Here is a 57,671-nt window from a genome sequence, read left to right on the forward strand (position 1 = left end):
TTGGGATTGCTGATGCCGTAGCGCCAGCGGTTCCTCTGTTTTCTTTTACTAAGGGTATAGAGAATGTCGATAGAAAAACCTACCATCATTTACACTGAAACGGATGAAGCTCCAGCATTAGCAACCTATTCTTTGTTGCCTATTATTCAAGCCTTTGCCGGGGCGTCAGATATTACAGTGGAAACGAAGGACATCTCTCTCTCCGGGCGAATTATCGCCAATTTTCCAGAGTACCTGACTGAAGATCAGCGCCAGGAAGACGCTCTGACTCTGTTAGGTGAACTGGCAAAAACTCCCGAAGCGAACATTATTAAACTGCCCAATATTAGCGCGTCTGTCCCTCAGTTGCAGGCTGTGATTAAAGAGCTACAGGAGAAAGGCTACAAGCTGCCTAATTACCCGGAAGATCCAGCGAGTGATGAGGAAAAAGACGTAAAGATCCGTTATGACAAGATTAAAGGCAGTGCTGTGAACCCGGTTCTGCGTGAAGGGAATTCTGATCGCCGGGCGCCTGCATCTGTTAAACAATATGCTCGAAAAAATCCCCATTCCATGGGCGCTTGGGCCAGCGACAGCCAGTCTCACGTTGCCTCCATGAGTGATGGCGATTTCTACGGCAGCGAGCAATCTGTTACGGTTTCGGAAGCTACTCGCGTAACGATTCAATTGCTTGGCGTCGACGGTAGTAAAACAGAATTGAAGTCGGGTCTGGCGATACTTGCAGGCGAAGTGATCGATTCATCTGTGATGAGTAAAAATGCCCTTTGTGAATTCTTGGCGGCGGAAATTGCCAGCGCAAAAGAGCAGGGTGTCCTTTTCTCGCTGCATATGAAAGCCACTATGATGAAGGTTTCTGACCCCATTATTTTTGGTCATGCCGTAAAAGTATTTTACAAAGAGGTTTTTGAGAAGCATGCGGCGCTGTTTGTAGAGCTCGGCGTAGATGCCAATAATGGTCTTGGTGATGTGTACACTAAAATTCAGTCACTGCCAGCAGACAAGAGAACCGAGGTAGAAGCGGATTTGGCTGCTGTTTACGCCGATCGTCCAGCTTTGGCTATGGTGAATTCTGATAAAGGGATTACCAACCTGCATGTACCCAGCGATATTATTATCGATGCTTCTATGCCCGCGATGATTCGTGCATCCGGTCAGATGTGGGGTCCGGATGGAGCGCAGAAAGACACCAAAGCAGTTGTTCCCGATCGCTGCTACGCCGGTATTTACCAGGCTACTATCGATTTTTGTAAAGAAAACGGAGCTTTCGACCCAACCACTATGGGCAGCGTGCCCAATGTTGGGCTAATGGCTCAAAAAGCTGAAGAGTATGGCTCCCATGACAAAACGTTTGAATTGTCTATTGGCGGTAAAGTGCAGGTAGTGGACGCTGCGGGAGCCGTGTTGATGGAACACGACGTGGAAGAGGGTGATATTTTCCGTATGTGCCAGGTGAAAGACGCTCCAATTCAGGATTGGGTAAAGCTTGCTGTCACCCGCGCCCGCGCAACCAATACGCCCGCTGTGTTTTGGTTGGACGAAAACCGCGCTCATGATGCGCAACTTATTGCCAAGGTTAATCAATATTTGCCAAATCATGATATCAATGGCCTGGAAATTCTTATTCAAGCCCCTCTGGAGGCAACACAGTTTTCATTGCAACGTATTAAAGATGGGCTAGACACCATTTCCGTTACCGGCAACGTGTTGCGCGATTATCTAACCGATTTATTTCCTATTCTCGAGTTGGGCACCAGCGCTAAAATGCTGTCTGTTGTTCCTTTGATGAACGGTGGTGGCCTGTTCGAAACCGGAGCAGGGGGCTCGGCGCCCAAGCATGTTCAGCAGTTTGAGCAGGAGAATCATCTGCGTTGGGATTCTCTGGGGGAATTTCTCGCCCTGGCTGCGTCGTTCGAGCATTTCAGTACTGTGAATGGGAACGCCAAAGCACAGGTACTGGCGGATACGCTGGATCAGGCCACCGCACGCTTCCTGGACAACAATAAATCGCCATCTCGAAAAACTGGAGAACTCGATAATCGTGGCAGCCATTACTACTTGGCCTCCTATTGGGCAGAAGCTCTGGCGTCTCAGGATGTAAATGCTGAGCTGAAAGCACGCTTTAGTCGTGTTGCCAAAGCCATGGTCGAGAATGAAACAAGCATTATTACTGAATTGAACAGTGTGCAGGGTGCTGCGGTCGATCTCGGTGGGTACTACAAGCCGAATGCAGAATTTGCAGACACAGTAATGCGTCCGAGCTCAACATTAAACGGTATTATCGATGCCATTTAAGGTTTTCGGATAAAGCAAAAAAGGCCTTCATCTCTGTGGATAAAGGCCTTTTTTATCTTAAATCATTTAAGATTCAGCTACTAAAGCTTCTTCAGGCACGGCAGTTGCAGTAGTTACTGTAGGCGCGGCGTCTTTAACGACCTTAATTTGTTTGGCGTGCAGCCCTTTGTCGCCTTGTTCAATTTCAAAGGAAACAGGCTGACCCGCCTTAAGTGTTCGATAACCCTCCATATCGATGGAGGAATAGTGCGCAAACAGATCTTCGCCGCCAGTATCGGGCAGGATAAACCCAAAACCTTTAGCATTGTTAAACCACTTCACGGTTCCGGTAGGCATAGCTCGGTCCCTATTACTTAACGTTGCTTTGATCCCACTGTTATGTCAGTGGGTATTTATTGTTATACAGCAACCGTCTCCTTGACGGATTGAATACTTTGTAACCAACAATGGTGTAATTGTCAAGTTTTTGCTCAATCGTGACTGTCTACGACCATTTGGTTAAGTTAAAATCAAGATCTATAACGTTTTGTGTGGTTGGTGTAATCCATGGGTAATCTTGAAAATCTTCGACTAACATTAAGTAAAGATGACGATTCCGAGTCAGTCATCGACGGTGGGGGGCTTGCGGTTGAAGAAGAAAAACCGCGTTTAAAAAAACCTTCGCTGTATAAAGTGGTGTTGTTGAATGACGACTACACGCCAATGGAATTTGTTGTCGAGGTGCTGGAATTCTTTTTTGGTATGAATCGTGAGAAGGCAACACATGTAATGCTCTCGGTACATACGAAAGGAAAGGGTGTTTGTGGCATCTTTTCCCGGGATGTTGCAGAAACAAAAGCCGCGCAGGTCAATCAATATGCGCGACAAAATGAACATCCTTTGCTTTGTGAGATCGAAGCTTGTGATGACGGTGATTCCGATTAAAACAGGAATCCTATTTATTTCTACCAAGGGGCATAGGTCGTTGTTGTGCGCTGCGGTGGAAAGGCCCAATCAGGTGCAAATAACATGCTGAGTAAAGAGTTAGAATCGACTTTAAATACGGCTTTCAAAGGTGCCAGATCCAAGCGTCATGAGTTTATGACTGTGGAGCATCTCTTACTTGCATTGCTGGATAACGAGTCTGCTGCTAGTGTTTTGCGGGCATGCGGTGCAGACCTTAGTGGATTGCGTCGCGATTTATCTGAGTTTGTCGACTCAACGACACCTTTAATTGCCCAGGATGATGAAGAACGCGAGACACAACCAACACTCGGTTTTCAGCGTGTGCTGCAACGTGCCGTTTTTCATGTCCAATCGTCCGGCAAGAATGAAGTTACCGGCGCTAATGTACTGGTTGCGATTTTTAGCGAGCAGGAAAGTCAGGCGGTGTACTACTTAAAGCAACAGAGCGTTGCTCGTATTGATGTGGTGAATTTCATCACTCACGGCATTTCTAAGGTTTCTGGCTCTGGTAGTCAAGGAGATGCGAGCCACGAGCAGCCCGATGAAGAATCGGCAGGTGCTGGTGAAGGTAGTAGCCAAAACCCATTGGAATCTTTTGCTACAAACTTAAACGAACAGGCTTTGGCGGGCCGTATTGATCCACTTGTCGGTCGCGATTTTGAGGTGGAGCGCGTAGTACAGATTCTTGCTCGTCGCAGAAAGAACAATCCTCTGCTGGTAGGTGAAAGTGGTGTTGGTAAAACGGCTATTGCGGAGGGATTGGCAAAGAAAATTATCGATAACGAAGTGCCCGACGTGCTGGCAGGTAGCACTGTCTACTCTCTGGATTTAGGTTCATTGCTGGCGGGAACCAAGTATCGCGGTGATTTCGAAAAACGCTTCAAGGGCCTGCTCTCCGAGCTGAAGAAGCGTGAGCATGCGATTCTCTTTATTGATGAAATTCACACCATTATTGGTGCCGGTGCCGCGTCGGGTGGTGTTATGGATGCGTCTAACCTGCTAAAACCCATGTTGACCAGCGGTGATTTGCGCTGTATTGGGTCAACTACGTATCAGGAGTATCGCGGTATATTCGATAAGGATCGCGCCCTTTCGCGTCGTTTCCAAAAGATCGATGTCAACGAGCCCTCAGTTGAAGATACCTATAAAATACTTCGCGGCCTAAAGTCTCGCTTTGAGAAGCACCACAAACTGAAGTACACCGATACCGCCCTTAAGTCAGCTTCCGAGCTGGCGAGTAAATATATCAGTGATCGCTATATGCCCGATAAGGCGATTGATGTTATTGATGAGGCCGGTGCTTATCAGCAGCTTTTACCCGAATCAAAGCGCAAGAAAGTCATTGGTGTTCGCGATATCGAAAATATCATTGCCAAGATTGCGCGAGTTCCGGCAAAAACGGTTTCGTCTAACGACAAACAGCTACTTGCCAAACTGGAGGATTCATTGCGGATGACGGTCTTTGGCCAGGACGAGGCTATTAGCTCGATTGCTTCTGCCATTAAGTTGTCCCGTGCAGGCTTAACCAATCATGAAAAACCTATTGGCTCATTCCTGTTTGCTGGCCCAACGGGAGTTGGTAAAACTGAGCTGTGTAAGCAGCTGGCATCAGCGATGGGTGTGGAGTTGATTCGTTTTGATATGTCCGAATATATGGAGCGCCACACGGTATCTCGCCTTATCGGTGCCCCTCCCGGGTATGTTGGTTTTGATCAGGGTGGGTTGCTTACCGATGCTGTGACCAAGCAGCCGCACAGTGTTGTGCTGTTGGATGAGATCGAAAAAGCTCACCCAGATGTATTCAACTTACTGCTACAGGTTATGGATCACGGCGCGCTAACCGACAACAATGGTCGCACTGCCGATTTCCGCAATGTGGTGTTGATTATGACCACTAACGCCGGTGCAGAAACTATGAACCGTGCCTCAATCGGTTTTACCAAGCAGGACCACACCACCGATGGAATGGAAGCGGTTAAGAGAACGTTTACTCCCGAGTTTCGCAATAGATTGGATGGTATTGTCCAGTTTGGCGGTTTGTCTCTAGATGTCGTGAAAACCGTAGTGGACAAATTCCTAATGGAGCTGCAGTCACAGTTGGACGATAAGCGTATTACGCTTGAAATCACCACTGAAGCGAGAGAGTGGTTGGCCGTTAAGGGGTATGACGAAAAAATGGGTGCGCGTCCAATGGCCCGCATTATCCAGGAGAAAATTAAGAAACCTCTGGCTGAGTTGGTACTCTTTGGTGTCCTGGCGGATAAAGGAGGCATTGTGAATATTGATGTGAAAGATGATCAAATTCGCATTGTGCCTGAAGTCGAGAAAGCGAAGGAGGGTTCGCCCGAACCCTGCGCTTAAGTGTTTTCTTAAGCCAAAAAAAGGCCTGCAATTGCAGGCCTTTTTTTATTTGTAAGGTAAAGTAATTAGCGGGCGCGGTAAGTGATGCGGCCTTTACTTAAATCGTAAGGTGTCATTTCAACCTTTACTTTGTCGCCAGTCAGAATGCGAATATAATTTTTACGCATTTTTCCAGAAATATGGGCAGTAACGACATGGCCGTTTTCCAGTTTTACACGGAAGGTCGTATTTGGCAGAGTATCGATAACTTCGCCTTCCAGTTCAAAATTGTCTTCTTTTGCCATTCGGCACAAACCTCAATCATTTCGGGTTGAATTTCGAGAGGCGGCATTTTGCCCTAAATGGTCGTAGAATCCAAGCTAATTGGCCAAAAGAGCAGAATTTATTGCCAAAAATCTGTCCAAGCGATTTATTGGAAAACAAGCTCTAAAGCTAGATAAGAATGTGCGGCAATTGAAATAACAGATGTTAGAGGCTGATTGCTCCATTACATGGGGCCTGCACCCAATTGTTATGTTATAACAATTGGGTTTTTGCGCCATTTTCGGGAGGGTAGTCGGTGACGGTTACCCAGGCCTGGTTAATTAAAACCTGGTAGGGCTGGTACTGGGTTTTGTAATTCATTTTTTGACACTTACGTATCCAGTAGCCTAGATAGGCAAACGGCAGCTGTAGTTCGCGCGCCAATTGGATTTGATAGAGAATCCCAAAGGTGCCGAGACTTCGGTTGGTTAAGGCGGGATCAAAAAATGTATAAGCTGCAGACAGGCCGTGATCAAGCCGATCAGTAACGGCAACGGCAACTAGTTTCGCGTCCTGGTCTCGCATTTCAATGAAACGGGTAACACCCCACTCGGCGGTTAGAAAGTCACTGTATTGCTCGTAACTGGCGGGATACATGTCGCCATCGGCATGACGCTCATTAATATAGGTTTCGTAAAGGGAGTAGTGCTCTTCTGTACTTATGGATTCGACGGTTGTGATAGCGAGGTCAGTATTGGCTTTTATACAGCGTCTCTGTGATCGGTTGGGTTTAAAATCATCAACAATAAGCCGGATAGGTACGCACGCCTGACACTCGTCACAATGGGGGCGGTAGATGTTTGATCCGCTGCGCCGGAAGCCATAGCGGGAAAGTTCACTGTAGATATCGGCATCGATTTCGGCAATGGGGTCGATAAAAACCGTTGTTGCATCTTTATCCGGTAAGTAGCTGCAGCTGTGTGGCCGGGTTGCGTAGAGTTTAAGTTTGGTCAGATCCGTCATAACCCTTCTCCGGCATCTGCCAGGCTTGTTTCCAATTGAGTATAGGAATAGTGAGATTGTCTGATTCAACAGTCCTTACGGCCAAGGGTATCTCAGCGGCGGACTGTGGGTTGGCACCGACTGCTTTAGACAGTGCGTGTTCAAAGTTGTGGCGCGATATTTCGATTGCACCAAATGAGGCGAGGTACTCGCTTTGGATCTGGCAATCGATCAACTCAAACTGCCATTGATTTAATTGTTGCGCCAACGTGGAAAACGCTATTTTCGAAGCACCGCTAACCACGCTGTACATGGATTCACCGAAGTAGGCGCGTCCCAGTGCAACACCATAGAGTCCGCCCACCAGCTCATCGTCCTGCCAGGCTTCGACGGAATGAGCGATACCCAGAGCGTGCAGCTCTGAGTAGGCTTCGATCATTTCTTCAGTAATCCACGAGCCGTCCTGATCTTTACGAGTAACAGATCCGCACTGGCGCATAACCGTTTCAAACTCTTGGTCAATAGTAATTCGAAAGGGGTGTTTTCGAAGAAACTTTCGTAGAGACCTTCCGAAGTAGAGGTTCTTAGGTCGCAGTACCATGCGTGGATCGGGCGCCCACCAAAGCAGGGGCTGCCCTTCGCTGTACCAGGGGAATATACCGCGGGAATAGGCGCTTACCAGCCGTTGTGGGGTGAGGTCGCCACCGGCGGCCAGCAGGCCGTCGGGGTCTTTCAGGGCGCTAGATGTCGGTGGGAACCAGATTTCCTGCGTATCAAGCCAGTGTAATTGGCTCATATCCAGCTCCCGGGCAACGTAACGCTTGCATGATGAGGGTCAATTACAGATTGTCCAGATACTTTTCGGCATCCAGTGCGGCCATACAGCCAGCACCGGCGGAGGTAACTGCTTGACGATAAACGTGGTCGGCAACGTCACCTGCCGCGAAAACGCCTGGTATATTGGTCGAAGTGGCTTCGCCCTCGAGGCCGCTTTTGATTTTGATGTAGCCGTTGTGCATATCCAGTTGCTCGGCAAAAATATCGGTATTGGGTTTGTGGCCGATAGCGATAAATACACCGCTCACATCGATATCCTGTGTGCTGTTATCAACAGTCGATTTTAAACGCAGGCCGTTCACGCCCGCATCGTCACCCAAAACTTCGTCCAGAGTGCTGTTCCACATGATCGTGACGTTGCCGTTTTTAGCTTTTTCAAGAATGCGATCTTGCAGAATTTTTTCGGAACGCAGGGCATCACGGCGATGAACCAACACGACCTCTTTGGCGATATTGGCCAGGTAGAGTGCCTCTTCAACGGCGGTATTGCCACCGCCGATAACGGCGACTTTCTGGTCACGGTAGAAGAAACCATCACAGGTGGCACAGGCGCTTACGCCCTTACCCTGGAAAGCCTCTTCGGAAGGAAGGCCAAGGTATTGGGCGGAGGCGCCCGTCGCAATGATCAACGCATCACAGGTATAGGTTTCACTGCCTATCAGCTTTTTGGGGGTGCTGTTCAGATCACATTCATGGATATGGTCGAAAATAATATCCGTGTCGAAACGTTCCGCGTGTTGTTGCATATTCACCATTAAATCTGGGCCCTGCAGGTCGGATGGGCCGCCTGGCCAGTTTTCAACTTCGGTGGTGGTGGTCAATTGGCCACCTTGCTGCATGCCGGTGATGACGACCGGCTTAAGATTCGCGCGCGCTGCATAAATGGCCGCGGTATAACCCGCTGGGCCGGAGCCGAGAATAATCAATGGAAAATGCTTCGCGTCGCTCATAATTCGTTCTTCCTGTTGTTGAATGCTAATAATGGAGAAATTTTGAAAGGCTGGATAGTAGAATATCAAGGGAATCCCAGCTATTCCGTCGCCTTTATATTGATCATAGCTAAAACTAATACAATTCGTTGGTGTCGATATAACGATATAAATAAAGAAGGTACAATAGCGTAAATTATAACGTAATCGAGTTCCATTTTGAGTAAAGCAGAAGTGAATACAGGCGGTATAGTTGTTGAAAAAACAACCGCTGTCGCGCGAATACTACGGGAAGGGGTGTTGATCGGCTTGATGCTCGCTTGTGCGTTTATTGCGCTGGCGCTATTGACCTATTCCAACAGCGACCCGGGCTGGTCCAAAACCGGCAATGGGGGTGCTATCGAAAATGCTGGCGGCACTGCGGGAGCTTGGCTGGCCGATGTGTTTTTTTCACTGTTCGGTAATATTGCATATCTATTTCCTGGTTTACTGGCTTATCAAGTGATTGTGCAATTGCGTGAGCGTAATGGCTTTCAATTTGATTGGGTAATACTGCTGTTGCGTTTGGTGGGCTTTGTTCTGGTTATGGTTGCGGCTACCGGTATTGCCGTTATGCAGTACGGAATGGATAGCGCGCTTCTGCCATTCTCGGCCGGAGGGTACCTTGGCCTAAGTACTGCCATGTCGGTAAACAATACCTTCGGCTATATGGGTGGCAGTATGTTGCTGCTGGCTTTGATGTTGTTTGGCCTAACCATTTTTATCGACATCTCCTGGTTTGCCGTTATGGATGCATTGGGTAACGGCGTATTAAAAATGATCGCCTGGGTGAAAAGTCGTTTTGTGCAATGGCGGCAGGGAGCTGAAGAGCGCAAAAATGCCAGGCTTGCGGTTAAAGAACGCCGCGAAGCTGCAAAAATTCATATCGAAAAAGAGAGAATACGTACACCGCCGAAAATCACTCCGCCGAAACAAGCCAAACCTCAGGTTAGTGTTCGGGCGCAAAAAGAAAAGCAACAAACCTTGCAGTTTGATGATTCTCCACCAGTAGGGGAGTTACCTCCGGTTAGCCTGTTGGATCCGGCCGATAAAAAAAGTGATAAGGGCTATTCCGAAGAATCGCTGGAAGCAATGTCGCGTTTGCTAGAGTTTAAATTAAAAGATTTTAATGTGATTGCTGAGGTTGTTGCTGTACTGCCTGGGCCCGTGGTGACTCGCTTCGAAATTCAACCTGCGCCGGGCGTTAAAGTGAGCAAAATCACTAACCTTGCAAAAGATCTTGCGCGTTCGCTAGCCGTAAGCAGTGTGCGTGTAGTCGAAGTTATTCAGGGGAAGTCTGTTGTCGGTATAGAAATCCCTAACGAATATCGTGAAATGGTTCGGCTGAGTGAAGTTATTAGCTCGACTACTTTTGAAAATTCCAAATCTGCTTTAACTCTCGCGCTGGGACACGATATTTCAGGCGAAGCCATCATTGCTGATCTGGCAAAAATGCCTCACCTGCTGGTGGCGGGAACCACCGGTTCGGGTAAATCTGTTGGCGTTAACTCCATGCTGGTGAGCATGTTATATAAATCGACTCCGGACGAAGTGCGGTTGATTTTGGTCGACCCTAAAATGCTGGAGCTTTCGGTTTACGATGGTATTCCGCACCTATTAACGCCGGTTATTACCGATATGAAAGATGCTGCCACAGGCCTGCGTTGGTGTGTGGGTGAAATGGAGCGTCGTTATAAATTAATGGCGGCCATGGGTGTGCGTAATATTACCGGCTACAACAAAAAAGTACGCGATGCAGAAAAGGCTGGTGAGCCCATTCCCGATCCGCTGTGGGCACCGGAAGACGATGGTGTTATTGAGTTGGAAAATGCCACCGCCCCTAATTTAACCACCATGCCGTTTATCGTGGTTGTGATTGATGAATTTGCCGATATGATGATGATCGTCGGCAAAAAAGTGGAGCAGCTTATTGCCCGTATTGCACAGAAGGCCCGTGCTGCGGGTATTCATATGATACTGGCAACTCAGCGCCCCTCTGTGGATGTTATTACGGGTTTGATTAAAGCCAACGTGCCCACACGTATGGCCTTTCAGGTTTCGTCTAAAGTGGATTCTCGTACTATCCTTGACCAGGGCGGTGCCGAGCAATTGCTCGGTCATGGCGATATGCTTTTCCTTCCTCCTGGCACATCGGTAACCGTGCGAGTTCACGGCGCCTTTATTGACGATCACGAAGTACACAACGTGGTTGCCGATTGGAAAAAACGTGGAGGGCCGGACTACCTGGAAGATATTCTAAGTGAGCAGGTTGCGAGTATACCGATTCCTGGTTTTGCTACCGAGGGTGAAGATGGCGATAAAGCAGAATCCGATCCCTTATACGATGAAGCCGTCGCCTTTATTACAGAATCCCGCAAGGCCAGTATTTCCTCGGTGCAAAGAAAATTGCGCATAGGCTACAACCGCGCCGCGCGCTTAATAGAAGAGATGGAACTCGCGGGTGTTGTCAGTGAAATGGGTACCAATGGTATGCGCGAAGTGCTAGCACCGCCGCCGCCAAAACACTAAAAAGACTTTATTATGACTATGATCAAAACCGTTTTTTATTTTTTATTTTTTATTTCTTTGCCTGCACTGGCTCAACCCGAGCAGGAACTGAGTGAAAAGTTAAAGGCGATTAAAACCTTTAGTGCCGAATTTACCCAGCAGTTAACCGATCCTTCCGGTGACGAAATCCAGACCACCCAGGGTAACGTTATGGTTAAAAGCCCGGGTTTATTTCACTGGCAAGTCAACCCGCCCTATGAACAACTGGTTGTTGCGAATCAGCAATTTCTGTGGGTGTACGATGCCGATCTAGAGCAGGTAACCGTTTCCGATAGAAAAACCCTGGACAATAGCCCTGCTCAAATTCTGAGTGGTGATTTTTCAAGCTTAGGGGAACAGTACGAGGTGACGGTTGAGACAGCCGATGCGGTTACTCGATACACAATGAAAGCACTGGATAAAGCGGTCTCTACGTTTACGCAGTTAGAGTTTACGTTCGATAAAAAGAACACTTTGCAATCGATGATTCTGGTCGACAAACTCAGCCAGATTACCGCTGTAACGTTTAAGAAACAGAACATCAATAGCGAGATATCTAACAGCCTATTCGATTTTATTGCCCCAGAGGGCGTAGATATTATTGCCAATCACTAACCAGTGTTTGAGCACCGCGCAGCCCAGCCCAACATCGCCAATAATGACTAACGATCTTTTTACTACATCGCAACCTGCAATGGATCAGCACCAGCCGCTGGCGGCTCGCATGCGTCCGCGAAAATTGATGGAATACTTGGGCCAGGAGCATGTTCTTGGCAAGGGCAAACCGCTAAGGCTTGCACTCGAACAGGGCCAGGTACACTCGATGATTCTTTGGGGGCCACCGGGAATTGGCAAAACATCATTGGCGAAATTGCTGGCGAACGAGATCAAGGCTCATTTTCTCTCCATTTCTGCTGTTCTGGCGGGAGTGAAAGATATTCGTGCAGCCGTTACCGAGGCTCAGCAGCAGCGCCAAGCTTATCAGCGCCAGACAATATTGTTCGTAGATGAAGTCCACCGTTTCAATAAGTCCCAGCAGGACGCATTTCTTCCTTACGTGGAAGACGGTACGTTGATCTTTGTCGGAGCAACAACAGAAAATCCATCCTTTGAAGTGAACAATGCACTGCTATCCCGTTGTCGCGTCTATGTGCTAAAGAGCTTCACTGAAGTACAGCTGTCGCAATTACTACATCGCGCATTGACGATCGAAAACGGCTTGGGTGCCAAGGGCCTTACCCTGGCTGAAGGTGTGGAAGCCTTGCTGGTGGCTGCCGCCGACGGCGACGCCCGGCGCATCCTCAATTTGCTGGAGATATCCAGTGATTTAACCGAAGACGGCGAAGCTATTTCTCTTGATGTGGTCTCGCAGGTTCTTACCGGTGATGTACGACGCTTCGATAAGGGGGGCGATCTGTTTTATGAGCAGATTTCAGCACTGCATAAATCTGTTCGCGGTTCCGACCCAGATGCAGCCCTTTACTGGTTTATGCGGATGCTCGACGGCGGCTGTGACCCGCTGTATATTGCCCGCCGGGTGGTAAGAATGGCGAGTGAGGATATCGGCAACGCCGATCCCAGGGGGTTGCAGATCGCCCTTAATGCCTGGGATGTTCAGGAGCGCCTAGGTAGTCCCGAAGGGGAGTTGGCTATTGCTCAGGCCGTTGTTTATTTGGCCTCCGCAGCGAAAAGCAACGCCGTGTATAATGCTTTTAAATCCGTGCGCGCCGATGTGCAAAAACTGCCCAGCTACGATGTGCCCATGCACCTGCGAAACGCACCGACAAGTTTGATGAAGGATATGGATTACGGCGGTGGTTATCGTTACGCTCACGACGAGCCCGAGGCCTTTGCAGCAGGGGAAAAATATTTCCCGGACGAAATGGATACACAGCATTATTATCAACCTGTAGAGCGCGGTTTGGAAATCAAAATTGCAGAGAAATTACAACGGCTTCGAAGGTTAAACGAAGCTGGTAATAAAGAGTAAATGAACTCCGAGTTTTTCATTTGAGAGATAGTTACGAGAGTGAAACGCGGATTTATCGCAGCGCTGCGCAGGGCTAAGCCCAGAATGGTTGGCTTTTGGGGCGAGACGTTCGTAATCGTATAAATGCACCCGTGTTGCTCTGTCAGTTTATCTCTGAATTGACGGTTTCGAGAGTTTTTGTGTTAAACCATACTTCAATCCATGCGGATTATTTATAAAAACTAAGAGTAAATTATATGCTTTGGTTAGCAGTTGCATTAGGCGGTGCCTTGGGGGCGATAGGGCGCTATGGGGTATCGGTTGCCTTGGCACCACAGCATATTAAATTCCCCGTTGCCACGTTAACGGTGAATATCCTCGGCTCCTTAATGATGGGCATTTTTTATGTGTTGATTGTCGAAAAAGCCATGCTGTCACAGGAGTGGCGGCACGTTATTATGATCGGCTTTCTCGGTGCTTTTACCACATTCTCAACCTTTTCCATTGAAACTTTGCACTTGTTCCAAGCAGGGCACTGGCAAACCGCTGTAATCTACCTGGGCTTGAGCTTAATGCTCTGTGTTCTAGCTGTTTATTTAGGTATTACGATCACTGACTCATTACTGTAATTGGGAAAATCATGTTAGATCCAAAATTAATTCGCACACAATTAACCGATGTTGCCGAAGGCCTGAAAAAGCGTGGCTTTACGCTGGATGTCGACAAAATTCAAGCACTGGAAGAAGCACGCAAAGTCGTGCAGGTGGAATGCGAAAGTTTACAGCAGGAGCGCAATGCAAAATCTAAGGGAATTGGTAAAGCTAAAGCTGCTGGAGACGATATTGCTCCACTGTTAAAAGAAGTGGAAAACCTTAAGGGTGCGTTAACAGAGTCTGAGAAAAAATTGGGTGCAGTACAGTCAGAGCTGGACGATATTATTTCCAGTATTCCCAACCTGCTGGCCGATGACGTGCCGGAAGGAAAAAGTGAAGACGATAACGTAGAAGTAAGTCAGTGGGGCGAGCCACGCACTTTCGATTTTGAAATCAAAGACCATGTCGATGTTGGTGCTGCTGCGGGCGGCTTGGATTTTGAAACTGGCGGTAAAATTACCGGCTCTCGTTTCGCCGTGATGACCGGCTCTATCGCCCGCATGCATCGCGCTCTAATTCAGCTAATGCTTAACACCCATACCGGCGCCCACGGCTACGAAGAAATTTACGTTCCCTACATCGTTAATAAAGAGTCTCTCTACGGTACCGGACAACTGCCAAAATTCGAGGAAGATCTGTTTAAATTGCGGGATGACCGCGATTACTACCTGATCCCAACCGCAGAAGTTCCCGTTACCAATGTTATGCGCGGTGAAATTATCGACGAGAAAAAACTGCCGCTGAAATATGCTTGCCACACGCCGTGCTTCCGCTCTGAGGCGGGTAGCTATGGTCGCGATACGCGCGGTATGATTCGTCAGCACCAATTTGAAAAAGTTGAGCTGGTTCAGTTTGTAAAACCGGAAAACTCAACCCAGGCGCTGGAAGAGCTGACCGGCCACGCTGAAAATATTCTGCAGCTACTGGGGTTACCGTATCGAAAAGTCATACTCTGTGGTGGCGATGTAGGTTTCTCCTCCACTAAGACCTACGATCTGGAAGTCTGGTTGCCCTCGCAAAATACCTATCGGGAAATCTCCTCCTGCAGTTGTTTCGGCGAATTTCAGGCTCGCCGTATGAAGGCCCGCTTCCGCAATAGCGAAACCGGTAAACCGGAACTGCTGCACACCTTAAATGGTTCCGGTTTGGCCGTTGGTCGAACGCTGGTGGCGATTTTAGAAAACTACCAGCAGGCAGACGGTTCCATTGAGATCCCTGAAGCTTTGCGTGCTTATATGAATGGCGAAACAACTATTTCTGCTGCTTAAACCACTTCCCGGGCGTTTTCATTGGCGCCCGTGTTTACCCTATCGCAATCGCCCTAGACGAAGGACTCCATGGACTACCTGCCGCTATTTTTCGATGTAAAAAACAAACCCTGTCTTATTGTTGGCGGTGGCAGTATTGCGACTCGTAAGGCCAGGTTGTTGGCGAAGGCCGAAGCGGTGATTATCGTTGTTGCGCCGAAAATCGAGGATGAATTGCAGCGGTTGGTTCAGCAAAGCGGCGGCGCCTGCTTTTTTGAAGGCTACCAACAGCGTTTTATCGAGAGCAAAGTACTGGTTATCTCCGCCACTGATAACCGCCAGTTAAACGAACAGGTATCGAAAGATTGTCAGCAGCGCAATCTGCCCGTAAATGTTGTGGATAGTCCGGATCTATGCAGTGTTATCACTCCCGCGATTGTCGATCGCAGCCCGCTTATTATTGGCATCTCCAGTGGTGGCGAAGCTCCGGTGCTGGCTCGGCGTATCCGCTCCCATCTGGACGCCACACTTCCGGCGGCCTATGGCCAGCTCGCGCAGCTCGCCAGTCGCTTTCGAAATAAAGTCAAACAGGCATTTAGCGATGGTGAGCAGCGTCGACGTTTCTGGGAAAGTGTTATTAACGGTGATATTGCCGAGCAGGTGTTTTCCGGTAATACCGGAAAAGCAGAGCAGCTATTGGAAGAGCGCATCTCCCATTCCCAGTGCGACACCAGCGGTGAAGTCTACTTGGTTGGCGCCGGCCCCGGCGATCCTGATCTATTGACGTTTAAGGCGTTAAGACTGATGCAGCAGGCCGAAGTCGTGCTCTACGATCGCCTAGTATCCGAACCCATCCTGGAGATGGTGAGGCGCGATGCCGAGCGAATCTACGTCGGTAAAAAACGCAGTGAACACAGCATGGCCCAGCAGGATATCAATCAGCTATTGCTCACACTGGCGCAGCAGGGCAAACGTGTATTGCGCTTGAAAGGTGGCGATCCCTTTATCTTTGGCCGGGGGGGGGAAGAGATAGACTTGCTGGCGGAAAACAATATCCGGTTTCAAGTTGTTCCCGGCATTACCGCTGCCTCCGGTTGCGCAGCCTATGCGGGCATTCCTCTTACCCACAGAGACCATTCTCAGTCGGTACGTTTTATTACTGGCCATTTGAAAGATGGAGACGTTAATTTTAACTGGCAGGAATTTGTCGATAGCCGCCAAACCCTTGTGTTCTATATGGGGCTGAAAGGTTTGGAGCAAATATGCACAAAATTGATCCAATACGGTAAGTCTGCAGATACGCCGGCTGCCCTGGTTGAAAGAGGAACCCTGCCGCAGCAGGTTGTACACAGCGGGACTTTAGCATCGCTACCCGCACTGATTGCTACCCGTGAAGTCCACGCGCCCACACTGCTCATTATTGGTGATGTGGTTAAATTGCAAGCAAAGCTGTCCTGGTATAAAAGCGACCAGTCATCGTCGTAACAGGGTAAAGCCCCCGAAAGATTAAAGCAGTGAGCCGTTAAACTAAAACGAACTAAAGAACAGGCAAACTTCGCCGATAAAATGCTTACAGGGCACTTTTCTTAACAGAAAGAGCCGCATGTTATTGGTTAAAGTTTGCATATGGTCGATTCAATAAAACCTACACACAGGCCCATTCCCGCCGGTTCAGCTACAAGACAGCAGAATGCACCCTCTGTTGCGCCTCATAGGGACGAGAAACAACCCAAATCCCCTTATCAACGACGGTTGAAGGATAAAGAGCGCCGTAGAGGGGCGGATCGTCGCAACAAAGAAAAGAAGGTTTCAAGAGCAATTTACGAGCTGCGATCCGGCAGAGATCGCCGTAAAAATGATAGAGGTCATCCATCTATTGAGATTGATGTTTGAAATAACCCCTCTACCGCTTATATGCTAGCACCTGCAAAAAACATGGCAGGTAAACAGCATGACCAATTCAGACACCTTTGATTACGACTTATTTGTTATCGGCGCAGGCTCCGGTGGCGTGCGCGCAAGCCGTATTGCCTCGCAGTTGGGCGCCAGAGTCGCCATAGCGGAAGATCTCTATCTGGGAGGAACCTGCGTAAACGTAGGTTGTGTACCCAAAAAACTCTTCGTATATGCCTCCCATTTCCGTGAAGACTACGAAGCAGCTAAAGGTTTTGGCTGGAGCCACGGCGATATTTCGTTCGACTGGAATACCCTGCGCGATAGCAAAACACAGGAAATCCAGCGTTTGAATGGAGTATACGATTCCATTCTCTCCAATGCCGGGGTGGAAATCATTCATGGCCGGGCAACCATCGCAGGTAAAAATGCCGTAACAGTGGGTGATAAAACCTATAGCGCTAAAAACATTCTTATCGCAACCGGTAGCTGGCCAAGAAAGCCTAGCTATAGCGGTGCCGAATACACCATCGACTCCAATGCCTTCTTTTACCTAGAGCAACTTCCTAAGCGCGTTATCGTCGAGGGCGGTGGCTATATCGCTGTTGAGTTCGCCGGTATTCTCAACAGCTTGGGATGTGAGACCGAACTCGTCTATCGAGGATCACTGTTTTTACGCAATTTTGACAACGAAGTTAGATCCTTCGTGGCCGAGCAAATACAGAAAAAAGGTATAAAACTTTCTTTTAATAGCCAGATTCAAAAAATAACAAAAAATGAGGATGGTTCACTAAATGTTGATGTCGAGTGCCAGAAAGCTGATGGTGCTCATAGTCAAACGCAGCAAGTTGATGCTGTTGTTACCGCCATTGGACGAAAGCCCAAAAGCGAAAACCTGGGGCTAGAAAGTGTGGGTGTTGAACAAAAAGTCGATGGTTGTATTGCCGTTAACGACAATTTTGAAACCTCTGTGCCGGGCATCTATGCGTTAGGTGATGTTATCGGGCGAATGCAGCTCACCCCGGTGGCGCTGGCCGAGGGCATGGCGTTAGCGCGCTACATTTTTAACGACCAGCCCATTAATATCAATTATGACAACATTCCTACCGCCGTATTTTGCCAGCCCAATATCGGAACCGTCGGTTATACCGAAGAGCACGCAAAAGAACTGGGGTATCAGCTGGAAATCTACAAAAGTACGTTCAAGCCCATGAAGCACACCTTAAGTGGTATTGATGAACGTACTTTTATGAAATTAATCGTTGATAAAGAAAGTAGAAAAGTCCTCGGTGTGCATATGGTCGGTCCAGATGCAGGAGAAATTCTCCAAGGTATTGCCATTGCCATAAAAGCCGGTGCGACAAAAGAAGATTTTGATAGCACTATCGGTATTCATCCAACGGCTGCAGAAGAGTTTGTTACTATGCGAGAGCCGGTATCGTGAACAGGTAAAAAATCACGAATAAACGCCACGTTGCCAGGCTCGCCTGGCACAGCTATCTCAGAAAAGTTTTTGTAGGGACCATTAATTTCTCCCAAAATTTAACGCCGTTATACATTGCCCGCATTGCGGGAGTGAGGCTTTGGGTTTCGTCATAAGTGACTAACCTACACTTTCCGGGTAGATCAATTTTGGATTGAAAATTACCTGCTTATTTTAAATTTTCACTGATATGCGACATGAGTCCTTCCGGTCAACAGTAGCGCCAAAAATAATATCATTATTTTTACTAGTAGAAGAAGATAAAGTCAGCGAGACAATAGTTAAAAATATATTTTTCATTACGATAACTCCCACATCCATATTGTAGTTGCATCCCAGTAATCCGACATAACAAGACCGGTTATACAACATAGACTTTTCACATCGGTTTTGTCATAAATTACTACGGTATAGCTATTAGCAACCAAAACTTTTCGTCGTTTAGTTCGCTCGGTGCCATTTAAATATGATTGCTAGCACTTAGATTACCCGTCGCCGCGTATTTCCTAAAACGTGATTCGTTAGCATATAGATATGGATCTAAATTAATCGCTGCTAATCTGTCGGCATTCTCTCGATAGTGCTCGTCCCACACCTCTCCAAAACAACAATTTAGGGCTTGCTCCATAAACTCTCGCCCGCAGGGATGCCGGTGTGAAGCCCCCATGGATGGGTTTATGGGGCGGGCGCGCAATGGGTGTCTGGCGCAGGCTTGATCCCCGGTGTGTAATCGGATTTCCCACGGAGGATCGTGAGAACGAGTGGATGACCCATCCGGATAGGATTCTGACCCACCCGGATAGGATTCTGACCCACCCGGATAGGATTCTGACCCACCCGGATAGGATTCTGGCCCACCCGGATAGGATTCTGACCCAACCCGGATAGGATTCTGACCCACCCGGATAGGGCTCTGGCCCACCCGGATAGGGCTCTGACCCACCCGGATAGGATTCTGGCCCAACCCGGATAGGGCTCTGACCCACCCGGATAGGATTCTGGCCCAACCTGGATAGGATTCTGACCCAACCCGGATAGGGTGCTGACCCTTCCGGATAGGGTTCTGACCTGTCCGGATAGGATTCTGCCCCTCCCGGAACCCGGTACTCATCTTATAAATAGACCGTCGCCACTATAAAACAAGGTTTGGCGGCTCTCGCTCGTAAGGGCGCGGGCGTGAAGTTCCCAAGGAAGGCTTTACGGCGGGTCGGAGAAGTCAGTGCGCAATTGATGTCTGGCACATTATCTGAACCTCCTCATGATTATTGCGCTATTTAAGAGGGCGATGAGGTGCATGTTTTTCAATTAAGTGAACGTTTGGGCGTTGTGCGAAGGGTGGTTGTCTTGGGAAAGTAGGGCGAGAGATTGATATCCACAAAGTACAGGCCAAAAAAAAGGGCGGAATAAATCCGCCCAAAGTTGGCTAAGGTCTCGAACCCTTTTTTTAGGTCGTGCCACCTAAAATTATGTAAGTACTATGAAACGTTTATAGAAAATAACGTCTACTATTTTACGTCGCTGGCTCTGATTAAGTGAAACAGAGGCCTTGATAATAACGACTTTTTTTGTGGTACTAGTTACAAACAACTCCGCCATTGCCCGATTGGCTGTTACAGGTATCGGGACCGATACAGCTTGCAGAATTCTCCCATCCCCAGCCGCTGGTCTGGTTCTCACAGCTTGGGTATAGGGTGCCATACCAGTTGCACTGGCAAGCGCCGCCGCTGGTTGAGCTGGACGACGAACTACTGGAGCTGCTGCTACTGGTGCTTGAAGTGCTGCTAGAGCTGTTGTTCGAGCTTGATGGCGCGACTGCTCGGCCAGTGCTCGGGTCGATTTTGCCAGGGCACAGGCCTCGGGATTGAAGGTTGGATGCGATCTGTGAGATGGCGTTGTTGGTGTTGTTGTAGCTGGCGTCGTGCATCAGGATCACTTGGCCATTCTGGAGCTGGGCGGCCGCGCTTGCGATGGCGGAGGCGCTGGCACCGTCCCAATCACGAGAGTCAACATCCCAAGTGATAACACGGAGACCGAGGTCTTGCGCCGCTTGGTTGATGGTGGAGTTCGTCTCGCCGTAGGGTGGGCGGAAGAGTGTGGGCTGAGAACCGCCTGCGTTTTGGATTGCCTGATTGGTGTCACTGAGTTCGTCGCGAACCTGCTGGTAGCTCCAGTTGAGCATGTGCGAGTGCGAGTAACTATGATTCTGAACTTCGCCTACGCTCAGCTGCTGTGAGAACTGACCTGAGTTGCTGGCAACATTCTGCCCTGTATTGAACCATGTTACGGGGGTAAGGTTATTTTGGTTGAGTAGGTTAATAAGGGTGCTGGTGTTGGAGCCAGGACCGTCATCGAAGGTGATGCCAACGTACCCGTTACAGGAGCTGTTGCCGGTAGAAGAGCTGGTGCTCGAGTTGTTACTACTGGACGAGTTAGAACTACTGCTGGTGGTACCGCTGCTGCAGTTGCCGCTGAAGCAATCGCTGGTTTCACCGAAGCCGATGACGCCGCTACAGTGCATGGTTTCGGAGTAGGAGCCTCCACCACATTCACCGTCGTAGGTTGCAGTGTTGTATTCCATATCTTCAGCTTGGCGGGTCTCACCATTGACATAAACATAGTCGAGTATGACGTCGAGGCCACTGGAGTCGTTGTCGAACTCTACCTGGATGTCGCCGGTTGCTGTGCCGTTGTAGGTGTAATCCTGGTTGCTGGTGGTTAGAGTCCAGCTTGCGACGGTGGAGCCACCAACGATCAGGTTGATATGCTCAGAGCCGTTCGTGCCGCGCGCGCGAACGGTAATGCCGCTACCGCCATTAGCACTGGAGCTCGTACTTGAGCTGGTACTGGAGTTGCTTGAGCTTGAGTTGGCACTGCCTTCCCACACGGTGATGTCGGAGCTGCCAGTACTTTGGTATCCCTCAGTGGCCAAAACCATATAGTCATGGCTACCCAGATTCAGGCCTTGACTCGCCCAATAATTAAAGTGGTTGGCGACGGTTATGGTCCCACTTATGCTGCCGAAGCTCTTCTTAGGTGATCTTACGCTAAAGTATTGATAAAACGTCTGAGTGCCTTCAATAGAGGGTTGCTGTACTCGCTGACAGCGACGAACATTGTAAGTGGCGCCGTCACTTTGAAAACTGCCATAGTTTGTGCCGCCACTACAGGAGGCCGGATTGTAAGAGCCGTAGCTTTCGATGATGTAGTATTCGATGAGTGGACTTTTTGTCCAGCCATAGAGAGCTAGGTAGGAATTTTGGGAGCTATCAACGTTGTAGCTGCCCGAGTAATTGACAACCTTGGGGCCGCCAGGATTCCACCCTTTGCCGCCAACCCAGTTATTGGTGCTGTTGCTCCACTGAGATGTGTAGCGGCCATCTTCGCGCAAGCCAAAGGTTGCATCGCCGGAATCTTTCCAAAACGAATAGTAAAAACCGTTATGGGTGCCTGTTTGGTTTGACGTTATTGTTTGGGCGTTGGACGCAGGTGCACACATGGCTGCGGCGCAGACGAGTGTCGCCATCACACTTTTACCCGATCGGGTGATTTTCTGTTTGAACTTGTTACTTCGCATATTGATTAATTTCATTATTATTCTCCGTATATAGCTTCTCAACCAATACCGCCATTAGAGGAGGAGGGGCTGTTGGAAGGCTTATCCTGTTTATTGCAAACAGGTGACGTTGATCGAGCGCCATACGGCTTTGCTGTTATTGTTAAAAACGGCATGGCTGCATCGAAGGTGTTTATATATCGTGGGGGTATGATATTGTCAAATGAACTATAAGCATATTGTCAAATAAACTATATGGGTGCTATAGATATAGCGAAATGATATTTATTTGCAGTATTCTTAGATGGTTTTTCTATTTCAAGTAGGCTAGGGCGCGACGATGTGCGTACCTTAGATGTGGTTTTTCATAAACTGGATAAACTCCACCGCAGCTGTAATCACTCGTAAAAACTCATTATTTCAATATATAAGTTGTAGCATTGTACGGGGGCATTCAAGGCCGTTTTCGCTATCGATGGCAGGCGGTCCTTTTATATCGGCTATGGGATCCGAAAGGTTGCGGCGTAGATGGTTGTAGCGTGACGCTCTTTAGATTGAGTCCTCCGTTCAATGAGTGTTTTTGCGTATACCCTACGGCTGCAGTTTTTGCTCGAGCTCTGGTTTATCGGTAAAACTTGAGGCTTGAATTTGATGAGGCGCCCAAGGAATGAACGCTTTTTCTTCCGGGCCAATATCGAAATAAAAAAAGGGCAGAATAAATCTGCCCCGAAGGTGGCTAGTTTCCCCTAGCCTTTTTGCACTTGGTTTTTCTTGAATTAATCTTCTGCGCTTGAGGTTTTGGTTAAACGAACCCTCAAACGAAGTGATGCCGTTTAAATGTATTAATTACAAACCACTCCGCCATCACCATATTGGTTGTTGCAGGTGTCGGTACCAATACAGCTTGCGGAGTTCTCCCACCCCCAACCGCTGGTCTGATTCTGACAGCTAGGGTACAAGCTGCCATACCAGTTGCATTGACAGGAGCTACCGCTGGATGAGCTTGTGGAGCTGCTGGATGAGCTGCTGGAACTGGACGAATTACTGGTGCTACTGCTGGTTGTACCACTGCTACAGTTCCCACTGAAACAGTCAGAGGTCGCGCCGAATCCAATGACACCATTGCAGTGCATCGTTTCAGAGTAGGAGCCTCCGCCGCATTCGCCGTCGTAGGTTGCAGTGTTGTACTCCATATCTTCAGCTTGACGGGTTTCACCGTTGACATAAACGTAATCGAGTATAACGTCGAGTCCACTGGCGTCGTTGTCGAACTCTACCTGGATGTCGCCGGTCGCTGTGCCGTTGTAGGTATAATCCTGGTTACTGGTGGTTAGAGTCCAGCTTGCAACGGTGGAGCCGCCAACGATCAGGTTGATGTGCTCAGAGCCGTTCGTGCCGCGCGCCCGAACCGTAATGCCGCTACCGCCAGTAGCGCTGGAGCTTGAACTGGAGTTTGAGCTGGTACTGGAGCTTGAACTGGAGCTTGAATTGGCACTGCCTTCCCACACGGTGATGTCGGAGCTGCCAGAACTTTGGTATCCCTCAGTGGCCAAAACCATGTAGTCGTGATTACCTAGGTTAAGGCCTTTACTCGCCCAAAAGTTAAAGTGGTTGGCGACGGTTATGGTCCCACTTATGCTGCCGAAGCTCTTCTTAGGCGATCTCACACTGAAGTATTGATAGAATGTTTGAGTGCCTTCAATAGAGGGTTGCTGTACCCGCTGGCAGCGACGAACATTGTATGTTGCGCCGTCACTCTGAAAGCTGCCGTAGTTCGTACCGCCGTTACAGGAGGAAGGGTTGTAAGAGCCGTAGCTTTCGATAACGTAATATTCAATGAGTGGACTTTTTGTCCATCCATAAAGGGCCAGGTAGGAGTTTTGAGAGTTGTCGACGTTGTAGCTGCCCGAGTAATTGACAACCTTGGGGCCGCCGGGATTCCAGCCTTTTCCGCCAACCCAGTTATTGGTGCTGTTGCTCCACTGAGATGTGTAGCGGCCATCTTCGCGTAAGCCAAAGGTTGCATCGCCGGAATCTTTCCAAAACGAATAGTAAAAACCGTTATGGGTGCCTGTTTGGTTTGACGTTATGGTTTGGGCGCTGGACGCAGGTGCGCACAGAGCTGCGGCACAAACGAGTGTCGCCATTACGCTTTTACCTGTTCGGGTAAGTTTCTGTGTGAACTCATTACTTCGCAAACTGATTGATTTCATTATTATTCTCCATATATAACCTCTCAACCAATACCGCCAATAGAGGGGGAGGGGCTGTTGGAAGGCTTATCCTGTTTATTGCAAACAGGTGACGTTGATCGAGCGCCATACAGCTGTGCTGTTATTATTAAAACGGCGTGGCGGCATCGAAGATGTTTATATATAGCGGAGGCAGGATGTTGTCAAACGAACTATAAGCATATAGTCATAAAAACTATATGACTGCAAGCAATATAGCAATATATTGTTTAAAGCGGTATTCCATGATGGTTTTTTTATTCTAAGTAGGTTAGCAATAAATAAAACCCACATTCAAAAAATGGGGAAGTGGTAGCCCTTTGTTAAGAAAAATACTCCATTGTTGTTGCTGTCATTTATTGCATGAGCCTATTAGTAAGCGCAGGGTTCGCGTAAAAGCACCGCACCTAAATCACGACATAGGTTTAGTCTGTTTTTGCTTACTGAATACAGGTAAAGGCATGTAGAATCTGTGATCCACAGAAAGCCGATGGGCGGTAAAAATGTTTAATGATCCTGTTGTATTGTTAGTGAGTGTTGGGCTTATATCTCTGGCGTGTCAATACCTTGCCTATAGATTAAAACTACCGGCCATTTTACCGCTGTTAATATCGGGTATTGTTCTGGGGCCAATACTTGGAGTGCTGCATCCCGACGAGTTGTTTGGTGATTTATTGTTTCCCATTGTATCCCTTTCTGTCGCCATTATTTTATTTGAGGGCGCACTTACTTTACGTGTTCAAGATATTGCTGGCCATGGTTCTATGGTGCGCAACCTCTGTACAGTCGGCGTGGTGTTGACTTGGTTAGTGGTGACGCCAGCAGCGCATTTTATGCTTGGGGTTAGTTGGCAGGTGGCCTTTCTATTTGGCGCAATTGTTACCGTAACTGGCCCTACAGTTGTTATCCCTATGCTACGTACGATTCGGCCGAGTTCTCGGGTGGCAAATATATTACGTTGGGAAGGGATTATTATTGATCCTATTGGCGCTTTATTGGCCGTATTGGTATATGAATATATTGCCAGCGACCAAAATGCACTGTCACATACCCTGCAAGCATTCGGTTTAACGGTTGCTGTTGGCGTTGTGGTTGGCGCAGGGTTGGGGTACCTCATGGGTGTTGCGTTGCGTAACAACTGGATACCTCTTTACCTACAAAACACGGCGGTACTTACACTAATGCTGGGAGGGTTCGCTTTTTCCAATGTGTTGGCCCATGAGTCAGGTTTGTTGACGGTTACCATTATGGGTATTGGCTTAGCTAATATGAAGCATGTTGATGTGGACGACATATTAGAATTCAAAGAAACGTTAAGCGTGTTACTCATTTCAGCGCTATTTATTTTGTTGGCTGCACGTATAAATTTTAGCGAGATACTCAGTATTGGCTGGGGGGCTGTTTTAGTCTTGGTTGTAATTATTTTTATCGCTCGCCCGTTGGGTGTATTCGCTTCGGCACTCGGTTCAGACATTACCGTTAACGAACGGTTGTTGCTTAGTTGGATAGCGCCGCGGGGCATTGTTGCGGCGGCGGTTTCGGCATTGTTTGCCTTGCGGCTAGAAGCTCAGGGGGACGCACAGGCATCCATACTGGTTCCCATGGTTTTTCTGGTTATTATCTCAACTGTTGTTCTGCAAAGTTTAACATCGGTAACGGTGGCGAATTTGTTAAAGTTACGGGCTCCTTCTCCGAATGGAATATTAATATTCGGTACCAGTAAATTTGCACGGGCTTTAGCCAAGGGATTGATCGAGAATGGCATAACAGTACGTATGTGTGATACTAACTGGGACTCTATTGGTGAAGCGCGTATGGATAATATTCCAACTTATTACGGTAATCCTATATCTGAACACGCTGAGCGCACGTTGGATTTATCTGCAATAGGTCAGGTGTTAGTGCTATCGCCTTATCGGCAATTAAACCCATTGGTTACTTACCACTTTGAATACACGATGGGAAAAGGGACGGTGCTTGCGTTAACGTCGGGTGAACAGGAAGGTAGAGCGAGCCACAAGGTATCAGAGGACTATGCGAAAAAGTTGGGCTTATTTAATGCAACGGCTACTTATGGACGCTTGGCGGGCTTGATAAGCCGCGGTGCAAAAATTAAAGGCACAAAATTATCTGAAACCTTTACCGAAGATCATTACCGTGAGACCTACGGTAATCGGGCAACACCGCTGTTTGCGGTTGATACTCAGGGGCACGTCTATTTTTATACCTTGGACAAGCCCATTAAGCCAAAAGCTGACTGGACGCTCGTAAGCTTGGTTGAGAACGAAGAATCTGCTGCGAGCGAGCCGGTTGAATCAATGAGTTAAGGCGCTACTTAGGTACCGGTGTTTTAATTTGAGTCCAGTGCGTGTTTAGTTTCCGTTTAATGCAAACAGCATTTTTTATATTTTTTACCGCTGCCACAAGGGCAGGGATCGTTGCGGCCTGTTTTGGGGGCGGTGCGTAATACGGTTCCAGTATCGGTACTCTCGTCACTGCGCTGTTCAAACCAATAGCTGTGAAGTGCTCGTGCGGCAGGCTCTATTTTTTGTTGCGATTGCCTGAATTCGGTTTCGCTCATTTTATCTAACTGTTCGTAGCCTGCGTAGGTGCCGTGCAGGGCAATGCGATCCAGATGGTGGCGCAGGTTCTTTGGCAGTTTTTCCCAGCCGCTCAGCGTGACGCCACGCATATAGCCAAAGCACCATTCGTCTACGATGTTATAGGTTTTAGCGTTAGCTTCCGTCTCGTTAAACAGTGCTTCAAATTCGCTTGAGCGCTCCAGTAGCATAAAAATGTTGTTGTTCATATGCTGTGTGGTAAACCGCATGAATTTTTCCATTTCTTCGGGCTTTTGCCACTCGGGCTCGGCACCTTGCCCTCCCCAGATTTCTGGGTACCAGACGCTGGGCATAACAGTGTTTGGGCTGGATACAATCGCGGTAAAAAAGCCATCCAATTCGCTCATGTCAATTATTGAGTTGTCGTTTTCGCAGCGGAAGATGATGCTCTCTACAAAATTCAGTTCGTCTTCTGTGAGGGGCGCGTAGTTCATGGTGGGGTCTCTATTGGGTTGAATAGCGAAGGCGCGGGGTGCTTGGGGATTTTAACGTATTTACGCTGATATTTTACCTTTTAACGTAGACAGATGGCACATGAGCTAACAGGTAATACCTGTCTTGCATTTTACGTCGATTTTTTGTTTAGGTGTGTCGGTCGCGAGGGGGCACAAATAGGTGTTCGTTATCAGCAGGGAATTGGCTGAAATTTAATCTGTGTCCCTTGGGGGCAGACGTCCAGTTTACCCGGAGTGCATTACAATGCTCCGCTGATTTATTGAGGGGGTTATATGTATACGTTTCATCAAATGCCTGCCCTGGGCTACGGCACCTGGAATAGAACCGCAGAAGAAACCTACAACGGGGTGATTACCGCACTGGAGGTTGGTTATCGACATATCGATACAGCACAGAATTATGAGAATGAGGTGGATGTTGGCAAAGCCTTAACCGATAGTGGCTTGAAGCGTCAAGACATCTTTCTAACGACAAAAGTTAAACCGGAGAATTATGGTTCTGGCGTAATTTTACCTTCTGTTAGAGAGAGTTTGGAAAAGCTGCAGACTGAACAAGTGGATTTGCTGTTACTGCATTACCCGTCGATTAATAATGAATACCCGATGGAGGATTACGTCGCGCAGTTAGCAGAGGTGTATGCTCTGGGCTTATGTCGACATATAGGTGTTTCGAATTTCACGATTCCGTTGATTGATCAGGCTATTGGGTTGTTGGGTGATGGGATATTGGTAAATAACCAGGTTGAACTTCATCCGTTTATGCAAAATAGGCCTATTGCCGGCCACTGTAAGTCGCTTGGCGTTTCAATAACGGCTTATTCGCCTATTGCGCGTGGAGGGGTTGTTGGTGAGCCTGTTTTAAACACAATTGCGCAACGGCATGAGGCCACAGAGTCTCAAGTTAGTTTGGCGTTTTTGATGGCGGAAGGGTATACCGTAATTCCAGCTGCCCGATCACGTGAACGTATCGAGGAAAACTTTTTATCCTCAAACCTAAGCCTGAGTATTGAGGAGATTGAGAAAATTCGCACACTCGATGCTGGCAAGCGTTTGGTCGACGGGCCCTGGTGTCCGAAGTGGGATGTGTAGCGAGCAGGCTTTGCAAGGCCATGTAGAAAGCGCTTAGGCGGCTCATCTGCCTTTTAACTTCGAAGAGCTGGGCTCTGTGTTCGTGACGACGGTCTTTGGTGTCGAGAGTCCGGCGCCTGGCCTACTAGACGATGCTATGGTTCGTTTTGGTGGTGAACACTAAATCCTATACATCGCGTACTGGCTTTTTGATGGCTCCAGAAGGAAATGCAAAAATCCTATGGCGCTTGATCTTTGTGAGGCTGTGATTATCAAACCCTATCTTTTAAAACGGCGTGCCAGTGCAATACTGCTAAACTAGCGGCCTGCTAGTTCGTCTTTTAACTCATTCATGGGTTTGTTTATGGCTTTAAGCTCCACTATTTATAAATTTACCATTGCGCTTTCTGATTTAGATCGCCATTACTACGACACGTTAAATCTTACCGTTGCGCAGCACCCTAGTGAGAGTCTTGAGCGTGTAATGGCCAGGGTATTGGCATACTGTTTACACGCAGAGGAATTTTTGGCATTTACCAAGGGCTTGTCCACTCCGGAAACTCCAGATATTTGGGCGAAAAGCCTCGATGGTCAAATCAGCGTATGGATTGAGATGGGAGAGCCCGCGGCCGATAAACTTAAAAAAGCGAGCCGTGTTGCTGAGGAGGTATGGGTGTATTCGTTCAATAGTAAATCCACTGTTTGGTGGCAGCAGGAGCAGGCTAAAATTGCACCGCTAGCCGTTAGGGTGCGGCAGTTTAGCTGGCCCGAAATCGTGGCTCTTGCTGCATTGGTTGAACGCACTATGGCGTTTTCGGTCACTATTTCGGGCGATTCGGCTTTTATCGCTACCGGCCAGGGCGAGTGTGAGCTGAGTTGGCAGGCGTTAAAGGATTAATGTTTGCTGGTTTAGGTTTAGGTTTAGGTTGAAACGTCTAAGCCGGCGGTTAAAAATGATTTATGCGGTTATCGCGCGAGTTAATATGCTCGTTCGGTATGAGGAAGCTTCGCTTCTGTACATTTTTGCTTAATGCCAGAGTTAGCTTTTCACGCAAACATAAATACTGTTTGTCGCGTCTTTGTTTTGGAATGGGTTGTAGAACGAAACGACGTGTGCTTCAACTTTGTCGAAGACTGTGGCCAGTAGAGTTTGGAAGTTTTCATCGGGTAAGTCTTGGGACCACATGGCGAATACGCCGCCGGGAAGAAGTTGTCTGGCCATCGCTCCGAGGTTTTCGGTGCTGTAAAAACTGGCGTTACTCTGATTTAGAAAGGCGGTGGGGGAGTGATCGATATCGAGCAGGATGGCGTCGAAACGTTTGCCCGGTTGAGTGCGATCAAATCCTCCGGTTGAGTTTTGTACGGCCAGGTCAAAAAAGCTCGCATGCACGTAGTGGCAGCGTCCATCGGCATTTAAAGCAGTGCCTAACGGCACCTTTTCATCTCGATGCCAGCCAATAACCGTTTCCAGCGCGTCTACCACCAGCAGTGATTCAATACGAGGATCTCTAAGCGCGGCTTCGGCGGTGTAGCCTAGGCCCAAGCCCCCTACAACTACCTGCAGCTCTTCGCCTTCTACCGAGGCTAGCCCTATCGTCGCAAGTGCAATTTCGGCATCTACAAACATGCTGGACATCAAAAACTCTTCACCCAGCCTTACTTCGTAGATAGGGTCCTGGCCCAGGGCTGGGATTACACGTCGGCGCAGCGATACTTCACCGAGTGGTGAAGGCTGGCTATCAATTTCTTCAAATAAAAGGGACATTTGGGCCTCAAGTTTTGGGTGCGAGAGCGTATACTAACACGTACTGCTTCCGGTATTTTTAGAGGGTTTTTATGGTTATGCGTAATTCTGATTTGGGCAAAGTAGATCGTGTACTCGCTGAGCAGCGGGAATATATCGCCAAGCGAGAGAAGGGCTATCGTGAAAAATCCTTAAAGCTCTACCCTTGGATTTGTGGGCGTTGCAGCCGGGAATTTAACCATAAAAACTTGCGAGAGCTCACGGTTCATCACCGTGATCACAATCATGATAACAATCCTTCTGATGGTAGCAATTGGGAGCTACTTTGTATCTATTGTCACGATGAGGAGCACACCAAGTTCGAAAACCAAGTTCAATTTGGTAACCGGGCGGAAAAAGAAATTGCTCCCGCGACTTACAATCCGTTTGCTGGATTAAAAGAGAAATTGGAGAAGGGGGAGTAAATAACTTCCTTAAGGGTGAGGGTAATGGGAAAGGTGTGTGGAAGGCTTTTTTTTTCTCATACTTAAATATGTGCTGGCTAGTTCCATTTTTTGAAATTTATTTTTGGATGGGGTTGCTCGTGAATTGAGGGGGGGTAACGATTTTACTTTAGGGCGCCGATGCCAAGCGTTTGTTATTGCGCCTAAAAAAGCGCTGGCAACGAGCAGACGCGTCTGCCGTCTAAAAATATTGCTACAATTGAAAGTCTTTTTCCCTAATCGGCGTGACGGATTAGGGCCTTTCTATTTTCCTAGGTGTCGTTGTACATGGGGTGTGTTGAGGCTGCCCCTGGAATCTACTCTATAGGTGTAATCGGTTAACATAGTTGCTGTAGTTTAGATGTGGAGTTGTAGCTTGTTTTCCGCTATTTCCCCTTGCCATAAGGGTTCATGGTTTTATCTTCGCGAAATATAATCATTTATTAGTAAGGTTTTTGTGACAGAGTAGGTTCGGTGGCGCATTTTTTATTCCCAAGGACTAAAGGAACGACATATAATCGTCGGAACGACTATTAAACGTTGTGTTCAATGTTACGGTTCATAAGAAAAATATTCTATCGACTCTAGTTAATACATTATTGGCGTTTAGTCATACATAAATCAGATGTTGCTAGCCATAATAAAATTACACCTTAGCGCTCTGGTTTGTTTGTTCCTCCCAATATTTTATTGCGGTAAAGCCGGGAGCTTTCGCCGCTGAAAGTGAGTAGGATTTTTTGTGGCGATCAGAAAATAATAATAATTTAATAGTATTTAATCTCGGTATCTTTCTTTCGGGAAATATATTTACCAGCAGGCTGTTGAAAGACTATCTGCGTTGCCAGCGCGGCGTTAAAAATGCTCATTTTTCGCTATGAAATCCGGTTTTACGCCTATTTTCACCCTGAGCTGACGGCCTCGTTTACGTTTTCAGAAAATAGTTAGCTACTTTTTTAAGGGTCGTTCTACTCAGTACGTCATTTAATAATGAATTGGCTGCGAATAGAGTGGTTAAGTAGCTAGTTTTTGAACCATTTGTCGATTTCAGGCATCAGGCTGTTTACTGGCTGGTTAACGGCCCGTAGCTTTTTTAGACTTAATAAATCATGTTTAAGAGGACCATGTTATGGATAAATTAATCAAATCCGCTAATCCCTTTTTAAGAGCGGCTAGACGCTCTGTGGGTATTATTAGTGTAAGTGCCGCTCTGGTGGCTACATCTCAGGCTGCGTTGGCGGCATGTGATTATGAGGTATCGAACGAGTGGGGTTCCGGTTTTACTGCGAGCATTGTTATTACCAACTCTACGTCCACTGCGGTGAATGGTTGGGATGTTGAATGGCAATACAGCGGAGATAACCGTATTACCAGTCTTTGGAATGCTAATTTGTCTGGCAGCAACCCATACTCGGCCAGTGATATTGGCTGGAATGGTTCTATTCAGCCAGGCCAGTCTGTGCAATTCGGATTTCAGGGTACGTCGGGTGGAACTGCAGAAGTTCCGGCGGTGACCGGAGCTGTATGTAGCGGCTCCTCGTCCTCCAGCAGCAGTTCTTCTTCAAGCAGTTCAAGCTCGTCGTCCAGTAGCAGTTCTTCTTCAAGCAGTTCGAGTTCGTCGTCCAGCAGTAGCTCTTCTACTAGCAGCTCTAGCTCTTCGAATGGTTCGTGCGAAGATATGTGTAAGTGGTATCAGGATGATCCTCGACCACTGTGCGAAAATCAGGATACCGGTTGGGGGTGGGAGAATAGCCAGAGCTGCATTGGCCGCACCACTTGCCTGTCACAAAGCGGCACTGGGGGTATAGTTAGTAGTTGTAGCAGTTCCTCCAGTTCAAGCTCTTCAAGCAGTAGCTCTTCAAGCAGTAGCTCTTCAAGCAGTAGCTCTTCAAGCAGTAGCAGTAGCTCTTCAAGCAGTAGCAGTAGCTCTTCTTCCTCAAGTTCCAGCGGTACCACGGACAATCTTTACTCTTTGGCAGATTTCCCACTTGGTGTTGCTGTTTCTGCGGGGAACGAAAGCCGTAGCTTTCTGAATATTACAGAGAAACAAACTACGATTAAGCAGCATTTCAGCCAGCTTACAGCCGGTAATATTATGAAAATGAGTTACCTACACCCCTCTGAAAACAGCTATAGCTACGATAATGCTGATGCTTTGGTGGCTTGGGCTAATTCAAACGGTCTGAGCGTACATGGCCATACCTTTATTTGGCATTCCGATTATCAGGTGCCTGATTTCATGAAGAATTACAGCGGTGATTTTGAAGCGATGTTGGATGAGCACGTAACTAATATCGCCTCTCATTTTGCTGGCAAACTGGCAAGCTGGGACGTTGTGAACGAAGCGATTGATGAGAATCAGTCCAACTGTTATCGCAACTCTGTGTTCTATCAGAAACTGGGGAGTGATTACATTCCTAATGCATTCCATGCGGCACGTGCAGCGGATCCAAGTGCAGACCTCTATTACAACGATTATGATACCGAAGGTGGTAACAGTAATAAGCTGAATTGTTTGCTGGATATTGTGGATAATTTACAGGCCCAAGACGTACCTATCGATGGCGTAGGTTTCCAGATGCACGTTCAGATTGATTGGCCGAGCTCTAGTAGTATTGCAACCGCGTTTCAAGCCGTTGTTGATCGTGGTTTGAAGGTGAAAATTACCGAGCTGGATGTACCAATCAACAACCCTTACGCGGATGCCGCGTTCCCTCAGTACAGCAGCTATACAGCGGAAGCGGCAGACAAACAGAAGCAACGTTATAAGTCGATTATTCAGACCTACCTCGATGTTGTGCCTGCCCATTTGCGTGGTGGTATTACGGTGTGGGGATTGTGGGATGGCGACAGCTGGCTGTTGGAATTTGATGAGCGCCAGGGTGCCGATGATTGGCCATTATTATTTTCCGGCCCTTCAAATGGGCCCTATGAGCCAAAGGCGGCGTTTGACGGTGTAGCAGAAGCCCTGCTAGGGCAGTAATACTCGGCTAAAGGTGTCTGCACTCTAAGCGCAACCAGTGAATTTGGCTGCGCTTTTTCTTTTTGTTTCTCTTCTCTCGTTCATTATGTTTGACGGATTGAACACTTCTCGCCCTTTTTATCGATACAGACGAAGATAACCTCGGTAGAAAATATTTCCGGATTTTCACCTTGTTGTGAACTTGCCACACTGGCGGTCACGCGATACGTTACGGAGGTTGTTCCGGTTTTTTCTTTTTCTACGTTAAACGAAAGAATACTGCCAAGTTCTACGCGCTTTTTATATGCGACCTTTTCCATTCCTACGGTAACAAAACTTTTTCCAGGGTGATCCAGTCGCGCACAAATATAGGCTGATTCATCGACCCATTTCAGCAGTGTGCCGCCAAATAAATAACCATAGTGGTTGAGGTGTTCCGTTAAGACAAGCTGGTAGTTATGCATAGTGTTTTTAATTGAAATCGGAATTCAAATGGCTGTCTATGTTTCAGCATAGTGCTTTCTAAAAAGAAAGCCCGGCAAAAATTCCGGGCTTTTTGATTTGCTAGCCTTGGCTTGCTGTTTTTAACTTCCCGTACAGCTTTGGCCGCTGAACACTGGCGTACTGGCACTACCACTATCTTTGTTGCCGTTAAAACTAAATGAAACACTGGCTGCTGGTTGGATGGAACTGTTCCAACCCAAGTGCGTTGCCGTATAGGGGTTGCTACCGGAGATACTGGCGTTCCACAGATTGGTAACGGTGGAGCTATCGCTGTATTCCCACACGGCTTCCCACCCTTCGATAACGCTGTCGCTGTTATTGGTGATGGTGATGGTTGCCTGAAATATAGCGCCCCAGTCGCCCACAATGGTGTATTCGCAGCTGGTGTCGGGGTTGGGTATCTCCGTGTCGTCCTCCAGCGTTATTGCTTGAGTCTGGTATACGCTGTAGTGGTTGTCCCAGGCGACAAGTGTAATGGTGTAATGACCGCTTTCAGCGTAGGTATGGCTGGTTGCCCCTTCTTCTACATTCTCGTTAATACCATCGCCCCACTGTATTATTATGTCGGGTTGAACGACATCTGGGTCCATTACGGATACTTCACAGCTAACAGTTTGCTCGTCCAGGCTACAGCTTAATGATGACTCGGGAGGATGACCATTTCCGATAACTGAAAATTCTCCACTTGCGATTGTGCTGTTAATCCCGTCGCTCACGCTAACGGTAATCGTCCTGATGCCGCCTTCGGCGTACATATAAGAGCGTGAGTCGGAGTTTCTTGTTGCCGGTTCTACGCCGTCACCCATATCCCATGTGTAGCTCAGCTCATCGCCATCTGCATCTTCGGCATCGACAGAGCATTGGGTGATGTACTGAGTAAGAGCTATTCCCAATGCGAAGTTGTCGCCGTAGAGGGTTTGATTGCTGCAATCCAATGTGGCAGTGGGTGGCGTGTTGATTATATCTCTGACGATTATCGTTTGTTCTATGCTATCGGTACCACCTGAATCTTTAACCGTAAGGAGAATAGTGTAGGAGCCTGCGAGGACGTAGGTGTGGGTAGCTACTTCACCCTCTGAGGTACTGCCATCACCAAAATCCCATTGATAGCTGCCAATTACGCTATTGGAACGTGAGTTATGGCCGTCGACAACTACAGTCAGGCCCGTTGTTTCCGCTTCAAATTGCGCTGACGGGGGCTGAGGGTAGACTACGTTCACGGTTTCGGATACTTCGTCGGTAAACTCGCCATCACTAACCCTTACGGTTACCGTGTAGGTTCCTCTGGATAGTGATGTGGTTAGCCTTCCCGACGAGCCACCGTTTATTGCGTTGCCGTTAATAAACCATTCGTAGCTTAGTTCGTCGCCGTCCGGGTCGCTGGAGCTACTTGCGTTGGCGTTAATTATCGCTTCAGAAACACTTACCGACAATATCGCTACGGGCGGATTATTTTCTCCACTGGGCGGATTAGAGGGCTCACAATCGCCACCTAGCTCCACCGGTGTAACACTGGCGCCATTTGCCTTGTTTAGTTGCATACCGAGTTCGGCTGATACTCCCGGTTGCAGCGTTGCATTCCATTGTTGCGGCGAGAGACTATAAAGGTTCTCACCAGCGAGGTCGCCTCCCCAGGCGGTACTTAAGGTAATGTTTTCTGGGAAGGTGATGAGTATTTCAGACCACTCTGCTGCTTGCTCCTCATTGTTGGTGATAGTGACTACTGCCGTAGCGCCGCTGGTCCATTCTGAGCTTAGGTTAAACTCACAGTTGAATTGTGCATGAGACATTCCGGTACTTATAGCCATTACTGCGACCAGAGCGGAGAGGAGGTATTTAAGGTGTGTGTAGTGTCGCATAAAACAGTCCTTATTTTATTTTATTGGGGATATTACTTTTAGACGAAAACGGGCTTAAACGTTACCATTTAAGGTTTTGCATAGTTGCTCAAATACTTATTTCAGTAATGCGGGGGCTGAATTAAGCGGTGATCATATAAGCAGTATAAGGGGGCTTTATGTGCCGTTCTTTACTGCCGTGAGAGCAGGGCGATTATAGTTCACGTTAGTTTAAAAATATTAGTACTGGCTTACAGTTAATTTATTTATATAAACCCTTTGTGGGAGCGTTGCGATAATTGCACTGAGGCACGGCTAAAAGAATCATGTGCTTGGCCCAAGTATTCAGTAATGTATTTATGTGCCAAGTCAGGGGCGCAAGCACATCTTATAACGAATGCTATATCGGGTTTTAGTGTATACGTAGTCTTCGTTAGCCCAAAGAGTACTGTTGGGCGCATTTATTGAGATTTTATTGGGGATGTCCTTACGTCGAAAAAGGAATGGCTATCGGTTGCTATGCCATTGTCGTTTAAGCTAAACACCGGATCAGCCAGCGTTACTTCGGCTTTTTTTTTCGTGACGGTACTGGTGGTTAGATGCGCAAGGTTGTCCAGTAGCGAATCTGAAGTGGAGGCTGGCATATGTTCCCAGAGCAGGATATAACCGCTTTCGATAATGAAAAGGACATTGTCCAGCAGCGTAGTTTCAGAATGCTCGTTTAACCAGAGGTTGATACTTTGTGCAATATTGTGCTCCGGTATGTTTATTTTTAACACTGCGATAGAAAGTCGTAGCTCACCTGAATGCCAATCAATGGTGTTGTTAAATAAGCAGTATGGTTGACCTTCATGGAGAGCACCAGCCCACAGTTGAGGAAAATTACTGCTTGATCGACCTCTGCCACTGGTTTCGCTAAAGTTAAAGACTGATCCATGTAACATGCCGTAGGCTCTGCCAGAAACTGAGCTTTTGGTTGCTGCGGAGTAACTGCCTGCGGAAGCATATACAACCAGTGCGACTTCGTCCGGCAGGTTTCCGGTGTCTTCCGGTATTAGCGCTGGGAAGTAGGCCTGGAGACCGACCGGTCCCATTTGCTGTACGGTAGCGGGAATAAAAACGTTGCCAAGAATCTTAACAAAGTCATTATATTTACTTTGATAGCGTTCGGATCTAAATCCTCGCCAAACACGAATACCTTCGCAGTTGCAGTTTGCTGTCATGTCTCTTTACTCACTGATGAGAAAGCTCAAGAGTAGAGGAAAAGGGGGGGCGCTATCAAGTTCGTATAGAAAGGGTATCCATTTTATCGCAATTGCGAATACGTTAATTAATGCTTTGGCGGGTTGATATGCATTCAGTTCAGAATTATTGAAGTGGCGTTCAAATCTTTTAAGTAGGCATATGGATGGGAATGCAGCATAGTAGGTCCCAAGCGAGCAGAACAAAAAAAAGAGGCTGAAAAGTGTGTAACGGTGTGCGAAAACAGGTTGTTAATAATACTGAATTCGACTTATCTATTACGCTTTTCGTTCGAAAAGGAGCGAACATAAACGCCAAGGAATTTGGGACGGTTTGTTTTGATATCGATGCAGGAAGCATTGAAGAGATTGAATACGGAAATCTTCAAAACGGCTATTTAAATGGAATTCGTCTCGCTGCTAAAGTCGATGGATCTGACGTGTGCTATATGGAGATGGTGTCTGACGAAAATTGTGCTTTGGATCAGCGTCTAAACTGCTCTGACACAATAAGTATCGGGCGCATAGAGCACTTTTGTATATAAAGTAGACTAGTTACGGATAAGTGGGATTAAGGAAAGCCATGGACGATCCATCTGACACAAGGAAGTGTACCACTAGTATTTTCGGCGAATACTCCTTTGTACGTTGACTACCTAATATAAGCTGTTAGAGTCCCAGGGACTTCTTGAGCTATATAGGTATAAACGTGCATATAAATGTAAAACACCTCACTGCGCTGAAAGTAACCGTTTTTGAAACTTTTCTGGCTGTTGTTGATAAGGGAAGCTTCAGTAATGCCGCAGATGTTAAAGCTCTTTCTCCCGCCGCCGTTACCTTTCAAATTAAGCAATTAGAAGAAATTGTCGGTCAGAAATTATTTATTCGGGGTAAAGATCAGTCAACCTTAACGGAATCTGGTATCGAAGTACTCAAATTTGCTCGTACCATGGTTGAGGGTATTTCCTCTCTGGAAGTCGGCCTTAAAAGCGCAGTAGAGACTATGTCGGGTACGGTAAAGTATGCGATGCCGCATGGCTGTTTACTTTCTCCTCACTTTGGTATGTTATTAGATAAGCGTAAACAGTACCCCGGTATTAATTTGGTGGTAAATTTGATGCTTAATGAAGAGGTTTTATCGCTCATTAAAGAGAATAAAGCCGATTTCGGTTTTGTGACCGAAAAGGTCGCCAACCCTCTGCTGAATTATCAGGAGTTTTGTCAGGAGGAGTATGTTCTTGTTTCGTCCTCCCGGAAAAATCTGACGGAAATTAATACCGATAATATCCTGGATTATCAATTCGTAGCTTATCCGTCATTTGAGCAGCTTTTTACTCTGTGGAAAGCGCATTTTATGGCAGAGCTTAAAGATGTAAGCGCCGCTTCTTTAAATCTTGCCAATCGCTTTAACTGGATTGATGGGGCGATAAAAATGGTTATCGGCGGTTTGGGGTTCTCCATCTTCCCCCGGCATACCGTTCAGCACCATATCGATGCCGGTGCGTTGTTCGAGTACCCATCTGAATATCCACCACTATTCAATAATATATACATCATTCAGCATATTCATGCGCAAAAAAATGAACGGGTTCGCCAAGTTATTGATTGGTTTTTAAGCATGCACTCGGATGAACGCAACTAATGACGAAAGATAAGTAAGCTCTGAGCAAGTCCAAGCAGCCACTGGTTTTTAAGTACTTCTGTTGGCAAGGTATGCGATATGGGTAGGCGACTCGCCTGCTAAAGGAGTACAACACCCGAAAGCTACAGCCTTTCAGCCAAATGCTTTAGGTTGTGCAGAGACTGTTTGGACTTGTTCATAGCGTCCCTAAAGGCATTTCCCATGAATACTATTCCTTACGCGATTGCAGGCTTTAACGGCGAGAGTTGGGTGTTACCCGCTGCAATAGAAGAGAGTTATTGGGCCACATTGGGGGCTGGTGCTGATACGCTTTGTCTCTCAGTATTTCTTACCAGTGACCATCAAATGGTATGCGCACCATCAGCAGATTTATCCGGGGTTTCCTCCGAGTATACCGATATAGGGGCTGTCAGTTTTGAACAGCTCGTGTTAATTGACGTGTGTGAAAAGTGGCGATCTCAGGCCTTGGATAGCGATGGTCAGCCCATTGGTGAATGGGGTGGAGATACTCCCTGGCGTAAAAATAATTCGAGGAGTTTGCGCAGTTTTTTAAAGCTGGAGCGGGTACTCCAACTTTTTTCGCGGCGCGCAAAAATAATATTGCTACTCCCCGGTGATGATTATGCCTTATTACAGGTTTTATGTGAACAGCTACATCTGAAAGTAAAGCGGTTCTCGCTCGCAAAACGCGCTATGTTAATTGCCGAAGAAAAAGGCTTTGAATGGTTGCAGCAGACGGGTAGTGACATTCCAGTGGCCTTGGATATTCGCAAAAAAAAGCTTAATGACGATACTGCTTCCAACCTACGCTCCTCCCATTATTCGCGTTTCTTTGCCAATTGTGAGCAGGTTATAGATAGCAGCCTGCAGAGTACGCAAGTAGCAGGCTTTCTTGATGATGAAAATATAAAATGGGTTTTGGCCAGCAGCTCAATGCGGTTTACGCCTAGCAAATATTATCTGTACAAATTATTGTCGATTAACACTCTAGAAACGCTGATTGTCGGAAGTGTTTCTGCATTGAAGGAAAATTTGATCCGGCCGGGATTGATTTATAGTGATGGCCTGCAATCCGGCACTCTTGATCAAGCGCAATGGGCCGCAGGTTACTCCCATAATAACAATGACACTGATATTCGTTTTGAAAAGGGTGTGGTTATTGATATAAAAGAGGGCGGTGAATACTCTGGTGGGGCTGTGGTTAGCAAACTACCTACCTACGGAGAGTTTGACGTGAGGGTTAGTTACTCTGTGGCCAGTCCTCATCAGGGTACAACATTTGAGTTGGCAGCTATTACGATTGAGCCGAGTTATAAAAGCGTCAATCTTTGTTTCGATGTACATGGTGCTCCTCCGTATGCGTCTTCCGAGAGGGATGAAGACGACGGCAAACGGTGCGGCTGGAACAATGGCTTTTCTACGAGTAGCCCAATGTTGCGCAACCTCGATATTCAAAATGCAGTGAGTGAACCCGAAAAAGAGAAACCGAAAAAAATACTCTGGGGAGAAGCTTATTCTTCAAATATGTATAATTGCTATGGTCGCGATGTTGGCTATGGTGGTACTGAGCATACTTCAGGTGAGCTTCGTCTTACTCGTAGGGGCGATATTTTTACTACTTATTACCGGGACTATTTCAACAAAAGCTGGGTTTGTTCCGGCTGTATGTTAGTACAGAGTATGCCTTCCAGCGTCCACTTTCGTCTGGCCGCCAAACACTGGAAAAAGAAGAATCCAGCCCCGCCGGGTAACAAGGTTACTTTTCGGGATTTCTATTTGTATCAGGATTAGTTTGCGTGTGAGCGCCCAAAAATTGTCTGTCCAGGGGTTTTGTTATGAAAATGATGTCCATTTTTTTTCTGCTAATGTTTGTCTCGATTTCATCTTCAGCCGAGTGTACGTTTTCTTTTCAGGTTGATTCTGGGGCGGTGTATGATCAGGACGATATCAACAAGTTTGTGGTATCGGAAGTTCGGTCTCGTTTGAGCCGGAGTCAATCGATGTTTGATACGAAGGTGCACCGAAATTGTGATTCGAACAGCGATACGGTTGTACTGAACATGGAGGCGGTCGCACTCTATATCCACAGTATTAACGGCGTCGATTTGGCCGATGATGTGGAACGTTATACTGATGATGAAGCGATACTAAGCTTCGAGAACTTTAATAAAGCTTTCGATGACGCGCTAGAGTTCGCATCGCTTAACAAAAAACGACAGCAAAACGTTGTTAAGAGTTTTGCCTTTGTTATTGCAGAATCAGCCAGGTTTGAAGACGTTGATAAGGCCGTAATAAAAATATTTTCTACAGCTTGTTCGTATAAATGGAGTGATTATATGGATATGCTTCGACGCTGGAAAACCATTTCTATCTTCGTAAACTCTCAGGGCCTGGTAAAGGGCTTGCCTTCGCTTGGAGGTTGGAGGGCTTTCCTTATAGCGCCTATTACCAGCGAACAGGTGGAGCACTACAATAAAGCGACAGAGGATGGCTGGAAAGTTGTGAGGTGGAAGTATGGTGAGCCGCGCATTCAGGACAAGGCCTCACCACTGTCAACCGGAACAGCAAGTTGTTCGGCGATTTAGTTGTGTTTAATCAGTGCTTCCCTAGCTTTCTGAGTCTTTAAAAAGAGAGTATTTTTTTAAATTGCCTCTGAGTTGGTGGTAACTCAAACCAAGTAACTCAGCGGCTTTTCGCTGATTAAAGCGAGCCTCGTCCATGGCCTGATTAAGAAGCTCCTGCTCGTAAGTTTCCACTAGGTTTTTGAAATCGAGAGGGAATGCTGTGGAATCCGATTTAGCTGTGGCAGTGGGTGTTTCGGTATCGTCCGTATACTTTTGCGTTTTTATTTCCTGCGGTCGAGACTGGTTTAGCCGAAAAGGCGATTCAAAGGGATCTATTTGAATGTCGTCTATCGGTTCTGGATCGGCTCCCCAGCGGCTAACGCATCGCTCAACCACATTTTTTAGTTCGCGTATATTACCTGGCCAGCTGTAGTCTTGTAACTGTTCAATGACTGCAGGGGTAAACCCAGTAAAATATGGCAGGGCCATTTCCTTGCACATGCTCAGGGCGTAGTGTTCAGCCAGGAGAAGAATGTCTTCTTTTCTCTCTCGTAGTGGGGGTAGGGTAATCACATCGAAGGCCAGTCGGTCGAGTAGGTCGTGACGAAATTTTCCTTGGTCTGCTAAATCCGGCAGGTCTACGTTGGTTGCGGCAACCAGCCGTACGTCGGCAGTCAGGGTCGAGCTGCCTCCCAGTCGTTCAAATTCACCGTATTCAATAAAGCGCAGAAGTTTTTCCTGTGTGCGCATGGACATGGTGCCCAGCTCATCCAAAAACAGTGTGCCGCCATCGGCGCGTTCAAAACGGCCTTTGTGTAGTTTGCTTGCACCGGTAAAGGCGCCTGATTCATGGCCGAAAAGCTCGGATTCCAATAATTCCTGGTTCAACGCGGCACAGTTCATTTTTACTAGGGATTTGCTCCAGCGTTCAGATAGGTAGTGTAGGCGCTCGGCTATTAATTCTTTACCCGTTCCTCTTTCGCCAACCACCATGACAGGGCGGTTGAGTTGAGTCATATGAGAAACCTGCTCCAGTACTTCGAGAAAGCAGTCTGATTCTCCAATCACTTTGGGTGGTGTTTGTGGGGTGGTCATAAGCGCTATTTGTTAGTTTGTTTTACCGAATGTTAGCAACAGGCAGGGCTAGTTGGAAAGCGATAAATGTCGTTATATCGAATAAGTTAAGTAAAAACAAAGGGTTATTGTTTTGGTTTTTGTTGGCATGCTTTGTGGAAAGGTCTTGGTATTAGCTTAAGGGGGTAGCGAGGAGCATTATGTTGGCAGTGGGAGTTCTGCCAGAACAGGATGTTGTACGGGAAATCTAAAAATTCAAAATAACGAAATGGAGATAAGAGATGATCAAGCAGATGGGTTTCGGTTTGGCGTTAATGGTCGCGGCTATGGTTGGTGCGATGAGTGCGGTGGCGGATGACTCAAGTCGTCAAAGTTTTGAGGAGAGAGTGTTGGCGGAATTCTCACGAATTAAACTGGAAACGCCCGGAGACGTGAAAGTTGTGGTCGGAGAGGCGCAAAAAGTCGTTATTTACGCTGACCCGAAAACGCTCACCAAGATCAAAACTAAGAGCGACGACAGTACGCTTTATATTAAGCACCATCGTTGGATGTCCGGAAGTACGAATATCCGCGTAGAAATAACCTTGCCAGTGTTAGATGCTGCTTATATTTCAGGGTCGGGAAGTTTTGATATCGAGAACTTAAACTCGGACGAGTTTAGCGTGCATATCTCAGGCTCTGGGCGCTTCGTTGCTAACGGGGTAGCGAAAAAATTGAACGCACGTATTTCCGGGGCTGGGAGTATTGACGCGACAGGTGTAGATGCTGCTAGTGCCGATGTCCATATTAGCGGTTCGGGCAGGGTAAAAGTGAAGGCTCAGGATAATCTTGACGTGCATATATCGGGTAGCGGGTCGGTTCTATACCGTGGTGACCCCAAACTGAGCACGCGTATTTCCGGATCTGGATCTATTGATTCGATGGAGTAACGTTTACTGACGTTGCCAGCTAGGTATTTGCAATGGTGAGGGGCGTATTGGCTAAAGTGTAAACTGCCGCCACATTCCAATAACAATAAATCACGGGCCAAAATCCCAGCGCTAGCAGATTAGACCTTGGTTTATATCGGGATTTAGCCGATTGTTGCCACATGGTTTGTGCAGTCTCTAGTCGCTACTGTTGTTAATGCAAAGCAACCTGGCGCGATACCGGGAAAATAAATGAGTTGCTAAGCTTGGAAAATGTGCCGATTATGCTCGTAACAGCGCTGCTGGCGTTAATGATAAAAACCGGTGTTCACTGGGTGTGTATATGGGGTTGAGTTTTTGCCCTGGCTCGCATTGTATATATGCTATTGTTTTACGTTATAGCAACGGAGAAAAACCCCAGTCCAAGAAGTTATTCTTATCTGATTGGCCTACTGGTCAACCTGGGCTTGTTAGTTCCGGTGCTACTGCACTTGTTGAGTTGAGGCTGAAGCCTGTGAGGTAACACTGGAAGGCCAAACTAAATGATTTTTCAATTTATGTGTCGAACTAAAGTCGTCGGCTAATCGTTTGTTTTCGTTCTTGCTATAGGCTGGATTGTTTAATACAAATACGCGACCGTTTTGTTTTTTTATGGCGTCGATTTCGTCGAAAAATAGCTCTCTAAAAACGGCCGAAGCTTGTCCAGTGTTAAAGATATGGTCCAGGCCTTTGGTAAATCGTTCGACTTTTACTTTGTCGTTGGTGTTGAAGTAAGCCCAAGTTCTTATTGGGTAATAGATAAAGGGTTTATTGGCAATGGTTATTTGCGGATAGGTGTTTTTTACACTGTTGTAGGTTGGTTTTATTTGAAGGATGGATAGTGGCACGTGGTGAAATCGATCCTGCTGTAACATGCCAAACACGTTATTGATACGGAAGGAGGCCACCACGGGTATCTCCATGTGTTCATAGATCTGTACATCAGTCCACTGGTAGCCTTGGCCGACCGTGTAGTGCTTTAGTTGATCGAAATCTGATATTTGTTCAAAAGTGCTTTGGAACGTCTTCTTAACCAAGCTCTGGCGCAAGCCCAGTGCGCCCTCCAGAAAGCTGTTTTCATATTGATGGATTTCTTCTTGGTGATCCTTGGGTAAAATGGCTGCACTTAGGCTGCCGTGGAACTTTACGCCCAAAGATAACTCTTTCCAGACTCTGGCCATGGATGAGGGTGTTTTTAATGATGTTATGTTACAGGGGCCATATTCTTTTTCCGTTACTTTTGCTGCAAGCTTGAATATGGCTTCTTCATAATGGCTGAATGCCGAACCGAAACCGCCAACACGAAGAATAAAGCAGTGTTCACTCGCGGCGTGTGATTGTACAGGCTGAATCCCCAATAGTAAGGTCGCAAATAATGCGCCGACGGTTGTCAGGTATTTGGCTTGATTGTAGAGTAACTGCATCCGGGCGACTCGAGAAATGCGCTTGACACTACGAGTATAGTCGGCGTGGAAAGTATCATCAGTTTTGGCTTTCGATTACCCTAAGTTTATCCTGGTGGTGTAGAAATGGCATGCTAATCCTTGATCATGGTGGGGGGAAAGGGGTATATTCAAAAGCTTGTTACCTGATGTGTGCCAGAAAAACTGGACAATGCAAAAGGCAGTGCTTATGCACTGCCTTTTCGCGTTTCGCTCATAATAATGATGGTTTGTCTTAGCGAAGGATATGCACAAGTTGTTGGATACCAGTTATCACGTTGAAACCCCCGAGGCAATAGATCTCACTGCTCAGCTCGCTGGGCCTGTTCCCCGTATATTGGCGTATACCCTCGATTTCACCCTACGTGCTGTGATTCTGGGTTTGGTGCTCATTGTGCTGGCCTTTCTGGGCGAGGCCGGCTGGGGCATATACTTTATATTAATGTTTATCTTCGAGTGGTTTTACCCAGTACTCTTTGAAGTGCTGCGCCAAGGGCAAACGCCCGGCAAAAAGGCGATGGAGATTGCCGTGGTCAACGATGACCTTACGCCAGTTACCTGGAGCACGTCTTTAATTCGTAACCTCCTACGTGCGGCAGATATGTTGCCTGCATGCTACGTATTGGGGTTGTTTGCTATGTGCAGTACCCGGCATTTTCAGCGTATGGGCGATTTGGCTGCGGGTTCTGTGGTGGTTCATCGTCGTGTGACCAAGAAGCAGGGCAATGAGCTTCCTGAGGTGACGGCGTACCCTCCACCCGTTGCGCTAACATTGGAAGACCAAGTTGCACTGACGGGCTACGCGCAACGCCATGGGCAACTTTCAACAGGGCGAAAGCAGGAGTTAGCCGAAATTCTTCAGGATGTTACGCAGAAGAAAGGCCCCGATGCGGTTATGTATCTACAGGGCGTGGGTAATTGGCTGCTGGGGAATCGAAAATGAAACAACAGAGTTTTGAATCACTCCACCAGAAGAGTTGGTTGCAGCTGGATAAAATCCTGGATAGTCGTTCGCGCTCATCAGACAAACGCTTTCCCGAACTGTTCAGAGAGTTGTGTCATCAGCTTGCTATAGCCAAGCATCGTCGTTACAGCCCGCAATTGGTCGATCAACTGAATGAACGGGTTATTAAAGCTCACCACCTGTTTTATCAGCATAATCACCGGTTTCATTTTCAGTGGCTAGATTTCTTGGTGGCCGGTTTTCCGCAGGCCATTCGCCGGAATCGTCGTTTTGTCTATGTATCTCTCGCGCTCTTTCTACTGCCTTTTATCGGTATGGCGCTGGCCTGCTATGTGAATGAAGAGTTTATCTACAGCTTTATGTCCCAAGAGCAGGTTCGCATGATGGAGTCCATGTATGATCCTGCCAATCGAAAAATTGGGCGTGATCGGGATACGACAACCGATATCATGATGTTTGGTCACTATATTCAAAATAATATTGGGGTTAGCTTTCGTTCTTTTGCTGGCGGCATTTTATTCGGTTTGGGCTCGATTTTTTTTATGGTGTTTAACGGTATAAGCATCGGAGGTGTGACTGGGCACCTGACTCAGCTTGATTACGGCAGCACGTTCTATCCGTTTGTTGCTGGTCATGGTTCGTTCGAACTCACGGCGATCGTATTCAGCGGTGCAGCGGGTTTGAAGCTGGGTTATGCAATGATAAATCGAGGCAGGCAAACATTGTTGCAATCATTGCGCACAGCGGGCAAAGATTCGATTGTAATTGTATACGGAACAACGCTTATGCTGCTAATTGCGGCATTTATTGAAGCATTCTGGTCATCCACAACATCATTACCTTCCATGCTTAAATATATTGTGGGTATCGCGCTCTGGATTGCTGTTATTGGTTATTTTATTTTTTCGGGCAGGCGCTATGGATCTTGATCGTATTAGTGTCGAAGCGCGGGAGCGCTCTCCTTGGGAGGCATTAGATCTGGGCTGTGTTATGGCGCGGGCATGGTGGTGGCCGCTGTTTCTAAGCTGGATGATTCCAAGCGCTGTTGTTTTTGTTGTAATAAGCCTGCTGTTCGTGCAGGAAAACTGGCTTTCCTACTTCGTTGTATGGTGGTTAAAACCGCTGTGGGACAGGGGCGCGCTCTATATTGCTAGCCGACGTTTGTTTGGTGAGCCTACGGGCGTGCGCGATGTGTTACGCAATCTCTGGCGGTTGTACAAAACTGACTTGTTTTTATCGCTGACGTTACGCCGTTTTAGTTTTACCCGCTCGTTCGATATGCCACTTACCGTTCTGGAGCACGTAAAGGGAAAACAACGATCATCAAGACAGGCCATTCTGCATCGGAGGCACGCGGGCGCCGCTTCTTGGTTAACGGTAGTCGGAGTGTTTACTGAAAGCTTCCTTACTCTGGGGCTTTTTGTTTTTCTTGTGATGATGGTTCCGGAGCAGGTGGAGATTGATTATCTAGGTTTATTTGTTGAGCAGGAAGACGTCATCGTGTGGCTTGTTAATATCCTGTATTTCTGCTCAATGTGTTTAGTGGGGCCATTTTTCGCGGTTTCTGGTTTTGCTTTGTATATCAGCCGACGTATAGATTTGGAAGCTTGGGATATCGAAATTCGTTTTCGGCATTTGGCATCGGCCTATGCCCAAAAAATGGATATTCGGCCGGGTAAACTATTATCCACTTTAATATGTACCTGTGTTTTATCCTTTGCCTTTATTGTTGCGCCGGTACAATCCACTTTTGCTGACGAGCTTAAGAGTGCAGCTGAAATGGTTGCGGTCGTGAATGAAGTCGATACGACAACAGGCTCTGAAGCCGAATGGGCGAAAGAACAAATTTTTAACGTTTTGGAAGATAAAGATTTTCATCGTATTGAGCAGGTAAGTGGTTGGCGCGTAAAAGACTGGCAATTGAGTGATCCCGACGAAATTCCAGAGTGGTTGATTTGGCTAGCGGAATTTATGTTCGATAATGCCGACGTTTTCGCAGGCATTGGTCGATTTTTGAAAGCACCTATGGCGTATATTGAGTATGTTTTGTGGGGGCTGGCGATTTTTATCGTCATTTATATAATGTATCGCTTTCGCAAAAATATTTCTGATTTTGTCTCTACGACGGATAAAAAGTCTCTTGTCCAAGCGCCTCCAGAGGTTATGTTTGGGCTGGATGTAACGAAAGAAAGTCTACCTGATGATATTCCTGCAACAGTATTTACATTGTGGCAGTCGGGAGATCACCGAGCCGCCGTTAGTTTACTGTATCGCGCCATGCTAACCGGGTTAATTCACGAATACGAGTTCACTTTTGCCGACAGCAACACGGAAGGTGAGTGTGTCGCGATAGTAAAAACCCGTGGTAACAAACTCTTGAGCCACTATTTTACTGCCTTAACGGGGTGCTGGCAGCAATTGGCCTATGGGCACATTGTGCCCGAAAGCGAACAAATTACTAAGCTGTGTGATAACTGGCGGGAGGTGTTCCCCCATGAATAACCGCGTTAGTATTCTGCTTTCCGGCTTGTTAGCTGTGTTGATTGGTTACTTAATCTACACTTTTTTTGAGTATTACGATGAAGAAAGGGATTTAGGTTGGGGAAGAAATGCCCAGAAAAATCCCTTTTTGGCTATTGGAAAATTCAGTGAAACCTATGGAGTGACGGTAGAGAGTGTCGATAGCATTTTAAAAATTGCCTCTCTTGATTCCTACGATACCTTGTTTATTACCCAAAGTGGCCAGGTTTTGTCCGAAAATCGAATGCAGGAGCTTCTTGGTTGGGTGAATGCCGGAGGGCATTTGATTGTCGCGGCGCAGCGGCCATCTGGAGAGGAAAGAGATCGGTTATTCGAATACTTTGATATCAAACTCCATACAACCGATTTTAAGCGTAGCGTTTTTGATAATGATATTTTCGATGAAGCTGAAGATGATGAGCTTACTGAAGAAGAGAAGAAAAACCGCGAAGTAGAGAATAAGAAAAAGTTTATCGATCAGCTTCGGGAGTTCAATGAAAATTTGAAAAAGCAGGGCTTGCTGGGAGAAAGCGAAGAGGAAAAATCGCCCCAGGAAAACACCTTGGAATACGAAAAGACAGTGGACGCAGAGCTGCTTACAAAGCTTACTTTCGAAGATGTGCCAGGCGAACTCCGAATTGAATTTAATCCAGAAATAGCCATAAGCCATCCGGCCTTCGATGAGGAGGACTGGGATGAAGAAAAATATCAGCCTACCTACTGGCGTGGAGAGAATAATGGAACGCATTTTTTACAGCTCAACTCGGGAGATGGTCTGGTAACGGTGATATCAGACTCCGAAATTTTTCGTTCGGAAAATATCGCCAACTTTGAGCACGCCTATCTTTGGTACATTCTGACGGGGGGGGCTACAGCCGCCATTGTCTATGGCTCAAATATGCCCTCACTGTGGTATATGTTGGTGGTGTTTATGCCTGAATTGCTATTGGCATTGGGTGTATTTATTTGCGCCTGGATTTGGTTCAATATTCGCCGTTTTGGCCCGATCCGTGAGGAAAATATTCAGGTGCGTAGATCTTCTGCTGAACATATTCAGGCCAGTGCTGGTTATATGTGGCGGGGGGGCTGGCAGGGGTCGCTTTTGGCGCCGGTGCGTGAGGAAATTCAACAGCAGGCCGAAAAGTTGATAGCGGGGTACGATTCCGCCGAGCAGAATGAACGGGTCAATTTACTATCTCTCGCCTGTAAGCTGGATAGTAGCGCCGTTAGTGCGGCAATGGAATCTAACGAAGATCTAAATGAAGAAAGTTTTTATCAAACAGTTCGAATACTTCAGAAAATCAGAGAAAGCTTATGACTGAAAATAACGAAATTGAAACGCCAGCTGACAGCGCTCCACCGGAGAGCGAAGAGCTGGTGCAGACGCAGTCGATTATCGCTAAGCTGCGAGAGAGAATTAACTCTGAGCTGATAGGTCAGGAGGACGTCGTTGATCAGATATTAATTGCGTTGCTCTCAAATGGTCATGTGCTGGTTGAAGGCGTTCCCGGTTTGGGTAAGACGCTGTTGGTGCGTTTAATGGCGAATTGTTTTGACGGCGAGTTTAAGCGTATACAGTTTACTCCCGATCTAATGCCAGCGGACATTACCGGCCATGTGTTGTTCGATATGAACGAAAGTAAATTTCGTTTGCGCAAAGGCCCGGTATTTACCAATATTTTATTGGCCGATGAGATTAACCGTGCTCCAGCCAAAACCCAGGCAGCCCTGCTGGAAGTAATGCAGGAGCGCCAGGTTACGTTAGAAGGAACAGCAAAAGAATTACCAAGACCTTTTATGGTGATGGCTACACAAAATCCGATTGAGCAGGAGGGAACCTACCCGCTACCTGAAGCACAGCTCGATCGTTTTCTGATGAAAGTATTAATCGATTATCCAACCCACGAAGATGAGATACGGTTAACTAAACTGGTCACTACGGGTTTTGTCGATGATCAAGACGCATTTAAAGATGATTCTCCCATATTGAGCCCGGAACAGGTGTTTAGACTGCAAAAAACCGTGGCCGATATTGTGGTGGATGATCAGGTTACTGATTACGCGGTTCGCCTGGTAAGGGCGACAAGAGATACCACAGCACTAACGCGAGGGGCGGGTACCAGGGCCTGTATCGGCCTGATACGCTGTGCTCGTGCTCATGCTCTTTTGCGGGGTTCAGATTTTGTATTGCCGGATGACGTTAAGCAAATGACGTTGCCGGTTTTACGTCACCGGGTTGCACTTTCTGCAGAAATGGAGATTGATGGTTTTAACGTTGACCAGGTTCTAGCCAAAATTTTCAACGGTGTGGATGCGCCGCGCTTATGAGGCCAGGCCCAAATCTGCTAAAAATTCTGGTCGGCTGGATGCTGTTTGCACTGGTAGTGTTTGCTGCGCGTTTATTTTCCGTTTCGAGCCCTGTGGAAACCGATTTACTGGTTGATAACGTGAAATTTGGTTCGTTGGAGTTACTTTGGTGGTTGAGTTCCGGCCTGTTGTTACTGGGACTTGTGTTTGATTTTCTCCGTCATAGACGTTTTTGGAAACTTTCTGTGGTTCGCGAACTACCTCATAGTTTGGCTCTAGGGGTAAAAGCTTCTGTTGCGTTGGATATTCGAAATGGCTATCCGTTTTCGGTAACCCTGGACGTAACGGAGCTCTATCCCGATTGTATTGAGGCCGAAGAGCTACCTTTCACGCTCACGCTAGCGCCAGTTAGCAGCAAAAAAGTTATCTATCCTGTACTACCCATAAAACGTGGAGAGGCGCGCTTTGGTCTAACTGGTTTACGGGTGAGTACGCGCTGGGGCTTGTGGCAAAAGCTGCAATGGGTGGGTGGCGAAGAAGCGGTCAAAATTTATCCCAACTTTGCTCCGATTGCGAACTCTGCCGGTATAGGCCTGGAGCATCAGATTGCTCAAATGGGAGTTCATCTGCAGCAGCGTCGCGGCGAGGGTAGTGATTTTCATCAGTTGCGTGAGTTTCGTGAAGGCGATTCGTTGCGGCAAATCGATTGGAAGGCAACGTCGCGCCAGCGTAAACCTATCTCCAGAGAGTATCAGGATGAGCGTGATCAGGATGTTGTTTTTATGCTGGATTGCGGGCGCAGGTTGCGGGCGAAAGACGACCATATCAGCCACTTCGATCATGCTTTAAATGCTTTGTTGCTCACCAGCTATGTAGCTTTAAGGCAGGGCGATGCCGTAGGCATGATGAGCTTTGCCGGCGATGAGCGCTGGCTCGCTCCGCTAAAAGGCCCTGCACGTATTAATACGATTCTCAATCAGCTCTACGATTTACACAGTAGTCTGGAAACCAGTGATTACCTGCAAGCGGCGGAAAAATTTTTACAGCGAAATAGTAAGCGGGCATTGGTCATTCTTATTTCCAATATCAGGGACGAGGAGTCAGAAGACCTTGTTGTCGCTACCGAGCTATTATCCAAAAAACATATCGTTATGGTGGCAAGCCTGCGCGAAGTGTATTTGGATAAAAAACTGAATGAGCCGGTGAGTAATTTTTCTTCTGCCCTAAGTTACTGTGGCATGACAGAAACCGTTCGGCGCAGGCGCAGAGCCCTGGCGAAGCTGCAGGGCAGGGGTGTCATTATGACCGACTCTCTCCCACAAAATTTACATATCGAACTGGTGAACGAGTATTTTAAACTCAAGCGTAGCGGACGGTTGTAAGTACTCGTTTGCCGGCGGGTAATTCAATTCTTGAACATTCCCCTCAGTATAATATCCATCCCTTCATTTTCCGTGTTCGATACATAGTAAATTCTATGTGCCAATATCGCCTCAGGTGGTACCTAAATAAACATCTGTGCTGATTTTATGCGGTAACCTCTATGTTATATGGGTTTACATGGAGGTTAGTGCTATGAACGGTTTAACTGATACCGAAATATTTAATGATCGTGCGCCTGGCTTTTATTTTTGTGATGGAGCATGGTTTGCTATATTTCACGCGCCAACTCTGGCTTCGAATGTACAGCTGGTCGGTGATTTTACGCACTGGGAAGCTTCACCACTACAGTTGCAGAAAACAGAAAGTGGAAAGTTTTGGGGGGCTAGGGTTAAGCCTCAGGAATTCTCTCAGCTGCCGAAGGCGGGTGATAAATACAAGTTTCGGCTTAAGTATAGGGGCGAAAATTCCTGGCATTTAACGCAGGACCCTGCCGCGCGAAATATTGAAGATACGACGCTTACTTGCAGTTCGATTGTTACCGAAAATAATTATTGGTGGCACGATCAAAGTTGGCAAAGGCCCGGCTGGGAATATTACGCCATCTACCAAGTTCATCCCGCTCGCTTCAGTCATCGTTCAACGTCAAATCCCATTCCTAGACTCACGAATGAAGTTAGCACTTATATTCGAGAGCTCGGTTTTACTGCATTGGAGTTGTTACCTGTTAACGCTTTCTCTCAGGATGATAGTTGGGGATATAACGGCGTATTCCTTTATGCCATAGAGACCTCTTACGGTACGCCAAATGATTTGAAAGCACTTGTGGATAGCTGCCACCAGAATGGCATGGCTGTTATTTTAGATGTGGTGTTGAATCACAGTGGGAATAGAGACAATATTTTGTGGAATATCGATCACGAAGAATATTTTTCCGGCGATACTGATTGGGGGCCGATGTTTAATTATGGTAGCGACGTTACTCGCCACTTTCTGATCAATAATCTTTGTTTTCTGACAGAAGAATACCATATTGATGGGTTCCGCTTCGATATGTCCCACATTATGCACATGGGGGATCGGTGGGTGAACCATGTGCGTCAACCGGGTCGTGAAAGTGGCTGGAATTTTTTATTGGAACTGCGGCATAAATTAAAATCGATCGATCCAAAACTACTGTTGATTGCTGAGGAACTTCCCGATAACTGGTATGTGACGCAGGAAGTTATTGGCTCCTCATGGAGCGGTGAGCACCACGCACCATTTGATAGCCAATGGTGCGATGCTTACCATGATAATGCCAAGGCCGTTATTCGGGGTGACCACCTGGATAAATTAAAAGCAGCACTGACCTATTATGGTGACAGCTGGCACGATAGTATTAACTACACGGAGTCTCACGATGAAGTCGGGAATGAAGATGCACGCATCGCTCATGTGGCGCGTAATGGCAGGGGCTGGAATATTTCACAGGTGTCTGCTTGCCTGACTTTGCTGTCTCGCGGTATTCCAATGATATTTATGGGACAGGAAGCAGGGGAGTGGATGCAGTTCGGTCAGAACGGTGTAGCCAGCGATGGCAGCCGTTGGTGGGAGCATTATTTGGATTTGGATAGATACGAACATGACCCCCAGCAAAGTAAAATTCTGGCCTGGTACAAAACCATCGCTAAAATTCGAAAGCGGGATATGTGGACCTGGTCGGCTGATAGTATCGAGATTAATCATCTTCACAACGACAACGGTGTGGTTGCATTTACACGCAGTAATGGGAAATATTTGGTGGTGTTAAACTTTAATGATCAGGTATTTTACGATTACGACCTTCATGTGGAGGGGTATTATAAGGAGCTGGCGAATACCAGCTGGCCCGTATTTAATTTATTCGGTGATAAAGAAGCAACACGCGGTGGAGATAAGCATCACTATATCCACAATGTACATGTTCCAGCCCACGGTGCGATTGTACTGGAGCGCTATTAAAAAAGGCCGGTGATTCCTCACCGGCCTTTTATTGACTAACTATCTTTGCGTTTCCGTTTGGCGTCGGACGTGTGACGTGGCTTTCTGTCCTTTCTAGGCTTGCGTGGACGATTTGGAGCATCGTTGTTGGCTGTGTTACTGCTTGCTGCAACACGTTCAATATTGATTGGGCGTTGCTTTACGCGGGTTTTTTTGAGTTCTGATAACAGATCGTTAGGCATACCTGCTGGTAGGTCTACGGTACTGAAAGCGTCGTAAATTTTAATATGACCTATATAGCGGCCATCAATATCGGCTTCATTGGCTATGGCGCCAACAATCTCTCGCGGCGTCACCTCATCGTTGTGGCCCACAGCAATGCGGAAGCGTTCCATAACAATTTCTGGGTAATCGCGTAGCGACTGAGCGTTACCAAGGTTTGGAATACCTTTGTCGTCACTATCCTTGCCTCTTTCCCAAAGCTCTTTAGTCGGTTTTTCTGGCTTCTTCGGTTTGTCTTTTGGTGGCAGCAAGGGGCGATCTTTTTGCAGTAAATACGCGAGCGCTGCAGCAATATCTTCCGGGCTGGCTTCCTGCTCATGGCAGAGTTCACCGACAATTCGCTGGAAGAAGCTTTTATCCTCGTTGTTTAATGCCTCAGCCACTGAGCTTTTGAATATGGCAGCACGGCGATCAATAAGATCGTCCCGTGAGGGCAGGTGCATCTGGGTAATTTTCTGACGCGTGGTATTTTCTATCGAACGCAGCATTCGCCGCTCGCGTGGCGCAACAAAAAGAATGGCCTTACCTTTACGGCCCGCGCGACCGGTACGGCCAATACGGTGAACATAGGCCTCGTCGTCGTAGGGAATATCGTAGTTTAGAACGTGGCTGATTCTGTCAACATCCAGGCCCCGGGCGGCGACATCAGTAGCAATAACCATATCTAGCTGACCATTCTTCAGCTGTTCAACCGTGCGTTGGCGCAGGGCTTGGTTCATATCACCGTTGAGTGGTGCTGCCGAAAATCCTCGGGCGTTCAGCTTTTCAGAAAGGTCTGCTGTGGCGGTTTTGGTTCGCACGAAAATAAGCATGCCATCGAACTCTTCCACTTCAAGAATTCGGGTAAGCGCCTCGAGCTTGTTTGTACCAGACACCAACCAGTAGTGTTGTTCAATATTTTCGTTAGTGGCAACCGCAGATTCAATACGAATTTCCGTTGGCTTTTTTAGGTACTTGTCAGCTACGCGGCGAATGGGCGGTGGCATAGTTGCTGAAAAAAGAGCAATTTGCCTGTCGCCAGGTGTTTTGTCCAAAATCGCTTCAACATCTTCGTTAAAGCCCATGCGCAACATCTCGTCGGCCTCATCCAGAACCAGAGTTTTAAGTTGGCTTAGATCCAGGCTGCGACGATCGAGGTGGTCGAGCAGTCGACCCGGTGTACCAACAATAACGTGTACGCCACGCTGCAGCCCCCGCAGCTGGGCACGCATGTCGTGGCCACCATAGATTGGCATCACGTGAAAACCTTTCATTTCAGACGCATAGGCCTGAAATGCTTCAGCAACCTGTAAGGCCAGTTCCCGCGTTGGGCACAGTACCAAAGCTTGGGGCTTGGTCTGCTTAAGATCGATATTGGCTAGAATAGGTAAGGCAAACGCGGCTGTCTTACCTGTGCCGGTTTGTGCCATGCCGAGTAGATCGCCGCCTTTTATAAGCGCTGGAATAGTCGCTGCCTGAATGGGTGAAGGTGTTTCATAACCCACATGGCTGAGTGCCTTGAGTATGTAGCCTGGGAGGTTAAGATCGGCAAAGTTGTCGACGGAATCGTTTGTGTCTTCGGGCATGGATATCCTTGTAGGTGGGCAGTTAATGGAGTTTAGCTGACCCTGAGCGAAATTGCGGGATGGGGAACTAGAAAAAGGCGCAGATAATAGCAAAGGTGCTGCAATGGTAACAGTGTGGAAGTGATTTTATTGTAGGGAAATGTATTTAAAGGCAGTTTGCTAGGGTTTAGGTGCTGCTTTTGGGGGGCAATAGTGACTTGGATTCGTTTAACGTTAGGATGCGAGCGGTCTGATTCTGTCTACACTTATGGAGTTTCCTTTCAATCATGATGGAGCTCGGAAGTACTATTTTGACACAGCAGCGGCTAGCAAAACCTCATTATATCGTTCAGTGGAAGGCTCGTGTTATGACGCCGGACCGGCAATTGTGCGAGACTTATATTAAGGCTGTGGCTAAAGGAGGTTTTGTTATTAATTTTCCCTATGCGCTGTCTTTGGGTTCCGATGCCAATATTGAATTGTACGTGGAGTACCGCGGGAAGATGGAGCGTATTCGCGCTAAAACGCGTGTGGTCTATTGTCGCTTGTTGTCGAACAATCAGGGTGCTGTAATTGAGCTGCGTATTACGTTTACCTCCAAAGAGGAGATGCACATCTTTAATAACGTGCTGCAGATTTTCACTAATGCGAACGAGTCTTAGCCTGATAGAGCTACGTCTTGCCCAAGAAGTAGGCACAGCCTTTTTTATTTTTACGAATGAAGGCTGTGCCTAATTAGGCCGAGTGTTATTTGGCAGAAGTATCTATGCCGGGAGTTTCGGTTCCGAGATAAAAGTGCGCTATATCCATATCTATAATAGGGTCTGCTTGATAGCTCGCAATTTCAAATACCGGCGTCTGGCCGAATTGTTTTACGTACAGTTTCTCGCTATGAGAGTAGAACGCATAATTGGCGCTACGCTCTTTTCCCTTCAGGTTGATGGTGAACACAGGGTTTTGAATAACAATACTTTGTATCGCATCTCCATCTACCATCAGCTTGTTAACTAGCAGGTTATTAAAACGCTTGATCCAGGCGTCAATTGCGCCGTTATCGAGTGCTTTGTTTGCATCCGAAGGAGATAAGAACCACTGGGTATTGTCGCTTTCTGTATCGATAATATTGGTGAGAGTGAAGCTATCGGTCTTGGCTTCGGTTATAAGGCCTTCAAAGCCAAGCAGTGTTTTGTCAAACCAGAGTTCCGGTTCAGCTGGAGCTTCGTGCTGAGCCAGCTCAATAATATGGATATCCTGCTCGTCGTTTACGCGAACATGAACTTTTCGATAGCTCGGGCTGGTGCCCAAGTATAGCGTCGCAATTCTTTTGCCATTGTTTGAGAGCTCCAGGGTTTTTTGAGCGTTATCTTCCGCAACTTCAAAACGTTCCGCCGCGTGGCTAGAGCTGGCTACTGGCCAGCCTGCTTTAAGCTTTGAGAGTTTTTGCAGGAGCTCTTCCATTTTTCCTGGTGAAACCAACAGCCTGCCGTAATCTGGCAGGCGCCATTGTTCGCCATCTTTTGTTAGTCGAACCCTGTTTTTACCGTCGGTGATCACAAGCTCTGTCGTTTCGTTTAGACCTTTAGCCAGTGGCTCAGGCTTGTTAGCGGCTTCACTGTTGTTTGTGACCAGCTTGGTACCTAAGACCAAGACTACCTGCAGTACCAGCAACAGAGTCAGAAACTGTATGGCTTTATTCATGCGTGAACTCCTTTCTGGCTGTTGGCATCAGCATCGGTGGTAATGAGAGTGCTCAGAATTTTTTGGTAATTCGCCCGGGTCATTCGCTGGCGCCAGAGAACCACGAGGTATATCGCAAGCAGAGAGACGATTGCCAGACCGTAGTTGAGCAGTTCCCAGAATTGTCGCTGCTTATCGCCCAGGGGGGGCAGAGTGCGATTGAAGTGGCT

General features: G+C 47.3%; 46 protein-coding genes (1 of these 46 running past the window's edge). 29 read left to right on the forward strand and 17 right to left on the reverse strand.

The window, feature by feature from the left end:
- Positions 1-63: 63 nt before the first annotated feature.
- On the forward strand, positions 64-2,292 hold the full coding sequence (locus H5715_RS04720; RefSeq protein ID WP_075187970.1) for an NADP-dependent isocitrate dehydrogenase: 2,229 nt from the start codon (positions 64-66) through the stop codon (positions 2,290-2,292).
- Positions 2,293-2,358: 66 nt separating this feature from the next.
- Here H5715_RS04720 and cspD read toward each other — a convergent pair whose 3' ends face one another.
- Positions 2,359-2,628, reverse strand: a complete 270-nt coding sequence (gene cspD / locus H5715_RS04725) for a cold shock domain-containing protein CspD (protein WP_075187969.1) — start codon at positions 2,626-2,628, stop codon at positions 2,359-2,361.
- A 210-nt stretch (positions 2,629-2,838) separates the two neighbouring features.
- Between cspD and clpS the strand changes: the two genes are divergently transcribed.
- Together clpS and clpA are read left to right on the forward strand one after the other, a co-directional pair.
- Entirely contained in the window at positions 2,839-3,216 is a 378-nt protein-coding gene (gene clpS / locus H5715_RS04730; RefSeq protein ID WP_075187968.1) for an ATP-dependent Clp protease adapter ClpS, read from the forward strand.
- A gap of 84 nt (positions 3,217-3,300) precedes the next feature.
- A complete protein-coding gene (gene clpA, locus H5715_RS04735; RefSeq protein WP_075187967.1) occupies positions 3,301-5,598 on the forward strand; it encodes an ATP-dependent Clp protease ATP-binding subunit ClpA in 2,298 nt (765 codons plus the stop codon).
- 65 nt (positions 5,599-5,663) lie between these two features.
- On the opposite strand, the gene infA is transcribed toward clpA, so the two are convergent.
- The 4 genes from infA to trxB form a co-directional block, all read right to left on the reverse strand.
- A complete protein-coding gene (gene infA / locus H5715_RS04740; protein ID WP_011468168.1) occupies positions 5,664-5,882 on the reverse strand; it encodes a translation initiation factor IF-1 in 219 nt (72 codons plus the stop codon).
- A gap of 232 nt (positions 5,883-6,114) precedes the next feature.
- A complete protein-coding gene (locus H5715_RS04745; RefSeq protein ID WP_075187966.1) occupies positions 6,115-6,864 on the reverse strand; it encodes an arginyltransferase in 750 nt (249 codons plus the stop codon).
- Complete coding sequence (aat, locus tag H5715_RS04750) at positions 6,842-7,639, reverse strand: leucyl/phenylalanyl-tRNA--protein transferase (RefSeq protein WP_075187965.1); 798 nt, start codon at positions 7,637-7,639, stop codon at positions 6,842-6,844. The genes H5715_RS04745 and aat overlap by 23 nt, the downstream gene beginning before the upstream one ends.
- A 43-nt stretch (positions 7,640-7,682) precedes the next feature.
- Complete coding sequence (gene trxB, locus H5715_RS04755; protein ID WP_075187964.1) at positions 7,683-8,630, reverse strand: thioredoxin-disulfide reductase; 948 nt, start codon at positions 8,628-8,630, stop codon at positions 7,683-7,685.
- 198 nt (positions 8,631-8,828) lie between these two features.
- Here trxB and H5715_RS04760 point away from each other — a divergent pair, with 198 nt between their 5' ends.
- The 7 genes from H5715_RS04760 to gorA all read left to right on the forward strand — a co-directional run bounded on the left by H5715_RS04760 (position 8,829) and on the right by gorA (position 18,401).
- Positions 8,829-11,177 (forward strand): DNA translocase FtsK, encoded by a 2,349-nt coding sequence (locus H5715_RS04760; protein WP_075187963.1) that lies wholly within the window; start codon positions 8,829-8,831, stop codon positions 11,175-11,177.
- Positions 11,178-11,189: 12 nt separating this feature from the next.
- Positions 11,190-11,810 carry an outer membrane lipoprotein periplasmic chaperone LolA gene (gene lolA, locus H5715_RS04765; RefSeq protein ID WP_075187962.1) on the forward strand — a complete coding sequence of 207 codons (621 nt, stop codon included), beginning with the start codon at positions 11,190-11,192 and terminating at the stop codon, positions 11,808-11,810.
- Between the two features lie 43 nt (positions 11,811-11,853).
- The gene (locus H5715_RS04770; protein ID WP_075187961.1) at positions 11,854-13,185 is read left to right on the forward strand and encodes a replication-associated recombination protein A; all 1,332 of its coding nucleotides are present in this window, start codon (positions 11,854-11,856) and stop codon (positions 13,183-13,185) included.
- A 236-nt stretch (positions 13,186-13,421) separates the two neighbouring features.
- Entirely contained in the window at positions 13,422-13,793 is a 372-nt protein-coding gene (crcB, locus tag H5715_RS04775; RefSeq protein WP_075187960.1) for a fluoride efflux transporter CrcB, read from the forward strand.
- Between the two features lie 11 nt (positions 13,794-13,804).
- A complete protein-coding gene (serS, locus tag H5715_RS04780; protein ID WP_075187959.1) occupies positions 13,805-15,085 on the forward strand; it encodes a serine--tRNA ligase in 1,281 nt (426 codons plus the stop codon).
- 69 nt (positions 15,086-15,154) lie between these two features.
- The gene (gene cysG / locus H5715_RS04785; RefSeq protein WP_075187958.1) at positions 15,155-16,549 is read left to right on the forward strand and encodes a siroheme synthase CysG; all 1,395 of its coding nucleotides are present in this window, start codon (positions 15,155-15,157) and stop codon (positions 16,547-16,549) included.
- Positions 16,550-17,015: 466 nt separating this feature from the next.
- Positions 17,016-18,401, forward strand: a complete 1,386-nt coding sequence (gene gorA / locus H5715_RS04790) for a glutathione-disulfide reductase (protein WP_075187957.1) — start codon at positions 17,016-17,018, stop codon at positions 18,399-18,401.
- Positions 18,402-20,013: 1,612 nt separating this feature from the next.
- Here the strand turns inward: gorA and H5715_RS04795 are convergent.
- Positions 20,014-21,963, reverse strand: coding sequence for a glycoside hydrolase family 11 protein (locus tag H5715_RS04795; protein ID WP_246434761.1), 1,950 nt, complete (start codon positions 21,961-21,963; stop codon positions 20,014-20,016).
- An 872-nt stretch (positions 21,964-22,835) separates the two neighbouring features.
- Positions 22,836-24,140, reverse strand: coding sequence for a glycoside hydrolase family 11 protein (locus tag H5715_RS04800; RefSeq protein WP_075188128.1), 1,305 nt, complete (start codon positions 24,138-24,140; stop codon positions 22,836-22,838).
- 587 nt (positions 24,141-24,727) lie between these two features.
- Here H5715_RS04800 and H5715_RS04805 point away from each other — a divergent pair.
- Positions 24,728-26,551: a cation:proton antiporter gene (locus H5715_RS04805; RefSeq protein WP_075187956.1), complete on the forward strand. Its 1,824-nt coding sequence runs from the start codon at positions 24,728-24,730 to the stop codon at positions 26,549-26,551.
- A 56-nt stretch (positions 26,552-26,607) separates the two neighbouring features.
- Here the strand turns inward: H5715_RS04805 and H5715_RS04810 are convergent, their stop codons facing one another.
- Positions 26,608-27,279 carry a UPF0149 family protein gene (locus H5715_RS04810; protein WP_075187955.1) on the reverse strand — a complete coding sequence of 224 codons (672 nt, stop codon included), beginning with the start codon at positions 27,277-27,279 and terminating at the stop codon, positions 26,608-26,610.
- A gap of 294 nt (positions 27,280-27,573) precedes the next feature.
- Between H5715_RS04810 and H5715_RS04815 the strand changes: the two genes are divergently transcribed.
- Positions 27,574-28,389 (forward strand): aldo/keto reductase, encoded by an 816-nt coding sequence (locus tag H5715_RS04815; protein ID WP_075187954.1) that lies wholly within the window; start codon positions 27,574-27,576, stop codon positions 28,387-28,389.
- Positions 28,390-28,732: 343 nt separating this feature from the next.
- Positions 28,733-29,266 carry a YaeQ family protein gene (locus H5715_RS04820; protein WP_075188127.1) on the forward strand — a complete coding sequence of 178 codons (534 nt, stop codon included), beginning with the start codon at positions 28,733-28,735 and terminating at the stop codon, positions 29,264-29,266.
- 141 nt (positions 29,267-29,407) lie between these two features.
- Here the strand turns inward: H5715_RS04820 and H5715_RS04825 are convergent, their stop codons facing one another.
- Positions 29,408-30,133: a polyamine aminopropyltransferase gene (locus H5715_RS04825; RefSeq protein WP_075187953.1), complete on the reverse strand. Its 726-nt coding sequence runs from the start codon at positions 30,131-30,133 to the stop codon at positions 29,408-29,410.
- A gap of 77 nt (positions 30,134-30,210) precedes the next feature.
- Between H5715_RS04825 and H5715_RS04830 the strand changes: the two genes are divergently transcribed.
- Together H5715_RS04830 and H5715_RS04835 are read left to right on the forward strand one after the other, a co-directional pair.
- A complete protein-coding gene (locus H5715_RS04830) occupies positions 30,211-30,576 on the forward strand; it encodes a YajD family HNH nuclease (protein WP_221892345.1) in 366 nt (121 codons plus the stop codon).
- 1,144 nt (positions 30,577-31,720) lie between these two features.
- A complete protein-coding gene (locus tag H5715_RS04835) occupies positions 31,721-33,574 on the forward strand; it encodes an endo-1,4-beta-xylanase (RefSeq protein ID WP_075187951.1) in 1,854 nt (617 codons plus the stop codon).
- Between the two features lie 83 nt (positions 33,575-33,657).
- Here the strand turns inward: H5715_RS04835 and H5715_RS04840 are convergent, their stop codons facing one another.
- The 3 genes from H5715_RS04840 to H5715_RS04850 form a co-directional block, all read right to left on the reverse strand.
- Entirely contained in the window at positions 33,658-34,017 is a 360-nt protein-coding gene (locus tag H5715_RS04840; protein ID WP_075187950.1) for an acyl-CoA thioesterase, read from the reverse strand.
- A gap of 120 nt (positions 34,018-34,137) precedes the next feature.
- Positions 34,138-35,916, reverse strand: coding sequence for a cellulose binding domain-containing protein (locus H5715_RS04845; protein ID WP_083608252.1), 1,779 nt, complete (start codon positions 35,914-35,916; stop codon positions 34,138-34,140).
- A 440-nt stretch (positions 35,917-36,356) separates the two neighbouring features.
- On the reverse strand, positions 36,357-37,118 hold the full coding sequence (locus H5715_RS04850; RefSeq protein WP_075187948.1) for a hypothetical protein: 762 nt from the start codon (positions 37,116-37,118) through the stop codon (positions 36,357-36,359).
- Between the two features lie 242 nt (positions 37,119-37,360).
- Here H5715_RS04850 and H5715_RS04855 point away from each other — a divergent pair, with 242 nt between their 5' ends.
- The 4 genes from H5715_RS04855 to H5715_RS04870 all read left to right on the forward strand — a co-directional run bounded on the left by H5715_RS04855 (position 37,361) and on the right by H5715_RS04870 (position 41,363).
- A complete protein-coding gene (locus H5715_RS04855; protein WP_075187947.1) occupies positions 37,361-37,681 on the forward strand; it encodes a hypothetical protein in 321 nt (106 codons plus the stop codon).
- 164 nt (positions 37,682-37,845) lie between these two features.
- Positions 37,846-38,778, forward strand: a complete 933-nt coding sequence (locus H5715_RS04860) for a LysR family transcriptional regulator (RefSeq protein WP_175574339.1) — start codon at positions 37,846-37,848, stop codon at positions 38,776-38,778.
- Between the two features lie 201 nt (positions 38,779-38,979).
- Complete coding sequence (locus H5715_RS04865; RefSeq protein WP_075187945.1) at positions 38,980-40,569, forward strand: hypothetical protein; 1,590 nt, start codon at positions 38,980-38,982, stop codon at positions 40,567-40,569.
- 44 nt (positions 40,570-40,613) lie between these two features.
- Positions 40,614-41,363, forward strand: coding sequence for a hypothetical protein (locus H5715_RS04870; protein WP_075187944.1), 750 nt, complete (start codon positions 40,614-40,616; stop codon positions 41,361-41,363).
- Between the two features lie 21 nt (positions 41,364-41,384).
- Here H5715_RS04870 and pspF read toward each other — a convergent pair whose 3' ends face one another.
- Positions 41,385-42,437: a phage shock protein operon transcriptional activator gene (gene pspF, locus H5715_RS04875; RefSeq protein ID WP_075187943.1), complete on the reverse strand. Its 1,053-nt coding sequence runs from the start codon at positions 42,435-42,437 to the stop codon at positions 41,385-41,387.
- Between the two features lie 260 nt (positions 42,438-42,697).
- Between pspF and H5715_RS04880 the strand changes: the two genes are divergently transcribed.
- Positions 42,698-43,345, forward strand: a complete 648-nt coding sequence (locus H5715_RS04880) for a head GIN domain-containing protein (RefSeq protein ID WP_075187942.1) — start codon at positions 42,698-42,700, stop codon at positions 43,343-43,345.
- A gap of 359 nt (positions 43,346-43,704) precedes the next feature.
- Complete coding sequence (locus tag H5715_RS20475; RefSeq protein ID WP_343044300.1) at positions 43,705-43,827, forward strand: hypothetical protein; 123 nt, start codon at positions 43,705-43,707, stop codon at positions 43,825-43,827.
- Here H5715_RS20475 and H5715_RS04885 read toward each other — a convergent pair.
- A complete protein-coding gene (locus tag H5715_RS04885) occupies positions 43,807-44,787 on the reverse strand; it encodes a hypothetical protein (protein ID WP_075187941.1) in 981 nt (326 codons plus the stop codon). The two genes, H5715_RS20475 and H5715_RS04885, sit on opposite strands and share 21 nt — an antisense overlap.
- Before the next feature lie 265 nt (positions 44,788-45,052).
- Between H5715_RS04885 and H5715_RS04890 the strand changes: the two genes are divergently transcribed.
- From H5715_RS04890 to H5715_RS04920, 7 genes are all read left to right on the forward strand, one after another.
- The gene (locus H5715_RS04890) at positions 45,053-45,748 is read left to right on the forward strand and encodes an RDD family protein (RefSeq protein ID WP_075187940.1); all 696 of its coding nucleotides are present in this window, start codon (positions 45,053-45,055) and stop codon (positions 45,746-45,748) included.
- The gene (locus H5715_RS04895; protein WP_075187939.1) at positions 45,745-46,698 is read left to right on the forward strand and encodes a stage II sporulation protein M; all 954 of its coding nucleotides are present in this window, start codon (positions 45,745-45,747) and stop codon (positions 46,696-46,698) included. The genes H5715_RS04890 and H5715_RS04895 overlap by 4 nt, the downstream gene beginning before the upstream one ends.
- Positions 46,688-48,271 carry a hypothetical protein gene (locus tag H5715_RS04900; RefSeq protein ID WP_075187938.1) on the forward strand — a complete coding sequence of 528 codons (1,584 nt, stop codon included), beginning with the start codon at positions 46,688-46,690 and terminating at the stop codon, positions 48,269-48,271. Before H5715_RS04895 ends, H5715_RS04900 begins: the two co-directional genes overlap by 11 nt.
- Entirely contained in the window at positions 48,264-49,607 is a 1,344-nt protein-coding gene (locus tag H5715_RS04905) for a DUF4350 domain-containing protein (protein ID WP_075187937.1), read from the forward strand. The genes H5715_RS04900 and H5715_RS04905 overlap by 8 nt, the downstream gene beginning before the upstream one ends.
- On the forward strand, positions 49,604-50,617 hold the full coding sequence (locus tag H5715_RS04910; protein WP_075187936.1) for an AAA family ATPase: 1,014 nt from the start codon (positions 49,604-49,606) through the stop codon (positions 50,615-50,617). The genes H5715_RS04905 and H5715_RS04910 overlap by 4 nt, the downstream gene beginning before the upstream one ends.
- Positions 50,614-51,978, forward strand: coding sequence for a DUF58 domain-containing protein (locus H5715_RS04915; protein WP_246434690.1), 1,365 nt, complete (start codon positions 50,614-50,616; stop codon positions 51,976-51,978). The genes H5715_RS04910 and H5715_RS04915 overlap by 4 nt, the downstream gene beginning before the upstream one ends.
- 193 nt (positions 51,979-52,171) lie before the next feature.
- A complete protein-coding gene (locus H5715_RS04920) occupies positions 52,172-53,959 on the forward strand; it encodes an alpha-amylase family glycosyl hydrolase (protein WP_075187935.1) in 1,788 nt (595 codons plus the stop codon).
- A 35-nt stretch (positions 53,960-53,994) separates the two neighbouring features.
- Here the strand turns inward: H5715_RS04920 and H5715_RS04925 are convergent, their stop codons facing one another.
- The gene (locus H5715_RS04925) at positions 53,995-55,785 is read right to left on the reverse strand and encodes a DEAD/DEAH box helicase (RefSeq protein ID WP_075187934.1); all 1,791 of its coding nucleotides are present in this window, start codon (positions 55,783-55,785) and stop codon (positions 53,995-53,997) included.
- Positions 55,786-56,051: 266 nt separating this feature from the next.
- On the opposite strand from H5715_RS04925, the gene H5715_RS04930 reads away from it, so the two are divergent.
- Positions 56,052-56,426 (forward strand): hypothetical protein, encoded by a 375-nt coding sequence (locus tag H5715_RS04930; protein WP_246434691.1) that lies wholly within the window; start codon positions 56,052-56,054, stop codon positions 56,424-56,426.
- Positions 56,427-56,511: 85 nt separating this feature from the next.
- On the opposite strand, the gene H5715_RS04935 is transcribed toward H5715_RS04930, so the two are convergent.
- Both H5715_RS04935 and H5715_RS04940 read right to left on the reverse strand, forming a co-directional pair.
- Complete coding sequence (locus H5715_RS04935) at positions 56,512-57,462, reverse strand: DUF4340 domain-containing protein (protein ID WP_075187933.1); 951 nt, start codon at positions 57,460-57,462, stop codon at positions 56,512-56,514.
- On the reverse strand, positions 57,459-57,671 hold the 3' end of the coding sequence (locus H5715_RS04940; RefSeq protein WP_075187932.1) for a Gldg family protein. 2,745 nt of this gene lie beyond the right edge of the window; the window shows 213 of its 2,958 coding nt (coding positions 2,746-2,958); its start codon lies off the right edge, out of view; its stop codon occupies positions 57,459-57,461. Before H5715_RS04940 ends, H5715_RS04935 begins: the two co-directional genes overlap by 4 nt.

It is taken from the genome of Teredinibacter haidensis (genome assembly GCF_014211975.1).
Classification (GTDB): domain Bacteria; phylum Pseudomonadota; class Gammaproteobacteria; order Pseudomonadales; family Cellvibrionaceae; genus Teredinibacter; species Teredinibacter haidensis.

Excerpts from the sequence above, each read along its gene's own strand:
- H5715_RS04720 (WP_075187970.1), top strand. The coding sequence starts at position 64 with ATGTCGATAGAAAAACCTACCATCATTTACACTGAAACGGATGAAGCT.
- cspD (WP_075187969.1), bottom strand. The coding sequence starts at position 2,628 with ATGCCTACCGGAACCGTGAAGTGGTTTAACAATGCTAAAGGTTTTGGG.
- clpS (WP_075187968.1), top strand. The coding sequence starts at position 2,839 with ATGGGTAATCTTGAAAATCTTCGACTAACATTAAGTAAAGATGACGAT.
- clpA (WP_075187967.1), top strand. The coding sequence starts at position 3,301 with ATGCTGAGTAAAGAGTTAGAATCGACTTTAAATACGGCTTTCAAAGGT.
- infA (WP_011468168.1), bottom strand. The coding sequence starts at position 5,882 with ATGGCAAAAGAAGACAATTTTGAACTGGAAGGCGAAGTTATCGATACT.
- H5715_RS04745 (WP_075187966.1), bottom strand. The coding sequence starts at position 6,864 with ATGACGGATCTGACCAAACTTAAACTCTACGCAACCCGGCCACACAGC.
- aat (WP_075187965.1), bottom strand. The coding sequence starts at position 7,639 with ATGAGCCAATTACACTGGCTTGATACGCAGGAAATCTGGTTCCCACCG.
- trxB (WP_075187964.1), bottom strand. The coding sequence starts at position 8,630 with ATGAGCGACGCGAAGCATTTTCCATTGATTATTCTCGGCTCCGGCCCA.
- lolA (WP_075187962.1), top strand. The coding sequence starts at position 11,190 with ATGACTATGATCAAAACCGTTTTTTATTTTTTATTTTTTATTTCTTTG.
- H5715_RS04770 (WP_075187961.1), top strand. The coding sequence starts at position 11,854 with ATGACTAACGATCTTTTTACTACATCGCAACCTGCAATGGATCAGCAC.
- crcB (WP_075187960.1), top strand. The coding sequence starts at position 13,422 with ATGCTTTGGTTAGCAGTTGCATTAGGCGGTGCCTTGGGGGCGATAGGG.
- serS (WP_075187959.1), top strand. The coding sequence starts at position 13,805 with ATGTTAGATCCAAAATTAATTCGCACACAATTAACCGATGTTGCCGAA.
- cysG (WP_075187958.1), top strand. The coding sequence starts at position 15,155 with ATGGACTACCTGCCGCTATTTTTCGATGTAAAAAACAAACCCTGTCTT.
- gorA (WP_075187957.1), top strand. The coding sequence starts at position 17,016 with ATGACCAATTCAGACACCTTTGATTACGACTTATTTGTTATCGGCGCA.
- H5715_RS04795 (WP_246434761.1), bottom strand. The coding sequence starts at position 21,963 with ATGGCGACACTCGTCTGCGCCGCAGCCATGTGTGCACCTGCGTCCAAC.
- H5715_RS04800 (WP_075188128.1), bottom strand. The coding sequence starts at position 24,140 with ATGGCGACACTCGTTTGTGCCGCAGCTCTGTGCGCACCTGCGTCCAGC.
- H5715_RS04805 (WP_075187956.1), top strand. The coding sequence starts at position 24,728 with ATGTTTAATGATCCTGTTGTATTGTTAGTGAGTGTTGGGCTTATATCT.
- H5715_RS04810 (WP_075187955.1), bottom strand. The coding sequence starts at position 27,279 with ATGAACTACGCGCCCCTCACAGAAGACGAACTGAATTTTGTAGAGAGC.
- H5715_RS04815 (WP_075187954.1), top strand. The coding sequence starts at position 27,574 with ATGTATACGTTTCATCAAATGCCTGCCCTGGGCTACGGCACCTGGAAT.
- H5715_RS04820 (WP_075188127.1), top strand. The coding sequence starts at position 28,733 with ATGGCTTTAAGCTCCACTATTTATAAATTTACCATTGCGCTTTCTGAT.
- H5715_RS04825 (WP_075187953.1), bottom strand. The coding sequence starts at position 30,133 with ATGTCCCTTTTATTTGAAGAAATTGATAGCCAGCCTTCACCACTCGGT.
- H5715_RS04830 (WP_221892345.1), top strand. The coding sequence starts at position 30,211 with ATGCGTAATTCTGATTTGGGCAAAGTAGATCGTGTACTCGCTGAGCAG.
- H5715_RS04835 (WP_075187951.1), top strand. The coding sequence starts at position 31,721 with ATGGATAAATTAATCAAATCCGCTAATCCCTTTTTAAGAGCGGCTAGA.
- H5715_RS04840 (WP_075187950.1), bottom strand. The coding sequence starts at position 34,017 with ATGCATAACTACCAGCTTGTCTTAACGGAACACCTCAACCACTATGGT.
- H5715_RS04845 (WP_083608252.1), bottom strand. The coding sequence starts at position 35,916 with ATGCGACACTACACACACCTTAAATACCTCCTCTCCGCTCTGGTCGCA.
- H5715_RS04850 (WP_075187948.1), bottom strand. The coding sequence starts at position 37,118 with ATGACAGCAAACTGCAACTGCGAAGGTATTCGTGTTTGGCGAGGATTT.
- H5715_RS04865 (WP_075187945.1), top strand. The coding sequence starts at position 38,980 with ATGAATACTATTCCTTACGCGATTGCAGGCTTTAACGGCGAGAGTTGG.
- H5715_RS04870 (WP_075187944.1), top strand. The coding sequence starts at position 40,614 with ATGAAAATGATGTCCATTTTTTTTCTGCTAATGTTTGTCTCGATTTCA.
- pspF (WP_075187943.1), bottom strand. The coding sequence starts at position 42,437 with ATGACCACCCCACAAACACCACCCAAAGTGATTGGAGAATCAGACTGC.
- H5715_RS04880 (WP_075187942.1), top strand. The coding sequence starts at position 42,698 with ATGATCAAGCAGATGGGTTTCGGTTTGGCGTTAATGGTCGCGGCTATG.
- H5715_RS20475 (WP_343044300.1), top strand. The coding sequence starts at position 43,705 with ATGCTATTGTTTTACGTTATAGCAACGGAGAAAAACCCCAGTCCAAGA.
- H5715_RS04885 (WP_075187941.1), bottom strand. The coding sequence starts at position 44,787 with ATGCAGTTACTCTACAATCAAGCCAAATACCTGACAACCGTCGGCGCA.
- H5715_RS04890 (WP_075187940.1), top strand. The coding sequence starts at position 45,053 with ATGCACAAGTTGTTGGATACCAGTTATCACGTTGAAACCCCCGAGGCA.
- H5715_RS04895 (WP_075187939.1), top strand. The coding sequence starts at position 45,745 with ATGAAACAACAGAGTTTTGAATCACTCCACCAGAAGAGTTGGTTGCAG.
- H5715_RS04900 (WP_075187938.1), top strand. The coding sequence starts at position 46,688 with ATGGATCTTGATCGTATTAGTGTCGAAGCGCGGGAGCGCTCTCCTTGG.
- H5715_RS04905 (WP_075187937.1), top strand. The coding sequence starts at position 48,264 with ATGAATAACCGCGTTAGTATTCTGCTTTCCGGCTTGTTAGCTGTGTTG.
- H5715_RS04910 (WP_075187936.1), top strand. The coding sequence starts at position 49,604 with ATGACTGAAAATAACGAAATTGAAACGCCAGCTGACAGCGCTCCACCG.
- H5715_RS04915 (WP_246434690.1), top strand. The coding sequence starts at position 50,614 with ATGAGGCCAGGCCCAAATCTGCTAAAAATTCTGGTCGGCTGGATGCTG.
- H5715_RS04920 (WP_075187935.1), top strand. The coding sequence starts at position 52,172 with ATGAACGGTTTAACTGATACCGAAATATTTAATGATCGTGCGCCTGGC.
- H5715_RS04925 (WP_075187934.1), bottom strand. The coding sequence starts at position 55,785 with ATGCCCGAAGACACAAACGATTCCGTCGACAACTTTGCCGATCTTAAC.
- H5715_RS04930 (WP_246434691.1), top strand. The coding sequence starts at position 56,052 with ATGATGGAGCTCGGAAGTACTATTTTGACACAGCAGCGGCTAGCAAAA.
- H5715_RS04935 (WP_075187933.1), bottom strand. The coding sequence starts at position 57,462 with ATGAATAAAGCCATACAGTTTCTGACTCTGTTGCTGGTACTGCAGGTA.